56 protein-coding genes, 1 tRNA gene, 1 other RNA gene, 2 pseudogenes and 2 riboswitches (1 of these 62 running past the window's edge) are annotated in these 57,671 nt (G+C 43.9%); of the genes and pseudogenes, 27 read left to right on the plus strand and 33 right to left on the minus strand.

Features of this window, described 5'->3' with window-relative positions:
- Window positions 1-160: 160 nt before the first annotated feature.
- The 7 genes from MBEAL2_RS18645 to ffs all read right to left on the minus strand — a co-directional run bounded on the left by MBEAL2_RS18645 (window position 161) and on the right by ffs (window position 6,227).
- Window positions 161-427 (minus strand): pro-sigmaK processing inhibitor BofA family protein, encoded by a 267-nt coding sequence (locus tag MBEAL2_RS18645; RefSeq protein WP_047153789.1) that lies wholly within the window; start codon window positions 425-427, stop codon window positions 161-163.
- Between the two features lie 16 nt (window positions 428-443).
- On the minus strand, window positions 444-1,367 hold the full coding sequence (locus MBEAL2_RS29485) for a CPBP family intramembrane glutamic endopeptidase (protein ID WP_161798246.1): 924 nt from the start codon (window positions 1,365-1,367) through the stop codon (window positions 444-446).
- Between the two features lie 179 nt (window positions 1,368-1,546).
- Complete coding sequence (recR, locus tag MBEAL2_RS18655; RefSeq protein WP_047153790.1) at window positions 1,547-2,143, minus strand: recombination mediator RecR; 597 nt, start codon at window positions 2,141-2,143, stop codon at window positions 1,547-1,549.
- Between the two features lie 23 nt (window positions 2,144-2,166).
- The gene (locus MBEAL2_RS18660; RefSeq protein ID WP_047153791.1) at window positions 2,167-2,487 is read right to left on the minus strand and encodes a YbaB/EbfC family nucleoid-associated protein; all 321 of its coding nucleotides are present in this window, start codon (window positions 2,485-2,487) and stop codon (window positions 2,167-2,169) included.
- Between the two features lie 11 nt (window positions 2,488-2,498).
- Window positions 2,499-4,229, minus strand: a complete 1,731-nt coding sequence (dnaX, locus tag MBEAL2_RS18665) for a DNA polymerase III subunit gamma/tau (protein WP_047153792.1) — start codon at window positions 4,227-4,229, stop codon at window positions 2,499-2,501.
- 164 nt (window positions 4,230-4,393) lie between these two features.
- Window positions 4,394-5,821: an ATP-binding protein gene (locus tag MBEAL2_RS18670; protein ID WP_047153793.1), complete on the minus strand. Its 1,428-nt coding sequence runs from the start codon at window positions 5,819-5,821 to the stop codon at window positions 4,394-4,396.
- A 142-nt stretch (window positions 5,822-5,963) separates the two neighbouring features.
- Window positions 5,964-6,227: signal recognition particle sRNA large type (ffs, locus tag MBEAL2_RS30385), an RNA gene on the minus strand.
- A gap of 495 nt (window positions 6,228-6,722) precedes the next feature.
- On the opposite strand from ffs, the gene iscB reads away from it, so the two are divergent.
- The 4 genes and pseudogenes from iscB to deoD all read left to right on the plus strand — a co-directional run bounded on the left by iscB (window position 6,723) and on the right by deoD (window position 9,946).
- A complete protein-coding gene (gene iscB, locus MBEAL2_RS18680) occupies window positions 6,723-8,069 on the plus strand; it encodes an RNA-guided endonuclease IscB (RefSeq protein ID WP_047153795.1) in 1,347 nt (448 codons plus the stop codon).
- Window positions 8,070-8,457: 388 nt separating this feature from the next.
- Window positions 8,458-8,796, plus strand: a complete 339-nt coding sequence (locus MBEAL2_RS33015) for a HAMP domain-containing protein (protein WP_269082492.1) — start codon at window positions 8,458-8,460, stop codon at window positions 8,794-8,796.
- Window positions 8,745-9,224 (plus strand): annotated as a pseudogene (locus tag MBEAL2_RS18690) (methyl-accepting chemotaxis protein); the annotation flags it as partial. The gene MBEAL2_RS33015 and the pseudogene MBEAL2_RS18690, both read left to right, overlap by 52 nt.
- Before the next feature lie 14 nt (window positions 9,225-9,238).
- The gene (deoD, locus tag MBEAL2_RS18695; protein ID WP_047153798.1) at window positions 9,239-9,946 is read left to right on the plus strand and encodes a purine-nucleoside phosphorylase; all 708 of its coding nucleotides are present in this window, start codon (window positions 9,239-9,241) and stop codon (window positions 9,944-9,946) included.
- Window positions 9,947-10,122: 176 nt separating this feature from the next.
- Here deoD and MBEAL2_RS18700 read toward each other — a convergent pair whose 3' ends face one another.
- Window positions 10,123-10,842, minus strand: a complete 720-nt coding sequence (locus tag MBEAL2_RS18700) for a YebC/PmpR family DNA-binding transcriptional regulator (RefSeq protein ID WP_047153799.1) — start codon at window positions 10,840-10,842, stop codon at window positions 10,123-10,125.
- An 82-nt stretch (window positions 10,843-10,924) separates the two neighbouring features.
- A tRNA-Ser gene (locus MBEAL2_RS18705) sits at window positions 10,925-11,017 on the minus strand.
- Between the two features lie 192 nt (window positions 11,018-11,209).
- Here MBEAL2_RS18705 and MBEAL2_RS18710 point away from each other — a divergent pair.
- From MBEAL2_RS18710 to MBEAL2_RS18730, 6 genes are all read left to right on the plus strand, one after another.
- Window positions 11,210-11,800: a TetR/AcrR family transcriptional regulator gene (locus tag MBEAL2_RS18710; protein WP_047153800.1), complete on the plus strand. Its 591-nt coding sequence runs from the start codon at window positions 11,210-11,212 to the stop codon at window positions 11,798-11,800.
- 14 nt (window positions 11,801-11,814) lie between these two features.
- Complete coding sequence (locus tag MBEAL2_RS18715) at window positions 11,815-13,089, plus strand: HlyD family secretion protein (protein ID WP_047153801.1); 1,275 nt, start codon at window positions 11,815-11,817, stop codon at window positions 13,087-13,089.
- Window positions 13,090-13,091: 2 nt separating this feature from the next.
- The gene (locus tag MBEAL2_RS18720) at window positions 13,092-14,297 is read left to right on the plus strand and encodes an ABC transporter permease (RefSeq protein WP_047153802.1); all 1,206 of its coding nucleotides are present in this window, start codon (window positions 13,092-13,094) and stop codon (window positions 14,295-14,297) included.
- Window positions 14,298-14,436: 139 nt separating this feature from the next.
- Complete coding sequence (locus MBEAL2_RS18725) at window positions 14,437-14,976, plus strand: sigma-70 family RNA polymerase sigma factor (protein WP_047153803.1); 540 nt, start codon at window positions 14,437-14,439, stop codon at window positions 14,974-14,976.
- Window position 14,977: 1 nt separating this feature from the next.
- The gene (locus MBEAL2_RS30395) at window positions 14,978-15,136 is read left to right on the plus strand and encodes a YvrJ family protein (RefSeq protein ID WP_082130021.1); all 159 of its coding nucleotides are present in this window, start codon (window positions 14,978-14,980) and stop codon (window positions 15,134-15,136) included.
- 19 nt (window positions 15,137-15,155) lie between these two features.
- Window positions 15,156-15,383, plus strand: a complete 228-nt coding sequence (locus tag MBEAL2_RS18730) for a helix-turn-helix domain-containing protein (RefSeq protein WP_052947824.1) — start codon at window positions 15,156-15,158, stop codon at window positions 15,381-15,383.
- On the opposite strand, the gene tadA is transcribed toward MBEAL2_RS18730, so the two are convergent.
- Entirely contained in the window at window positions 15,378-15,863 is a 486-nt protein-coding gene (tadA, locus tag MBEAL2_RS18735) for a tRNA adenosine(34) deaminase TadA (RefSeq protein WP_047153805.1), read from the minus strand. The two genes, MBEAL2_RS18730 and tadA, sit on opposite strands and share 6 nt — an antisense overlap.
- 124 nt (window positions 15,864-15,987) lie before the next feature.
- Between tadA and MBEAL2_RS29490 the strand changes: the two genes are divergently transcribed.
- Window positions 15,988-16,950: a cupin domain-containing protein gene (locus MBEAL2_RS29490; RefSeq protein ID WP_052947825.1), complete on the plus strand. Its 963-nt coding sequence runs from the start codon at window positions 15,988-15,990 to the stop codon at window positions 16,948-16,950.
- Window positions 16,951-17,015: 65 nt separating this feature from the next.
- Here the strand turns inward: MBEAL2_RS29490 and MBEAL2_RS18745 are convergent, their stop codons facing one another.
- From MBEAL2_RS18745 to MBEAL2_RS18760, 4 genes are all read right to left on the minus strand, one after another.
- On the minus strand, window positions 17,016-17,645 hold the full coding sequence (locus MBEAL2_RS18745) for a cyclase family protein (protein ID WP_047153806.1): 630 nt from the start codon (window positions 17,643-17,645) through the stop codon (window positions 17,016-17,018).
- Window positions 17,646-17,660: 15 nt separating this feature from the next.
- Window positions 17,661-19,199 (minus strand): glucose-6-phosphate dehydrogenase, encoded by a 1,539-nt coding sequence (gene zwf, locus MBEAL2_RS18750; protein WP_236692936.1) that lies wholly within the window; start codon window positions 19,197-19,199, stop codon window positions 17,661-17,663.
- A 169-nt stretch (window positions 19,200-19,368) separates the two neighbouring features.
- Entirely contained in the window at window positions 19,369-20,085 is a 717-nt protein-coding gene (locus tag MBEAL2_RS18755) for an alpha/beta fold hydrolase (protein WP_047153807.1), read from the minus strand.
- A gap of 22 nt (window positions 20,086-20,107) precedes the next feature.
- Window positions 20,108-20,959: a 3-hydroxyacyl-CoA dehydrogenase NAD-binding domain-containing protein gene (locus MBEAL2_RS18760; protein WP_047153808.1), complete on the minus strand. Its 852-nt coding sequence runs from the start codon at window positions 20,957-20,959 to the stop codon at window positions 20,108-20,110.
- 174 nt (window positions 20,960-21,133) lie between these two features.
- On the opposite strand from MBEAL2_RS18760, the gene MBEAL2_RS18765 reads away from it, so the two are divergent.
- Window positions 21,134-21,589 carry an OsmC family protein gene (locus tag MBEAL2_RS18765; protein ID WP_047153809.1) on the plus strand — a complete coding sequence of 152 codons (456 nt, stop codon included), beginning with the start codon at window positions 21,134-21,136 and terminating at the stop codon, window positions 21,587-21,589.
- Between the two features lie 159 nt (window positions 21,590-21,748).
- Entirely contained in the window at window positions 21,749-22,030 is a 282-nt protein-coding gene (locus MBEAL2_RS18770) for a hypothetical protein (RefSeq protein ID WP_047153810.1), read from the plus strand.
- A 145-nt stretch (window positions 22,031-22,175) separates the two neighbouring features.
- On the opposite strand, the pseudogene MBEAL2_RS18775 reads toward MBEAL2_RS18770, so the two are convergent.
- Window positions 22,176-22,981, minus strand: a pseudogene (locus tag MBEAL2_RS18775) (EcsC family protein).
- Window positions 22,982-23,137: 156 nt separating this feature from the next.
- Between MBEAL2_RS18775 and MBEAL2_RS18780 the strand changes: the two are divergent.
- Entirely contained in the window at window positions 23,138-23,827 is a 690-nt protein-coding gene (locus tag MBEAL2_RS18780) for a serine/threonine-protein kinase (RefSeq protein ID WP_052947826.1), read from the plus strand.
- A gap of 39 nt (window positions 23,828-23,866) precedes the next feature.
- Here MBEAL2_RS18780 and MBEAL2_RS18785 read toward each other — a convergent pair whose 3' ends face one another.
- The 3 genes from MBEAL2_RS18785 to MBEAL2_RS18795 form a co-directional block, all read right to left on the minus strand.
- Window positions 23,867-24,544 (minus strand): PspA/IM30 family protein, encoded by a 678-nt coding sequence (locus MBEAL2_RS18785; RefSeq protein WP_047153811.1) that lies wholly within the window; start codon window positions 24,542-24,544, stop codon window positions 23,867-23,869.
- A 35-nt stretch (window positions 24,545-24,579) separates the two neighbouring features.
- Window positions 24,580-24,864 (minus strand): hypothetical protein, encoded by a 285-nt coding sequence (locus MBEAL2_RS18790; protein WP_047153812.1) that lies wholly within the window; start codon window positions 24,862-24,864, stop codon window positions 24,580-24,582.
- A gap of 193 nt (window positions 24,865-25,057) precedes the next feature.
- A complete protein-coding gene (locus tag MBEAL2_RS18795; RefSeq protein WP_052947827.1) occupies window positions 25,058-25,501 on the minus strand; it encodes a PaaI family thioesterase in 444 nt (147 codons plus the stop codon).
- Between the two features lie 144 nt (window positions 25,502-25,645).
- On the opposite strand from MBEAL2_RS18795, the gene MBEAL2_RS32295 reads away from it, so the two are divergent.
- Window positions 25,646-25,849 (plus strand): hypothetical protein, encoded by a 204-nt coding sequence (locus tag MBEAL2_RS32295; protein WP_047153813.1) that lies wholly within the window; start codon window positions 25,646-25,648, stop codon window positions 25,847-25,849.
- Window positions 25,850-25,949: 100 nt separating this feature from the next.
- On the opposite strand, the gene MBEAL2_RS18805 is transcribed toward MBEAL2_RS32295, so the two are convergent.
- The 7 genes from MBEAL2_RS18805 to MBEAL2_RS18835 all read right to left on the minus strand — a co-directional run bounded on the left by MBEAL2_RS18805 (window position 25,950) and on the right by MBEAL2_RS18835 (window position 31,464).
- Window positions 25,950-26,204, minus strand: a complete 255-nt coding sequence (locus MBEAL2_RS18805) for a hypothetical protein (protein ID WP_047153814.1) — start codon at window positions 26,202-26,204, stop codon at window positions 25,950-25,952.
- A 151-nt stretch (window positions 26,205-26,355) separates the two neighbouring features.
- Window positions 26,356-26,634, minus strand: a complete 279-nt coding sequence (hbs, locus tag MBEAL2_RS18810) for a non-specific DNA-binding protein Hbs (protein ID WP_047153815.1) — start codon at window positions 26,632-26,634, stop codon at window positions 26,356-26,358.
- 392 nt (window positions 26,635-27,026) lie between these two features.
- A complete protein-coding gene (locus MBEAL2_RS18815; protein ID WP_047153816.1) occupies window positions 27,027-27,728 on the minus strand; it encodes a PspA/IM30 family protein in 702 nt (233 codons plus the stop codon).
- A gap of 38 nt (window positions 27,729-27,766) precedes the next feature.
- Window positions 27,767-28,057, minus strand: a complete 291-nt coding sequence (locus tag MBEAL2_RS18820) for a hypothetical protein (protein WP_152667847.1) — start codon at window positions 28,055-28,057, stop codon at window positions 27,767-27,769.
- A 218-nt stretch (window positions 28,058-28,275) separates the two neighbouring features.
- A complete protein-coding gene (locus tag MBEAL2_RS18825; RefSeq protein ID WP_047153818.1) occupies window positions 28,276-29,169 on the minus strand; it encodes a cation diffusion facilitator family transporter in 894 nt (297 codons plus the stop codon).
- A gap of 170 nt (window positions 29,170-29,339) precedes the next feature.
- The gene (locus tag MBEAL2_RS18830; RefSeq protein ID WP_047153819.1) at window positions 29,340-30,638 is read right to left on the minus strand and encodes a type II restriction enzyme; all 1,299 of its coding nucleotides are present in this window, start codon (window positions 30,636-30,638) and stop codon (window positions 29,340-29,342) included.
- On the minus strand, window positions 30,625-31,464 hold the full coding sequence (locus MBEAL2_RS18835) for a DNA adenine methylase (protein WP_047153820.1): 840 nt from the start codon (window positions 31,462-31,464) through the stop codon (window positions 30,625-30,627). Before MBEAL2_RS18835 ends, MBEAL2_RS18830 begins: the two co-directional genes overlap by 14 nt.
- 200 nt (window positions 31,465-31,664) lie before the next feature.
- Between MBEAL2_RS18835 and MBEAL2_RS18840 the strand changes: the two genes are divergently transcribed.
- The 4 genes from MBEAL2_RS18840 (at window position 31,665) to MBEAL2_RS18855 (ending at window position 39,616) form a co-directional block, all read left to right on the plus strand.
- The gene (locus tag MBEAL2_RS18840) at window positions 31,665-32,666 is read left to right on the plus strand and encodes an MBL fold metallo-hydrolase (protein WP_047153821.1); all 1,002 of its coding nucleotides are present in this window, start codon (window positions 31,665-31,667) and stop codon (window positions 32,664-32,666) included.
- Between the two features lie 161 nt (window positions 32,667-32,827).
- A complete protein-coding gene (locus MBEAL2_RS18845; RefSeq protein WP_047153822.1) occupies window positions 32,828-33,724 on the plus strand; it encodes a DMT family transporter in 897 nt (298 codons plus the stop codon).
- Window positions 33,725-33,843: 119 nt separating this feature from the next.
- Window positions 33,844-35,163, plus strand: coding sequence for a multicopper oxidase domain-containing protein (locus tag MBEAL2_RS29495; RefSeq protein WP_052947828.1), 1,320 nt, complete (start codon window positions 33,844-33,846; stop codon window positions 35,161-35,163).
- A gap of 241 nt (window positions 35,164-35,404) precedes the next feature.
- Window positions 35,405-39,616 (plus strand): 5'-nucleotidase C-terminal domain-containing protein, encoded by a 4,212-nt coding sequence (locus MBEAL2_RS18855; protein WP_052947829.1) that lies wholly within the window; start codon window positions 35,405-35,407, stop codon window positions 39,614-39,616.
- 112 nt (window positions 39,617-39,728) lie between these two features.
- Here the strand turns inward: MBEAL2_RS18855 and MBEAL2_RS18860 are convergent, their stop codons facing one another.
- From MBEAL2_RS18860 to MBEAL2_RS18870, 3 genes are all read right to left on the minus strand, one after another.
- Window positions 39,729-41,630 carry a sensor domain-containing protein gene (locus MBEAL2_RS18860; protein ID WP_047153823.1) on the minus strand — a complete coding sequence of 634 codons (1,902 nt, stop codon included), beginning with the start codon at window positions 41,628-41,630 and terminating at the stop codon, window positions 39,729-39,731.
- Between the two features lie 165 nt (window positions 41,631-41,795).
- Window positions 41,796-41,883, minus strand: a riboswitch (cyclic di-GMP riboswitch).
- Between the two features lie 270 nt (window positions 41,884-42,153).
- Window positions 42,154-42,810 carry a GGDEF domain-containing protein gene (locus MBEAL2_RS18865; RefSeq protein WP_047153824.1) on the minus strand — a complete coding sequence of 219 codons (657 nt, stop codon included), beginning with the start codon at window positions 42,808-42,810 and terminating at the stop codon, window positions 42,154-42,156.
- 200 nt (window positions 42,811-43,010) lie between these two features.
- Window positions 43,011-44,711: a methyl-accepting chemotaxis protein gene (locus tag MBEAL2_RS18870; protein WP_047153825.1), complete on the minus strand. Its 1,701-nt coding sequence runs from the start codon at window positions 44,709-44,711 to the stop codon at window positions 43,011-43,013.
- 133 nt (window positions 44,712-44,844) lie between these two features.
- Window positions 44,845-44,931, minus strand: a riboswitch (cyclic di-GMP riboswitch).
- 455 nt (window positions 44,932-45,386) lie between these two features.
- Here MBEAL2_RS18870 and MBEAL2_RS18875 point away from each other — a divergent pair.
- Together MBEAL2_RS18875 and MBEAL2_RS30400 are read left to right on the plus strand one after the other, a co-directional pair.
- A complete protein-coding gene (locus tag MBEAL2_RS18875; protein ID WP_047153826.1) occupies window positions 45,387-45,581 on the plus strand; it encodes a hypothetical protein in 195 nt (64 codons plus the stop codon).
- 322 nt (window positions 45,582-45,903) lie between these two features.
- Entirely contained in the window at window positions 45,904-46,077 is a 174-nt protein-coding gene (locus tag MBEAL2_RS30400) for a transposase (RefSeq protein WP_082130027.1), read from the plus strand.
- Window positions 46,078-46,151: 74 nt separating this feature from the next.
- Here MBEAL2_RS30400 and MBEAL2_RS18885 read toward each other — a convergent pair whose 3' ends face one another.
- The gene (locus MBEAL2_RS18885; protein WP_047153827.1) at window positions 46,152-46,568 is read right to left on the minus strand and encodes a hypothetical protein; all 417 of its coding nucleotides are present in this window, start codon (window positions 46,566-46,568) and stop codon (window positions 46,152-46,154) included.
- A gap of 617 nt (window positions 46,569-47,185) precedes the next feature.
- Between MBEAL2_RS18885 and MBEAL2_RS29500 the strand changes: the two genes are divergently transcribed.
- The 3 genes from MBEAL2_RS29500 to tatC all read left to right on the plus strand — a co-directional run bounded on the left by MBEAL2_RS29500 (window position 47,186) and on the right by tatC (window position 49,434).
- Entirely contained in the window at window positions 47,186-48,304 is a 1,119-nt protein-coding gene (locus MBEAL2_RS29500; protein WP_052947830.1) for a glycerophosphodiester phosphodiesterase family protein, read from the plus strand.
- Between the two features lie 90 nt (window positions 48,305-48,394).
- Window positions 48,395-48,640, plus strand: coding sequence for a twin-arginine translocase TatA/TatE family subunit (gene tatA, locus MBEAL2_RS18895; protein ID WP_047153828.1), 246 nt, complete (start codon window positions 48,395-48,397; stop codon window positions 48,638-48,640).
- 62 nt (window positions 48,641-48,702) lie between these two features.
- Window positions 48,703-49,434 (plus strand): twin-arginine translocase subunit TatC, encoded by a 732-nt coding sequence (gene tatC / locus MBEAL2_RS18900; protein ID WP_047153848.1) that lies wholly within the window; start codon window positions 48,703-48,705, stop codon window positions 49,432-49,434.
- Between the two features lie 699 nt (window positions 49,435-50,133).
- Here the strand turns inward: tatC and MBEAL2_RS18905 are convergent.
- The gene (locus MBEAL2_RS18905; protein ID WP_047153829.1) at window positions 50,134-51,483 is read right to left on the minus strand and encodes a sodium-dependent transporter; all 1,350 of its coding nucleotides are present in this window, start codon (window positions 51,481-51,483) and stop codon (window positions 50,134-50,136) included.
- A 495-nt stretch (window positions 51,484-51,978) separates the two neighbouring features.
- Here MBEAL2_RS18905 and MBEAL2_RS18910 point away from each other — a divergent pair, with 495 nt between their 5' ends.
- The gene (locus tag MBEAL2_RS18910) at window positions 51,979-52,407 is read left to right on the plus strand and encodes an SRPBCC family protein (RefSeq protein WP_047153830.1); all 429 of its coding nucleotides are present in this window, start codon (window positions 51,979-51,981) and stop codon (window positions 52,405-52,407) included.
- A 272-nt stretch (window positions 52,408-52,679) separates the two neighbouring features.
- Here the strand turns inward: MBEAL2_RS18910 and MBEAL2_RS18915 are convergent, their stop codons facing one another.
- On the minus strand, window positions 52,680-53,204 hold the full coding sequence (locus tag MBEAL2_RS18915; RefSeq protein ID WP_052947831.1) for an SDR family NAD(P)-dependent oxidoreductase: 525 nt from the start codon (window positions 53,202-53,204) through the stop codon (window positions 52,680-52,682).
- Window positions 53,205-53,799: 595 nt separating this feature from the next.
- Here MBEAL2_RS18915 and MBEAL2_RS18920 point away from each other — a divergent pair.
- The gene (locus MBEAL2_RS18920) at window positions 53,800-54,828 is read left to right on the plus strand and encodes a stalk domain-containing protein (protein ID WP_236692939.1); all 1,029 of its coding nucleotides are present in this window, start codon (window positions 53,800-53,802) and stop codon (window positions 54,826-54,828) included.
- A 354-nt stretch (window positions 54,829-55,182) separates the two neighbouring features.
- Here MBEAL2_RS18920 and MBEAL2_RS30405 read toward each other — a convergent pair whose 3' ends face one another.
- Complete coding sequence (locus tag MBEAL2_RS30405) at window positions 55,183-55,380, minus strand: group II intron maturase-specific domain-containing protein (RefSeq protein ID WP_369405510.1); 198 nt, start codon at window positions 55,378-55,380, stop codon at window positions 55,183-55,185.
- A 340-nt stretch (window positions 55,381-55,720) separates the two neighbouring features.
- On the opposite strand from MBEAL2_RS30405, the gene MBEAL2_RS18925 reads away from it, so the two are divergent.
- A complete protein-coding gene (locus MBEAL2_RS18925) occupies window positions 55,721-56,350 on the plus strand; it encodes a tyrosine-type recombinase/integrase (RefSeq protein ID WP_236692937.1) in 630 nt (209 codons plus the stop codon).
- A gap of 191 nt (window positions 56,351-56,541) precedes the next feature.
- Here the strand turns inward: MBEAL2_RS18925 and MBEAL2_RS18930 are convergent, their stop codons facing one another.
- On the minus strand, window positions 56,542-57,671 hold the 3' portion of the coding sequence (locus MBEAL2_RS18930) for a macrolide family glycosyltransferase (RefSeq protein ID WP_047153832.1). The gene runs 73 nt beyond the window's last position; the window shows 1,130 of its 1,203 coding nt (coding positions 74-1,203); its start codon lies beyond the right edge, outside the window; the stop codon is at window positions 56,542-56,544.

The following is a 57,671-nucleotide window of genomic DNA, read 5'->3' on the forward strand; positions in this document are numbered from 1 at the left end:
ATTTTGTTATCACCAGCCTGTCCAGCGGCGACTTATATAATATATCACATCTAGAAACCTAAGTCAACACCTTCCGAAAAACTTCAGAAGAAAAAATAAAAGCCCGTCACAACGGACTTTTTCTAACTTATCATTTTCAGCATTTAATGTCAATACTCTTTCACAGAATGAACTGCTTAATAATAATAAGTGTGATGAGCCCCGGCAGGCCGAGAAAACCAGTAACCGTGGCTGTAACCGGGTTAACTGGAATCGTGAATGAAAAAGATTCACCCATCAGGTTGAAAAGAAACAAAATAATGCTCCCTATTACAAGATTGCCCACGGCCCATCCAATCCACTTCACAGGCTTCCAGGCCGCCTGATTCATTAAAACAAACACCAGAGCGGCGATAACAATAACAGCACCTATGGTTACATTATCCATTCCTCTTTCCTTCCTTTCATTGAAAGAAATAAATCAATACAGTAATTGTATTGTTTAGTGCATGAAAAAGAACAGAAGCCCAAATACTACGATAATAATGGCGCATCCAGCCAAGCATGACTCCCATTACAAAAATGGAAGGAAATAATACCGGATCCACATGGATAAGTGCAAAAATCAGACCAGATCCTACAACCCCGGCAATCGCGCCAAATCGTTTAACAAGCGCCGTCTGGAGAACGCCACGAAACATCATCTCCTCCGCTATCGGAACAAACAGTCCAATGAGCAGAATTTCGAGTACTCCTGCCAGTAAACCTACATTCCTTGCCTGAAGAACTTCTCCGGAAATTTGCGCCTCCCGCCACGAATCAATCGCAAACCCAAAAAAGTTAGCGATCGGGAGCGTGATCGCACGATCCAGCAAGAAAGCTGAAAACAGATAAAAAACGAGCACCATAAAACCCATTTGTCCGATCTTCACCGGACGTGTAAAACCAATATCGTGCAGCCGGTGATAAAAAAGCAGAAATCCGAAAACAGCCATCATAAATTGCGGCAAAAACGCTTCAAAAATCCCTCCAATCGATTGCTCGGGAAACCATGGGTAAGGAAGGAATATGTGCATGGTTAAAATAACACCGTACGATATTTGATACAGGGCAAAATAATGAAGCGCGTAACGCATCGACACACTGGATTCCCACCCGGGGAACTCGCTTCTTATCGTCTTAATAAGGGAAGGAACATAGAAGAAGGCAGGAAATATGCTCAAAATAAGCGTAACGAAAAATAAGGCGGTGCTTAATCCTGTCATCTGCCCAGAAGAAACGATTTGCCACTTCCCCTCCTGCACTGCGGTCCACTTCAAGGAAGAAAACCCAAGCCCAACATTGCTTATATATCCAAGCAGTACTAACAGACCTGTTATAAAAGCCATTCTTTCCCAACGCCTGTGTATATTCACGCCTTCACCTCTCATATGGTACAAACCTATTCGTAAAAAAAAGAAAAAAGAACCTGTTACAAAATAAAAACGGTGATTGTACACATCCTGTTGTTCCTTACCCGGAAACGAACAGGACATGCAAACCACCGTATCCGCCTAGAGGCGATACATTATATTTCTCGTCTTCCTTCCAGCGCTTTGGAAATCGTAACCTCATCCGCATATTCCAGGTCACCGCCGACAGGAAGCCCATGGGCTATCCGGGTCACGCGAATACCGAAGGGTTTTACCAGCCGGGATATATACATCGCGGTTGCTTCCCCTTCAATATTTGGGTTCGTCGCCAGAATCAGCTCTTTTACCTCTTCATCTTCCAGACGGCGAAGCATCTCGGTAATTTTAATATCTTCCGGTCCAACGCCTTCCATTGGGGAAATGGCTCCATGCAGCACATGGTAATACCCGTTAAACTCCCGGGTTTTCTCCATGGCAATCAAATCTTTCGGCTCCTGTACGACACAAATCATCGATTTATCGCGGGACGTGTCCGAACAAATCCGGCACGGATCCACATCGGTGATATTCTGGCAGTTCGAGCAGTAGACAAGGTTTCGCTTTGCATTAACGAGTGCCTTTGCAAGTTCAAGCACATCATCTTCCTTCATGCCAAGAACAAAAAAAGCCAGACGGGCTGCCGTTTTCGGGCCAATGCCTGGCAATTTCATGAATCCATCAATTAATTTCGATATCGGTTCGGGATAATACACAGATGTCTGTCTCCCCTATATGATTAGAATAATCCCGGCATGTTCATGCCACCGGTGAATTTGCCCATATCCTTTGCAACCAATTCATCGACCTGGTTCAATGCCTCATTCACAGCGGCAAGCACCATGTCCTGCAGCATTTCTACATCCTCAGGATCCACCGCTTCCGGCTTGATTTGAATATCGATAATCTGCTTGTGCCCATTGGCTATCACGGTTACCATTCCGCCGCCTGCCGCCGCTTCTACCGTTTTATCCTTGAGTTCCTCCTGAGCCTTCTGCATCTGCTGCTGCATTTTTTTCATTTGTTTCATCATGTTTTGCATGTTACCGCCACCAAACATATCGCTACCTCCTAGTCTTTTATCTCAACGAGTTCTTCGCCAAACCATTTATACGCCTCTTCCACTACGGGGTCCGATTCGGGCTGCAGCTTCAGTTCCTCCTGCTGTTTCTCTTCGGGAGCAGACTGCACAGTGCCTATTTCCTTCCACTGGCTCTCCATGAGAGTAAGTAATTCAACAGGACGGTTAACAAATCCTTTTACAACCTCTTCGATAACCATGCGATTAGATTCTCTGGACGTCGTTTCACAGTGAATAACATTCTTAAAACATACGACCAAACCATCCTCCGAAAGCGCAACAGGTTGCCCATCCAACAGCCAGGCGTGGACCCGTATATCCTTTTCTTTTACCTTATTTAATATATCCGGCCAGAGTGAAGTCAGCTTTTTCAGCTGTGGTTCAATCGACTGCCTTGCCACATCGCGAATTCTTGAACCCTGGATTTTCACGGTAGGCTGAATCCCGGGCCGTCTCGGCTCTCTGCGAGCAGGGGTAGACGAAGTTCTTTCCTGGGAAACCGTTCCACTCTCCAACTGCTTCAACTGCTTTTCCAGCCTGTCGATTTTCGCCACTAGCTCGCTAACCTGTTCCGAAGGCATAGGATCCGTATTAACAGTGGACGGCAGAGAAGCAGGAGCAAAAGCCGCCCCTTCAGGAAGGGTCTGGCACAATTGAATGAGCGCCAGTTCCAAAAGAATACGGGTATGGCTCGCCCACTTCATCTCATTCTTCGAACGGTTTAATTGTTCAATGACAGAAAAAAGACGTTCCCTCTCCCACGTATCCCCCAGTTCCTTAAATCCTGAATCAAGCTTGATTCGATCCTGGATTTCCTCTAATCCGGGAGCCGTCTTGTACAGCAGAAGATCGCGGAAATAAAAAAGCAAATCATCAAGAAACTGTTCGGGACTTTTTCCGCCTTGCACAAGTCGGTTCACTACGTCCATAACATCCGCCGCAGATCCGTCCCGAATATGCGTAACCGCTTCAGCCAGCAGCCCCTGGGAGACCGCACCGGTTATCGAAAGGACATCATCCAGCTCTACCCGGCTCCCGCCAAACGACAGCGCTTGATCAAGCAGGCTAAGTGCATCTCGCATCCCGCCTTCCGCCATTCGGGCAATGAAGGTTAATGCCTGGTCTGATACTTCAATATTTTCACCGTCGATGACTTCTCTTAGACGTTCGACGATGGCCGCGCTTCCAATTCTCCGAAAGTCGAAGCGTTGACAGCGTGAGATAATCGTGGCAGGAAGTTTATGCGGATCCGTTGTCGCCAGGATGAAGATAACATGCTCCGGCGGTTCTTCCAATGTCTTAAGCAGCGCATTGAACGCCTCCGTCGTCAGCATATGCACTTCATCCACAATATATACTTTATAGCGGACCTGAGTCGGAGCGTATTTGACCTTATCACGAATGTCACGTATTTCTTCAATTCTCCGGTTCGAGGCTGCATCTATTTCCATTACATCGACAATGGAGCCATCTGTAATTCCCCGGCAGGCTTCGCATTCGTTGCATGGCTCAATACCAGGGCCTCTCTGGCAGTTAATTGCTTTCGCCATAATTTTGGCCGCACTCGTCTTACCGGTCCCCCGCGGTCCGTTAAACAAATACGCATGGGAAAAACGCTGTTCCTTTATGGCATTCTGCAGCGTACGCGTGATATGCTCCTGCCCCACAATATCACCGAATCTCTGAGGACGCCAAACACGATACAATGCGCGATAAGCCATTTTGTATCTCCATCTTTCTTATAAACTGAATATAACATTCGGTGTTTTCTTTTATATGAAAAGCACACCTTCTGCTATGCCAGCCATATATCGTTAAATAATGTCGCGTTCGACCTCTTTATTATACCATTTTTTCCGCATAACCAAAAGGAGAATAGGGGGGATTAGCAGGCAGGAAGGTAGATGTGGAAAGTCGTTCCATAACCTTTCGTCGACACGCGGATACTCCCTCTCATCTCATGGATGATTTTCTGGCAAACAGGCAGTCCAAGGCCTGTCCCATTTTCTTTTGTTGTGAAAAAAGGCTCGAATATTTTATCCGCCAGGTAAGGGGGGATACCCGGACCTGTATCGTGGATTGTAATTTCCACATCGCTATTTGCTTTAAAAAGCCGGATCGTTAACGTGCCTTCTCCACCCATCGCTTCAATTCCGTTCTTGGTCACATTTAAGAGCACCTGCTTTAACAATTCAGTGTCTCCTAAAACCAAAGGCAGATTTCCCTCGTTCTCCACTACAACGTCGATTCCTTGAAGAAGGGCTTCGTTTTTGACAATAGGAAGAATTTCCACACACACCTGTTCAATATCCACTGGTTTATACTGAATTTCCTTCTGCTTACTGAGCAAAAGGAATTCACTGAGCAGACCATTAATTCGCTTAATCTCAAGGAGCATAATTTCCGTATACTCTTTCTCTTTCTCCATTCCGGCTTCTCCGAGGGACTTCTTCATCATTTGGAGAAATCCATTAATCGATGTAAGTGGATTCCGAATTTCATGCGCTGTTCCTGCGGCAATCTGGCCGATCATAGCCAGGCGATCACTGCGTTCGATTTTTTGTTCGAGCGAACGCATATTCGAAACGTTCTTAAAAACAAAATACCCGCCTCTTATTTCTCCTTTTGTATCGCGAAACACGTGCGAATCCACAATAAGCTCGAAGCGCTGGTCTCCGTTGCTCCAGGAAAACGCCTGATCGCAAACCGTCACTCCTTGAAGTACGGCGGGAGAAATAAAATGCTGTCCCTCGCCTACACCTGGAAAAGCATCTTCAATCGTTTGATTAATCACATATTCCTTCTTAACCCCGAGTATTTCACAGGCCACTGCGCTGATCTCGATAATACGCGCCTCATGGTTTAGCACAACGAGCCCTAGATTAACATCCTCCATAACCTGCCGCTGATAATACGGATAGGCAAATAAAGAATGGTTATGAAGCTCACTGATTTTTGGCAGAAGAATATAATGCGCCGGCCGCGTTCCGCTGTAACTGTAAATAACTAAATCACACGTGCAAGTTCCACCTGTTTTTAACTTCAGAACTGCCCGGGGATTCTGTTTTGTTTCCGCCAGTGTATCCTTACAATGCTGAATCCATGAGGTAAAGGAACCCCGCGTTAGAAATAAGTCCTGAAAGGTCTTCTGCTTGATTTGCTCATATGTATGTCCGGTGGCTTGTAGCAATACCGCATTCGCTTCAACTATATTTCCATCCCCATCGAAAAAAACCGCAGCAAACGGGACACTATGGAGATGGTTTTCCATCTGTTCGACGCTTATTTCTAACTGAAATGAATGATTAGGCATCCTGGACCCTCACCCCACCTCAGGAGATATTTGCCATGTTGCATTAATATATATTCTTTTTCTTTCGTCAATATCCTCTAGGGAATTCGGAAAAATAAAAACTCCTAATGCAAAGTGCATTAGGAGTTCTATAAAAATGTAGCCGCACACCTGCCTTTGATACGTTCACCCAGGCGTACATATGCAGTTAGCTCAAAACAGGCAACCCTGCGGCACACGAAAGAATCCACTTATGGCTGCTTCCTTCCGGACCTGACCAGGTTCATGGGTTTCCGTTGCGCAGGACCCGTTTCTCAACACCACTTACATACGTCGGCCCCACATGAAACGCACCTCTGACAGGAATTCAACCCCGCTATAGCGGATTGCGGGTTACAGGGCACCGCTACCTCCCCATCTAGTGCGACAAACTTATACACGTTTTTAAAGCAGCAAGGTGCTGCCTAATTATCATATCAAAAAGGCTACCCAAACGCAAGTTCCATGCCTTTGTAAGTTCTTCCTTAAAATTTATTAAAAAATCATGCATTTTTCAAAAGGACTTTTGTCATATGTTTTTTGTGCTATAATAAGTTATCAGTAAATTTAAATAATTGGAACATTAAGTTAGGAAGGTGAAAAAAGTCAACTACCCGCCACTGAAGTGGCAGGCTTGTGTGAACGCATAAGCCTGGTTGATTAGACCTCTTCCCTTGCGGGAAGGAAACGTTCGATGGGAATCCATAGGCACGCCGGGGTGCTTCCCAAGCTCCGGCCCCTGCGGGGTATGATTAAACATCGCTGTTGGGTAGGCGAAGTGTCATATCCGACAAACCCCACCGAACCGGTCGATGGGAACCTACGGAGACGATTTCGTAAGAAATCGGTTCTCTGCTTTATCTTCGCAAAGGAGATGTTTTAGATGGTGTATGTACTGAATCCAAACGGCGAACCCTTGATGCCAACCAAGCGGTTTGGCAAGGTGCGCCGGATGCTAAAAAACAAGCAAGCGAAAGTAGTACGGCGCAGGCCGTTTACGATTCAACTGACGTATGAAACGACAAACTACGTCCAGCCGGTGGCACTCGGTGTGGATGCCGGCTATCAAACCGTTGGGTTTTCGGCGGTATCGGAAAAGGAAGAGCTACTTTCCGGTGAATGCCGCTTGCTGACGGGGATGAGTGAGCGGTTAAAAGAACGTGCCATGTACCGCCGACAGCGGAGAAGCCGGCTTCGCTACCGCGCTCCACGTTTTGATAACCGCAGACGAACGCAAGGGTGGCTGGCCCCCAGCATTCAGCACAAGCTGGACAGCCATGTGCGGCTGGTGGAACTTGTAAAGAAACTTCTTCCCGTACAAAAAGTCATCGTGGAAGTCGCCAGTTTTGACATTCAAGCCATCCAAAACCCTGAGATTGCCGGTACCCTCTATCAAGAGGGTGAACAGCTCGACTTCTGGAACCTGCGGGAGTACATCCTGCACCGGGACCATCATCAATGCCAGAATCCGAACTGCAAAAACAAGGCAGTGAATCCCATTCTGCAGGTGCATCACGTCGGCTACTGGAAGGGCGACCGCTCGGATCGACCCGGCAACCTCGTTACGTTATGCGAAATGTGCCACATCCCGGCGAACCACCAACTAAATGGTTTCCTGTATGGTTGGGAGCCGAAGACCCAATCCTTCCGTCCCGAGACGTTTATGAGTATCGTCCGGTGGCGGCTGACCCAGCTCTTAGGCGGGGCGGCGACCTATGGCTATGTAACGAAACACGTTCGCATCCAGCACGGGATCGAGAAAAGCCACACCAATGATGCCTTTGTCATCGCAGGTGGCACGACACAATCCCGCACCGCTCCCTTTGTCCTCCAGCAGGTGCGCCGGAACAACCGGAGCCTCGAAAAATTCTACGGTGCCAAGCACGTCGACATTCGCACCGGAGCTAAAGCAAGCGGACAGGATCTCTTCTGTGGAAGGCGCACACGGAACCGTGAGATGGCCGGAGAAAACCTGCGCCAGTACCGGGGATTAAAGTTGTGTAAGGGAAGAAGAAGCATCCGCCGGATGCGCTATCCGCTGCAACCGATGGATACGGTCCGGTTTGACGGCAAGGACTATCTTGTCAGCGGGACAAACAACAAAGGCAAAACGGTTGTGCTGAAAGGCTGTGTGCGGGTACCGTCCGTCAAGAAGGTGCGGGTGGTCAAGTACGGCAAAGGATTTTGCTGGCTGGCAGGGGAAGACCGCCGGGTTTCCTCCCCCATCTGAAGAAAGGGGTGTCCAACCCGGCCTACTTATGAAAGTGGCTATGGTTACCGCCACAGTCCCTTTACAGTCCCTTTTTATGATAATCAAAAAAACTTTCTTGGCGTTGCTACTGCCGACATTAATTTAAGCGGACTGCAAAAATTACTGAAGATAACAACAGCTCTCTCGCCTCTTTAGGAAGCACAATTGTCGGCAGTCAGGAAGGCAGCGGAACATACACGGACAAAAACGGGACAAACCGTATTTATTATCAGAAAATCCCGGAAACCGGGTGGACTCTTGCCCTCTCTATTTCCGAAGGCGAATTATTCGCACCGCTTGCCACGCTTGTCAATCTCCTGCTTATCGCAGGCGCTGTTTCCGTCCTTCCGTCCTCATCGTCGTTGCTGTGATCCTTTTATACAGCCGATATATTGTAAGCAATATCGGAAGAGTGAATGAAATGGCAAGGATGATGTCGGCAGGTGATTTTACCGGGCTTATTGAAGTGAAAAGCACGGATGAATTCGGCCAAATGGCACATAATTTTAATACGATGACAGAGAGTTTAAAGACGATGCTCAGCCGGGTGGCCGGGCACACGCACCATGTGGCTTCTACATCGGAGGAGTTAACAGCCAGTGCTGAACAAACGAGCAAAGCAACCGAAGCAAATCGCACAAGCCATTCAGGAAGTCGCGGGCAGGCGAGCATGGAAGAGGCTTCGCCGTTGTCGCAGATGAGGTAAGAAAGCTGGCAGAACAATCAGCAGCAGCTGCCGGACAGATTAGCGGATTAATCAGCGAAATCCAGAACGAAACGACTAAAGCCGTTCAAGCAATGGATGAAGGCAGCAGCGCCGTTAATGATGGAATGATGATGGTAGATAACGCTTCTAACGCTTTCCAGCATATTTCCCAGGCTGTAAACAATGTGTTTAGCCAGATCAAAGAAGTATCCTCATCCATAGATGGTATTTATCAGGGAACACAGGATATGGTATATTCTATGAAGGAAATTACCCGTATTTCTGAGAGCGCCTCCAGCAATACACAGCACGTTGCAGCAGCCGCTGAAGAGCAAACCGCCTCCATGGAAGAAATTGCGGCCGCCTCTGCCACCCTTTCCCGGATGGCGGAAGAACTGCATGATATTATTAATCAATTCAAAGTATAAAGCGAGGAATGCAAATGAGCGTACATATCGAAGCTAAACAAGGCGAAATTTCCGAAACGATCCTTTTACCCGGGGATCCACTTCGTGCGAAATATATTGCCGAAACATTCCTGGACAATCCTGAACGCTACAATAATGTACGGGGCATGCTGGGATTTACCGGAACATATAAGGGAAAAAGAATCTCGGTTCAAGGAACGGGCATGGGCATCCCTTCTATTTCTATTTATGCGCATGAGTTGATGGATCACTACCATGCAAAAAATTTAATCCGCGTTGGAACGTGTGGAGCCTATCACAAAGACATTCATGTTCGTGACATTATCCTGGCCATGAGCGCCTCCACAGATTCGGCCGTAAACAAAGTTCATTTCGGAGCTATTGATTTCGCTCCTACGGCTAATTTTGAACTTTTGAAGAGAGCTTACGATATTTCTCAGGAGAGAAAGATGAAAGTCCACGTAGGCAATATTTTTACAAGTGATACGTTTTACAACGAGGATAAGAACCTTGTTCCCCTTCTTGCTTCCTATGGCACATTAGCGGTTGAGATGGAAACAGCGGCTCTCTATACGCTTGCAGCCAAATTCGATGCAAAGGCCCTTTCGATTTTAACGGTTAGTGATCACTTAATCACAGGGGAGGAAACAACCTCTGAGGAAAGGCAGCTTACCTTTAATCAAATGATTGAAATGGCCCTGGATACGGCCGCGCAATTCTAAAAACTTTATATTTGTTGAAGATAAACAGAAAAATTACTTCATAAAGCAGACATCATACAATATACAATTTACCTAAACAAAAACAAGGAAAAAGCCCCCTTTCGCGTCGATGCGTTAGGAGGCTTTTTAGTTGATATAACAGAACTTACGTATATAGTCCTTCTCTAATTCTTCTATTATTCACCAAAATCTACATTATGGTACACTTGTTGAACATCTTCTAAATCTTCTAATGCATCAATGAGTTTTTCAAATTGTGCTTGTGCGTCTTCTGGAAGGGTTATGTCATTTTGCGCAAGCATTGTTAGTTCTGCCACTGTAAATTCAGTTATACCCGCGTTCTTGAATGCCTCTTGCACCGCATGGAACTGATCAGGTTCGGCATAGACGATAACAGCTTCATCTTCTTCTAGAATGTCACGTACGTCTATATCTGCTTCCATTAATATTTCAAGCACTTCATCTGCTGTTTTGCCTTCAATACCGATGACAGCCGTTGGATCAAACATATAGGCTACAGATCCACTTACTCCCATGTTCCCACCGTTTTTAGTAAAAGCAGCACGCACATCTGATGCAGTACGGTTCACGTTATTGGTCAGTGCATCTACAATTACCATTGATCCATTGGGTCCGAAACCTTCATAACGAAGTTCGTCATAGGTTTCCTCTGAACCGCCTTTCGCTTTTTCAAGCGCACGGTCAATAATCGCTTTCGGTACATTGTACGTTTTTGCACGCTCAAGTACGACTTTTAAAGCCCGATTCGATTCTGGATTTGGTTCACCTTGTTTTGCTGCTACATAAATTTCTTTTCCAAACTTTGCATAGATACGACTCGTATTTTTATCTTTTGACGCTTTTTTTTCTTTAATATTGTTCCATTTACGGCCCATACTGTTCCACTCTCTTTCAATTATACAAAATTATTAATAACGAAGAATCGCCCTCGATAAATAATGACGCAGAAAATATGTATGGCGGAGATGGAGGGATTCGAACCCCCGCACGCCTCACGACGCCTAACTGATTTCGAGTCAGTCCCCTTCAGCCGAACTTGGGTACATCTCCATTAATGACATAATCTTAAGCCTTACGGCAGAAACTATAATACCATAACACCTGCAGTCTCTTCAACAAATTATGCTGGAGAATCATCCACTCCCTTCCTTATACTTTTCTCTTGCCTTTTTAAACATCCCCTTTTATAATAAAAAAATAATAAATTTGTACTGACTAGTCAGTTTAAAAAGAGGTGCCGAAGTGCGTGTAAAGACAAAAGAACTCATTTTCCAGGGTGCTTTAAAAGCATTCGCTGAAAAAGGATTTAATGAAACAACAATGGAGCAAATTGCCGAGCTATGTGGAGTAGCAAAAGGCACACTATACTACAACTTCAAAACAAAAGAAGATCTTTATGTTTTCGTTATGGAATCCGGTGTCCAGAACTTCATGCGAATGATCCAGGATTATGTGGAAGTCGTTAACCCAGATGATTTCCGCCAGCGTGCCATCCGCTTGATTGAAGCCCATCTGGACTTCTTCCAGAACGAAACTGATTTTTGCCGGCTTCTGCTTAGCAAAGGCTGGGGAACACAGGAGAGGCACTATACCATTCGCCATGTCCTGCAAAAATATTTTGAACTGCTAGAAGCAGAGCTGCAGACAGCCAAAGATAAAGGAAAGCTTCCGTCTACAGTAGATATCCCAACAACGGCAAGCAGCTTTTTCGGTATGATTGGGTTCAGCGCGATGCGGGCTATCATCCATAACCAATCATTGGATCATGCAGAATTACGATACAGTTTACAAAGTCTTGCCCTTCATATGATGGGCATATTTGATGAGGAGTAGGAGTGTAAATTGTTATGAAAGCCATTCGTATTACCATGTTTATGATTATGTCTCTTTTGATAGGCGGGGGTGCTTATGCCATTGCTTCGTATGGGGACGTAGGGCACACAGCGGAAGCAACAAGCACAACACCTACCGCTTATATTGAAGCAACGAATATGAACGTTAGTTTCAAAATTGGCGGCCGGATAAGTGAAGTGCTTGTAAAAGAAGGCGATCATGTTACGAAAGGGCAGCTTCTGGCCCGCCTGGAAAGCAAAGAGCTTCAGGATAAAGCCGCACAGGCACAAGCGGCGGTTCAGGCAGCCAGTGCAGGCATTTCCCAGGCGCAGGCAGCGGTATCGGCAGCAGAAGCAAAAAAAGTGCAGGGCAGTAATGCGGTGAATGTGACGGCACAAACAGCCGACCAGCAGGTTGCCCAGGCACAGGCGGGGGTGAAAGCAGCACAGGCTCACGTGGATGCGTTGAAAAATGGCGCACGAAAAGAAGAGCGCGCGCAGGCAGAGATTCAGCTAAATGCGACCAGGCAAGCATACAAAATTGCAGATGATAACCTAAAACGAATGAAGACGCTGCTTGATTCAGGTGCGCTCCCACAGGCAAAAGTAGATGAAGCTGAATTAAACTATCAGAAAGCAAAGGCCGAATATGAGGCGGCCCAGCAGCAGAATGAAATGGTCAAGAACGGAGCGCGTCCAGAAGAAATCAAGGCAGCTGAGGCACAGCTCGAACAGGCGAGAGCGGCTGTGGCTCTGGCACAGGCAGGCAAAGGCCAGGTCACCCTTCGTAAAGACGATGTAACAGCGGCCAGCGCTGGAATTTCCCAGGCGCAAGCAGGTGTAACCTCAGCAAACGCAGGAGTCTCCAAAGCACATGCATCGCTTGCGGAAGCAAAAACATACATCCAATATACCGAGCTTAGGGCTCCGGCGGACGGCATTATTACTTCCCAGTCTGCCCAGATAGGCGAGTTAGTCGGTTCAGGCTTCCCTGTGTTCACAATGGAGTCTACAGGCGAGCGCTGGGCGAAGTTCTATTTTCCCGAAACAGAGATCGCCTCTCTGAAAACAGGTGATCCCGTTACAATGAAACTTGTAGCAACAGGGAAACAAGTACAGGGAAAAATTACGGTCGTTCAGCCTGCTGCGGATTTTGCCATTCAGAAGGCAACACAAAGCACCGGCGATACCGATATCCGTTCCTTCGGCATTAAAGTTCTGTTAACGAACCTTCCTGATACCATTTCTACAGGCATGACGCTGCAATGGCAGGGTAAAGGGGCGAAGTAACCATGCATGAGTCTTCGTTGCGGATTAGTAATATTATCCGTGAAGAGTGGCTGAATATCCTGCGCGACAAACGGCTTTTCGCCATTCTTTTTCTTGTCCCTCTTCTGTATACTGCGCTTTTTGGCTATATTTATTCCCACCAGCGCATTACAGAAGTAAGCACCGTGATTTATGACGGGGACAACAGCCAGATCAGCCGGCAGATTGTCCAGGCGTTTGATGAAACAGAAACGTTCCGCATTAGTAAACATGCGTACTCGGAAGCTGATATTCAGCAGAGCATTGAACGGGGAGAAGCAAGAGTGGGCATTATTATCCCTGATCAGTTTTCCGCGCGGCTGAAGCATGGGGAAAACGTGCCGGTTCTTACCTTTATTGATGGAAGCAACATGCTGTTCTCCAATGCGGCTACCCGGGCAGCCAACCAGGTCGTGAGCACGCTCGGATACGCTGCATCAGCCAATAAACTGGAACAGCAGGGTTTGCAGGATGAGCAGATTGCTTCTACGTTCTCGCCTATCCCTTTCCGCTCCCGTATTTTGTACAATCCGACTTTTAATTATAGCGATTTCTTAGTATATGGCTTAATTGGCGCGATCCTGCAGCAGGTACTGCTTCTCGGTGTAGCGCTAACGGTTACACGAGATAAAGAAAAAGGGATGTGGAACCGCTTCGTGGAATGGCGCGGCATGCCGTGGCGCATTGCCTATGCAAAAACAGCTCCGTATTTTCTGATTGGAATTGTGAATAACCTGACCGTTTTCGTAATGGCTCTGTATGTGTTCCACCTGCCATTCCGCGGGCTGTTTCTGCCTGCCGCAGTGCTTGCAGTTAGCTTTGTGTTAGCCCTGCTCGGCATTGGATATTTCGCCAGTCTTTTTTCCGGCAACCAGGTTGGCGCAACGCAAATTACGATGCTGATTGCCGTTCCGTCGTTCCTTCTCTCGGGCTTTAGCTGGCCATTTGATGCAATGCCTCACTCCCTCTATGTTGCCGGGCATCTTCTGCCCCTCACGTACTTCTTAGACGGGGTGCGGGAAATCTTTGTCAAAGGCCATGGCTGGGAGATGGTATGGCGTGACTGCGTGGCACTCGGACTGATGGGTCTGGTATGCTATTTTGCTGCCTTCCTTCTTACGCCGTTTTTCTTGAAATCCGGAGGAGAACAGGAAACACAAACTTCTTCTGATTCTACAGTACCAATATAAATTAAAATTAAAAAAGGATGAGCTGCTTCTTGCAGTTGCTCATTCTTTTTTTTAAAATAAAAACAGAACATTTGTTCCTGTTTTAGTTGTGATTTTATAGGCTTGTTTCTCTTTATATAGAAAAGAGGAGGAGATAAAAATGGGAAACAGGCAAAAGGAAAACTCGGCAAAGCAGCTTATGAACCATCCTATCATTTACGCCTTTTTACAAAACAGTGATAATGAAACCCTTTTTAAAAAAGCGAGGCTTTCTCCTACTAAGCAGAATATTGCCAGTTTGGATGCCGCATTTAAAGTATTTTATTCCGAAATAAGGTTTATTAAATATATTTCCACGCTCATTCATTCTTACTCTGTCAGCTATGATAAACAGCAGCGGCGAAACAAGAAAAGCCAGCTTGCTCTATACACCCTTTCCGCAGGAGAACGGGAGACACAGTCTTTTTTATCAGAAAGGGAAAACTGCCTGGAAGACGCCCTATCTGATCCGTTCCTATACAAAGGTCTCTTCCATTTAACCGGCAGGGAGAAAGAAATTCTTGAACTCTCTTACATGAAATCGATGTCCGATACAGCGATCGCAAACAAGCAGGGGGTATCCCAACAGGCCGTATCAAAAGCAAGAAAAAGGGCGCTAAGAAAGCTGCGCGAACAAATTGAAAAACAAGGAGGCAAATAACATGCTTGTTGAGGTTCCTATCTGGGTAAACATCCTGGCCAACTTTGGTTTTCCTATCGTGGTCGCCGTTTATCTGTTAATGCGCTTTGAAAATAAAATCAGCAGCCTGGAAACATCGACCCAGCAATTGATTGAGGTGATTAAAAATTCCCGCCAGTAACGAAGACCGCCTGCTATCCTTGCTACTACTCGCAAAAAATAAAGACCCGGATGCTATACTCCTTATCCTGGCGAAATTCAAACCAAAAATCGAACGTTCGCTTTACCAGACATCTTTTCATGAGAGAGAGGATTTGCTGCAGCAATTATATGTAAAAATTATCGAAGCCGTCTATCGTTATGATGTTGAATCTGCACCCGGCTTTTCGGAATTTATGGAAATGCTGGAGAAAAAAGAAGACTTATGAGTTCTTCTTTTTTCTCTGTTCCCGCAGGGAGCGAAAAAAAGACGTTAATAATTCTCCGCACTCGCCTTCCCTCACCCCCTGTACAATTTCCACCTGGTGATTGAACCTTTCATCCTGCAGAAGATTCATCAGGCTGCCGGCACAGCCCGCTTTCGGGTCCATTGCGCCGAACACAACCCGCGGCACTCTCGATTGCACAATCGCTCCCGCGCACATCGGGCACGGCTCCAGCGTGACATACAGCGTAGTGCCAAGCAGCCTCCACCCACCCAGTGTTTCACTTGCTTCCTTTATTGCCGTCAGTTCCGCATGGGCGAGCGGATTCTTCCCTGTTTCCCGCAGATTATATCCTCTTCCTATGACCTTTCCGTCCCTTACAATGACGGCGCCAATCGGAACTTCTCCGAGAGCTTCCGCTTTTTTCGCTTCTTCAATCGCAAGAGCCATGTAGTCGTCATCGTTATATATTCTGTCCTCCATGCTTGTCCCCCGCTCCTTCGCGTTCTTCCCCTCATTATAGCGATTTCAACAAAAGACAAAAAGAAACCGAATTTTTGTAGTATTCTAGAACTAGAGGAATCTAACAAAAAGGCGGTGCCAAAAGATGAAAAGCTTGCTCATAGTATGCGATGAAAGCCAGTGCTCGAACATAGCAAAAAAGATAGAGGAAACAGCCAGCATTCTTGTCCTTCGCTTCGATTTAGCGTGGGAGCTTTTCTTAGGGAAAGAAGGAAAAAATGAAGCGGGACAGTTGGATATCCCGGCTGGAAATCCACGCACCAAATGGTTTTCGTTAAACCAATGGGTGCGCCAATCTCTCGGGTCTGCGGTCGATATGATTCATACGGAACACAAACAAATCGCAGGAATCATTTCCTCCTGCACACCGGCCGCCCTCGAATACGTGTCACGCATGCTCTCCATTTACAGCTCCTCCTCAGGCCTGCTGCAAATGAATGCTGGCGAGACGGACTCAGAAGAAGCAGCAAGCATTGGGGCACAATTTTTCCAAACAGGTACCCATCCTTTCGTTTCCGACAATTGGCGGCCTCCTATCGCCAACATTTCAGCCGCCCCGACGCCGCTCCTGCAGAAAACGTCGAAGGTACAAGACGGCGGGGAATTTACGTGGCTTACAGGTATACTCGGCTCCGACAGGCTCTTCGCCCAGGTGTATCGTTTGAAATATGATACAGGCGCCAATCGGCTGCATAGCCACTCCGATGTGGATGAGATGTTCGTCGTTCTGGAAGGAAGCGGCTCTCTTATGACCGAACAGGGAGAATTCCCGCTCATAAAAGGGGATGTCATCTCCAAGCCTGCCGGCTCCGGGCTTGCTACAAAGCTAATCGCGGGAGCAGAAGGAATGACCATTCTCGATATTGAAGCATGGACACGATCCGATCAGACGGACATCGTTGTTTACCCGCAGCACCGGGAAGTGTTCCTGCGCGGGCGCGGGCTGGACCATGTAACAGCGATTGAGAATTATCTTCCCGGCAGCGAAATGATGAAGCAGTATACGAAGGAATATAAAAGGGAAAAGGACGGAACAGCAACAGAATAATTCCCATGACAAAAAGAGCCTCAGTTCTAGAATAGAGGCTCTTTCTGTCTTTATTCACTCATGCATTAGGCAAGTCCTTCAATCAGCAATACCCTTGCCGGTGCCGCCTCCGTCTCTACGAGCTTAATCGGCGCCCCTACAAGAAAATAGCTGCCTTCCGGGACGTCAGCGAGACGCAGCCCTTCAATAATGACAATATCAGCGGCAAAAAGTGCCTTGTGGGTCGGATGTCCCTCCTGGCTGCGCTCAATGCCGAGCGCATCAATGCCAACGCCCCGCACCCCCGTTTCGGCAAGGTAGCGTGCCCCGTCTTCAGCCAGGTAAATAAATTCAGGATTAAACTTGTCCTCCATAGAGTTGCGCGTCTTCAGGATAAGAAACTCATCCTTCTGAACGTTAGAAGGCTCAAGGTCAGCGCGCGTAACTCCACCTTCCACCCCGGTTACATCAAGTACACGGCACGGTCCGGTCAGCCTTTCCGCCGGAATCGTCTGCATCGTTCCGCCTTCAGGCAGCATATGGAGCGGAGAATCAACATGCGTACCGGTATGAACATCCATGTCAATCCGCGATTCCCTTACCTTTCCCGTGTCAAAATTCTGGACAACTTTAATTATTGGCTGCTTCTCCGGCTTGTCTTTATATACTGGCATGCCCGCATATATCGGCATCGAAACATCATAAACTTTATACATTCTTCATTTCCCCCTCTATGAAAGGTCCGGCTTTTCAACTGCCCGGACAACCTGGTGCTCCTGATCACCGACAGGCCACCACTTCTTCCCGTTCTGTTCGAGGAGCCTGTGAGCTTCTCCCGGTCCCCAGGAACCGGCCTCATATGGTTCCGGCCCTTCGTTGTCCCGATCCCAGGCACGGCGAATCGGATCAACAAACTTCCAGGCGAGCGAAACCTCGTCCCACCGGGTAAAGAACGTGGAATCTCCCATTGTTGCATCATACAGAAGGCTTTCATACGCTTCTGGAGATTCCTCCATACAATCATTACAATATTCCATTCCAATCGGGATAATCTTATCATCTGTTCCCTGTTTCTTCGCATTTAAAAGCAAATTAATCCCTTCCTGCGGGCTAATTCGAATAATGAGCAGGTTCGGATTCAAATCGTTATTCCTGTTAAAGTACAGCCGTTTTGGCAGCTCTTTAAACTGAATTACAATCTCGGTTACCTTTTTTGGCATTCTTTTCCCGGTTCGGATATAAATCGGCACTTCTGCCCAGCGAAAATTATCAACGAAAAGCTGCGCGGCCACAAAGGTTTCTGTTGTTGAAGCAGGGTCAACGCCTGTCTCCTCCCGGTACCCGGGCACCTTCTTTCCGTTGGTTATACCAGCTGTGTACTGCCCACGGACGACATGCTGAGACACTTCCTCTTCTGTATACCGACGCAGTGCGCGCATGACTTTTACTTTTTCATCGCGGATTGCTTCTGTTTTTAAGCGGCTTGGCGGCTCCATACATACCATCATAACCATCTGGAGCATGTGGTTCTGCACCATATCACGCAGGGCACCGGAATGCTCGTAATAGGACGCTCTCTCTTCTACACCGACCGTTTCACTTGCCGTAATCTGGATATTATCAATATGACGGTTGTTCCAGAGCGGCTCAAACATCGAGTTGGCAAAACGAATCACCTCGATGTTCTGTACCATCTCTTTTCCAAGGTAATGATCGATGCGGTATATTTCTTCCTCAGAAAACGACTGCTTTACCTGTTCATTTAATTGTGCGGCTGAAGTAAAATCACGGCCGAACGGTTTTTCAATGACAAGGCGTTTCCAGCCTGTTGTATCGGTTAAGCCGCCTTTCCTAAGATTGGTTGATACAGTGCCGAATAGAGAGGGCGCAATAGCGAGGTAAAACATCCGGTTTCCTCCCGTATTCTGTTCGCGCTCACTCTTTTCTACCGTTTCTTTCAATCCTCCGTAGGCATTCTCGTCATTGACATCGAGTGCGATATAATCAATCTTCTCCACAAAGCTTTCCCATTCGCCGGTGTTCTCAATAGAAGTTCTTCCGAATGAAGCAACCCCTATTTTTACTTCCTCTCGAAATTCGGAGAGGGACATGGCAGATCGGCCTGTTCCTATGATCGCAAATTTCCGATGCAGTTTTCCTTCATGATAAAGACTGTAGAGCGCGGGAAACAGCTTGCGCTTCGCTAAGTCTCCCGTCGCGCCAAAAATAACAAGGACAAAAGGCTGCAATTCTTCCTGTTGTGTAGACAATGGCTGCACTCCTATCTTTATATAAGTTTTCGTTTTTTTCCTGTTGCTACGCGGACGTTTCATTCTATTTTATCTTACCCAGCCAGCGGCTGCATAATGTAAAGCAAAGAAAATCCGTTTTCTCTGAATGTTTAAGAGAAAACGGATCTGTTTCCTTACAGTAAAAATATCAGAATACCAGATTAGAGGCAATGGATTTACGAAATGCGAGAAGAGCCTGCACGAATGCCTCCGGATTTTCGAGCATAACGTAGTGGCCTGCCCCTTCAATCACCTCGCACTGTGCATCCGGTAGAGTTTCTTTTGCGTTTTCAAGAGCTCCAGCGGGAAGAAGGCGATCCTCGGAACCGTATAAGGCAAGAACAGGTATTTTCAATGCAGCAAAGGATGCTTTCCCCTTGTAATCATTACAGCAGGAAAAATCATTGTGTGCAACCTGCATTGATACTTGATTTCTTTGTCTTTGTTCTTCTTCCAGCAGATCTTCATTCACGTTTTTTCCGTAGGATGCCCGGAAAAAAGACGCCGGAAATGTCCCTTCCACCAGCTGAAGCAGCAGTTTAGGGTGGACAGGCAGCTCATAATGGCTGGCGGTAAGCACCAATCCTTTAACATAAGGATTATGGGCAGCCAGCTCCATGCCGATCATCCCTCCCATGGAATGTCCGACTACGATAACCGGCTGCCGGCCGATATGCCCGTTAAGCCATTGTGCATATTCTTCAATGCTTGCACAGCATGCTTCGCCGGCATTTTCCCCATGTCCCGGCAAATCAACAAAGAGGCAGGGGATCCCTTCAAGTTTTTGTTCAATCCCCCTGAATTTATCCTTGCTGCCCGCGGCTCCATGTATAAACAGAAATGGAATGCTTCCGAATTGGCTCATTTGCTCTCCCCCGCCTCATCCATTATTTTTGGTAGTCGTAAAAGCCTTTACCTGTCTTGCGGCCGAGATGCCCTGCTCTTACGAGTTTGCGGAGCAGCGGCGCGCAGCGGTATTTCGAGTCCTGTGTTTCCTCATACAAAGAATCCTGTACATAGAGGAGTGTGTCCAATCCGATTAAGTCAGCCAGAGCAAGCGGTCCAATCGGGTGGTTGGCGCCCAGCTTCATTCCTTTGTCGATATCTTCTGCGCTTGCGGTACCTTCCTGCAGTACGAAAATCGCTTCATTAATCATCGGAACAAGAATTCGGTTTACCGCGAAAAGCGGCGCCTCTTTTACATCAATCGTTTCTTTGCCCATTGCTTCAACGACTTGCTTCGCCTTCCTGTACGTTTCTTCTTCTGTGCTTTGCCCGCGGATGAGTTCAACTAGCTTCATAACCGGAACCGGGTTAAAGAAGTGGACGCCGATGACGCTGCCTGGACTTTCTGTCACACTCGCAATTTCTGTAACGCTCAGGCCCGATGTATTCGTGGCAAGAATGGTGTCCGGGTTGACAACGGCAGATAGCCTGGCAAACACTTCTTTCTTTAATTCCATATTTTCACTAACTGCTTCAATGATGAAGTCGACTTCTTTTAAGCGCTCCCACTCTACCGTCGTAACAAGGGCATGCGTGTATTCGTTTTTCTTTTCCTCCGTAAGCCTTCCTTTCTCGATTCCCCTGTCCCAATTTTTCTGAATGCCTGACAGGCCGCGGTCAAAGAACTCCGGCTTCTGTTCCACAGCTATCACCTGAAAGCCCGCCTCGATTGCTGCCTGCGCAATGCCAGCGCCCATCGTTCCGAATCCGATAACACCTAGTTTCTTTTCCATGTTTGTCTCCCTCTCCTCTTATTCTTCTTGGAATGAATGGCTTAGTCTCCTTCGTCTCATGTATTACCTTTCCATTTCTCTTCTCCATTTTCCTTCACAAGCCAGCGAATTTGTCATAATTAATCAATTATTCATGATACAATAAAAGAAAATAGGAAGAGAGGTCATACAAAAATGGAAAAACACTCCTTTCATTTAACAGCCGGCTGGGATGGCGGAAGGCTTGGACAAGGAAACATCTCCATTGGGAGCCTTCAGTCTGCCATCTCAATCCCTGCGGAGCTAAACGGCCCCGGCGTTGGCACAAACCCGGAGGAAATGCTCATTGGGGCCGCATCTACGTGCTATTTGATTACACTGGCGGCCATACTCGAGAATAAGGCCTTACCTGTAGAAAATCTTTCGCTTACGACAGAAGGAATCGTAAGCCAGGAGGGCAGTCGTCTTTCTTTTGAAAAAATCATTCACCGCCCGTCTATTCTTCTCGCCCCGGAAGCGACAGAGGAGCAGGTGGAAACAGCAAAAACCGCTTCGGTGCGCGCAGAAAAAGCGTGCATGATTTCCAAAGCAGTACAGGGGAATGTTGAGGTAACAGTGGAACCATCCGCGACAGTAAGAAACAAGGCATAGTCATTGAGAAAAACCTCGCACTCATCGCTCCCTTGTTGTAAGAAAAGAAGCCCCATTGTAGAATATAATTAAATAAATTTCATTTTGTGCCACATTAGACATCCAACCAGGAGAGTTGATGAAATATATTGCAGGTAGCGGTAAAGAGGAGGTCAGAACATGAGTGACGAGATACTAAAGCAAATTCTTACTGAGCTGCAGACAATGAATCAACGTATAGGTGCTTTGGAAAACGGGCAAGAAACATTGGGGGAAGGTCAGAACGAATTACGAGCTCAGATACACCGGGAGTTTGCGGAAGTAAAAGCAGATCTGCGCATTATTAAAGACCAGACAGCCAAAAACAGCGAGCTGCAGTCACCGGTAAGCGATGTGCAGAAGGAAGTAGAAGAGCTGAGGCTAGATTTGAAAATTCTAAAACGGGCCATTACGAACCAATAAATGACTCAGCATTTTGCGGGGTCTTTTTTATGTACAAGGGGGAAGGAACATCGCGTTCATCGCCCGCGATGTTTTCCTTCCATGGAACTTTACTTTATAAATTTAAAGCAACATATACTTTCAAAAAGAACTATGTGGACAATGTTTAAGAAATTTCCTCAAGTTTCTGGAGAATACGGCGTTTGCGGTAGAGCATTTTCCCCGTTTCCGCAACTTCCTCTACCGTCGATTTATTCAGGTAGGCGCCGAACAAAATCCCCGCAATAGGGACCATTTGAAAAAGCTTTTTCCACCCAAAATTATCTCTGTACGTGGTAACGACTTCGCGCCAGCCCTGAAGCTGAGAAATCGCCTGCCCGGTCTTCTTCCCGCTTTCAAACTCAGCAAGGTCTTCAATAATCGCTTTTTTGCCAACAATATCAGACGAAGAGAACTGCAAGCATTTTACAATAAAAATCCGCTCCGTTTTTTCGTTTGGATTATATCCGTAAGCGAGGGCCATCTCCTGTAATACTTTAAGCGATAAGCCGAGTAGGGCCGGAATATCGATAGCAAGCGTAAAGATGCCGCCGATTCCCGTTGTCGCTCCCTGAACAGCGGCCATTTTCCCCCTTGATTGCATGATTTCATCAGCCACTTCATCCATGCGGGCAACGGGCAAACGGGCAACGTCTTCTATTGCAGGTATGTCCTTGCTGCCGGCATTTTCCCCTCAGCAAACCGGCGAAGGATCCCGCTTTCCGTAATTAAATATTTCCCGCCGGATTGGACATACCCCCCTACCTCATCAACGGCCTGACCCACCTTTTCCTGAATAAACTTCGGTGTAAGCTTATCAAGCAGCATAAACGGCAGCCGGCCCAGCTTTTCCCAGAACCATAAATCTTTCTGCTCCTCTTCCCATTTCTTTACCTTATGGAGTTCCGCCAGGAGATACTCTCTCGTTTCCATCCGTTCCACTCTCATCACTCCTTTCACAGCATCCTAGAAGGTATTCGCAACGTATCCGGAAAAACCTTTCGATAATGCCATTTGCTATTTTCATCTTCGGATTCTATACTAAACACGTTAAACGTGAATGAACTTCACAAAAAAGTGGGGATTTATATGGCACTACCACCCGAACAACAGTATGATTCAAAAGAAAAACAGAACGGTACGCTCGCGTTATTTATAAAAAAAACGGAGGCAGATCTTCTATCGGCACTGCAAGTTGAAAGCATTGACCCCTACGATCCGGTAGACGTATCCGCCATTCCTTCACCCTGGAAAACGGTAGGAGCTGGTAACTATGCCGCCGTTGTTTTTCATCCTGGTTTTCCGGATTGGGTCGTTAAGATATATGCCCCGGGTCGTCCCGGCCTTTCCGAGGAGGCTAGCGTCTACCGGAAGCTTGGCCCTCACCCCGCTTACTCAGAATGTCTGCATGAAGGGAAAAATTACCTGGTTCTCAAACGATTAAAAGGGGTCACTCTATATGATTGCCTTCACCGGGGGATACGCATTCCAAAAAAGGTAATAAAAGATATTGATGATGCTCTTGAGTATGCAAGAACAAGAGGACTTCACCCGTGCGATGTACACGGGAAAAATGTAATGCTCGTAAACGGGCGCGGCGTTGTCGTTGATGTATCGGATTTCTACAAAACGGAAGCTTGTTCAAAATGGGAGGATGTAAAAAAGGCTTATTATAAAGTGTATCTTCCCTTTTTCTACCGCTTCCCTGTCCCCGTTCCTTATTCTTTATTGAACATCGTACGGAAAGGGTATCGTTTCTACAAAAAACTGAGGAAATAATAGAGGGACCAAGCTGGCTGGCCCCTGTCCTTTGCACCTTTATTTAGCAGCGGCAGCCTGTACCTCTGCTTTACTTTTCTTAAGAAGCTCTAACTCTTTTTCGACCTTCTCGCTGCCTGCGATTTCCGTATCGGACAGCGTATAGGCCTCGCGTAAGTACCGGCTTGGATCAGCGCTCGCCTCCATCATCATAATCCTTTCTTCCATCCGGGCGAATCCCTTCACCGCGCTTTCCGTGTCAATCGAATAAATCGCCCTGTTCATTTGCTTTGTAGCCTTTGCTGCATTCGCTCTGGCCAGCAGTGCGGCTTTCTTGTTTTTCATTTCGTAATATTTATCTTTTAACTCCTGCATCTGCCCGCGAAGTACATTATTTTGTGAAATAAGCGCTTCGTACTGAGTGCGGTATTCCATTACTTTTCCTTCACACACCTGCTTGTCCGCAATCGCCTGCCTGGCCACTGCTTCGTCTCCTTTCTCAATCGCAAACTCCGCCTGCCGCAAGCGCTTTTCGATACGCTGCTCGGTTTCTTCCACTTGCGCCTTCCACTTTTTCTCCATCGCTACCTGGCGTGCGAGCATGACTTCCGCCTGGGAGATTTCCTTTTCGATTTCCCTCATATACTGGTTTAGCATACTTATCGGCTCTTCCACCTGATCCAGCACTTCATGTACCGTTGCAACCGTAATATCCCGTACGCGTTTGAAAATACCCATTCTATTTTTCCTCCTTATTTTTCAGCCTGTGTTTTTTAGTTTTTGTTTTTTACTGCCTTCTCCCATTGATCCAGCTCGTCGAAATCACGGCGCAGTTCAGGGGAATGATGATACGGCACACTCATATGCATTTCGGTATTCATTTCCATCCCACTCTCCGCCGGGTTTCCTTTTAGGAGTCTCCACCCTGTCATGATGAAAAAGCCTGCAATCAGGACAGGAATCAGCCATCCCATACCTAGAACTCCGAGCAGCATGATTCCCCCTACCATCATCAAACCCATTCCAAAGATACGCGACCCGCGTCCCTTTTTTTTCATGTTTATCTTCTTCCCTTCCTTTGATTTATCTTCTTGTGTTTATCTTACCTTGTCCCTTCTTTTTCCATAACGGGCGCCTGGTTGATTTTGTCTCCAACCCGGGACGTAGAACCTTCTCAGTCCGGGGTTCCGCAAATAAGAAAAACGCGGGGAGTTTCTACACTCACGCCCGCGTTTATTTTAAATAACTGCCTTATTCCCTTGTCTTTTTTTCATAACGGTAGAAAGTTCCCGTTGTAATACACATAACCTCTCCTGCTTCATTCTCAATTGTACATTCCGCAAATACAACATTGTAGCCCTCTTTTACAAAGCGAGCACTCGCTCGGATCTTTCCCGCACTTGTCGCCTTTAAATATGAGGTTTTTAATTCAAGAGAAACATATGAGGCCTGCTTATACCGAAAATTCAAGTGGCCCATCGCGGTATCTGCGATGTATGTATAGATGCCTCCATGGACAACTCCGATCGGATTTAGCATCACCTCAGAAATCGGGCATTCGATTTGACATGTCTTTTTTTCATCATCGTAAGAAAAAGTAAGATTCAGGAGATGAAACATGAGTAAACCTTCAGGCCGTATTTCCTTTTTATCATATGCTCTCTCCACATTTTCCATAAATCCCTTCTTATCCATACTGCTGCCTCCTTACATTCCAAAGCTTATGTTTTTACATTAAAACTATCATACCACTCAGTGATTGAATATTCACTTTAATATCAAAACTTTCTCTTCGTTCATATGATACAAATGGCAGCACATTGGAGAGGAGGGAAAGCGGTGGCTAAGAATAATAAAAAGAAGACCTATCAGCCAACTGAGGATCGAAATAAATATAACATGAGAACGGTTACATCAAATCAGTGCATCGTATGCAAACAGCAGTGTGAACGAGGCATTAAGTATATGGAGAAGATGGCACAGCCGGGAGCGGTAGGTTTTGGGGTCCCCTGTATTCTGACAAAAGGAAAACCTTACAAATAGCACTTTATTTATTTTATACTATGTACTATCGCTTGAGGGCCTCCATCCTACAGAAAAAGACACCGAATCGGTGTCTTTTTCACTTATGGGAATACAGAAATTATACTCTTCTCGGATGGTTCCTCGCCATCGTAACAAAGGTCTGTTCATCCTCTATTAACCCGCAGACTCCGCACTGTACACGGCGCACGCTTCCCCGGTACGGCATATGAAACAGATCCAGCTCGTCCTGCTCGTAGTACTGTACAGCTTCCCCACTCTCGGGATTAAGCTTCACATAAACAGGAGCCTGGTCTACAATCGCAAAACGGGTACGGTTGCTTTTACAGGACGGACATAAATAAGGTGTATTCATATCATCCCTTCCCTCCTTTCCCCTTATTATTCCCATAAGCACTTCATTTATTTTTATAGGAAAAAAGAAGAAAGAGAAAACAAAAATGCAACAGCTATTTTAGAAATAGCTGCTGCATCCATACATTCATAGTATTCCCTTATGTTGCTGATTAGCGGTTGTTTACTGCATCTTTCAATGCTTTACCAGGTGTAAACGCCGGCGCCTTGCTTGCTGCGATTTCAATTTCCGCACCTGTTTGCGGATTGCGTCCTTTACGGGCTGCGCGCTCACGCACATCGAAGTTACCGAAACCGATGAGTTGAACTTTATCTCCATCTTTTAATGCTTCGGAGATAGAGCTGAATACCGCTTCCACAGCTCTTGTTGCATCTTTCTTGCTAATCCCGGAAGTTTCTACTACTTTTTGAATGAGTTCTGTCTTATTCATATGTACCCTCCTTAAAAAATACGTGTTTAAGATTCATTATATCTCTATTCTTCCAAAACAAAAGTAGATTTAAACCATTAAATAAAAGAATTTCTGTTTTTTTCTAAAAATTTTACAATAATTTCAAAAAACTGTGTTTAAATGTCTGTCTTCTGTCTCTTTTATACTACCCGTCCATCGCCTTTTTCTCTTCCTGACCCAGCAGCTGCTCTTCCGTTGTAAAGCGTCTTCCTTCATAAATCACTGTGTCTCCCCCCGGCTCTCCTACGCGTTGTATTTGCCTACTCTATCTTTCCATTCTAAGATAGGCGGCATCCTTTCACACCGTAAATAGAATTGCGGGGGTAAACAAAAAACCGCCTCTATGCAGGGCGGTTTTGTGAGAAACAGGGTTATTTTTCCGGAAGCTTCGTTGCGCTGTTTTCTGTTTGGGAAGGTTTCTTTCTAGCTTCCTTCAAACGGGACAATTCTTCCTCCACACGGGGGTTAGGATTATAGCCGGCAGGCATAGCAGATGAATAGTGGGCCCTCATGTACTGGCGTGCCTCTGCATCGGCTTCCATCATGAGGATTTTCTCCTCCATCCGGGCGAAACCCTTAGCCGCGCTTTCTGTGTCGATAGAATTCATGACCACATTCATTTGCCTGCTTGTTCTCGCTACGTTGGCCCGTGCGAGAAGAGCCGCCTTCTTATTGCGCATTTCATAGAACTTTTCTTTTAGTTCCTGAAGCTGCTCCCGCAGCATGCTCGTTTGCTGTTTTGCCATTTGGTGGTTGTTCCGATATTCTTCTATTTTAACCTCACACGTCTGCTTATCTTCAAGCGCCCGGCGTGCGACTTCCTCTTCACCCATATCGACAGCTAGCTCGGCCTGGCGGCTGCGTTTTTCCATCCTCTCCTGCGTCTCTCCCACGAGCAGGCTCCATTTCTTTTCCATCGCTACCTGGCGCGCGATAGAAACTTCCGCACGGGAAATCTCGCTCTCCATATCTCTCATGTACTGATTCAGCATCGCTACAGGATCTTCTACGCGGTCTAACACTTCGTGCAGGGTGGCCATTGTAATATCTTCTACTCTTTTAAAAATACTCATTGTTTTTTCCTCCTCTTATTTTTCACTTATTTTTCCGTTTATTTTCTGTTCTTCATTTGTTTTTCCCATTCATCCAGCGCGTCGAAATCCCGCTGGTTTTGCATAGGGGAAGAATAGCCGCCTGCTGAATGGAAAGGATGAGCGGATATTGTATCCATAAACTCCTCGTCCCGGTGGCCTTTTATCATTCTCCATCCCTTTGTAAGCAAGAATCCTGCGATGAGGAGAGGGATAAGGAAATGCAGATGAAGAACTCCCAGGAGCATAATTCCTCCAATCCCCATCAATATCATCCCTCTGTTGTACGAGCAGCGTTTTCTTCTTTCCACTTTTCATCTTCCTTTCCTGCTATAGATATATGGCTGGCTGTTCAAGCTGTTTGTTTTTGTTTTGTTCCTTGGTTTTATCTTACCTGGGCGGGATATTTTTCATAACTGGCGCTCGATTGATTTCATCTCCACCTTAGGACGGAGAGCATTCTCAGACTCCCGAAATACAAAAGACTTCTTTCTAAAAAGGCTGCCCGGCTGTTTTACTGTTATTCGGCTCATTGATTCTCATACCAGGGGTTCAGGTGGACAAGCACTTCCTGGACCTGCCCGTCTTTTTCCATAATAAGCGTTTTAATTTGGCGGCTAATATCGTGCCCTTCCTGAATCGTTAACGTACCCGGCACAGCGACCCGGATATCGACTAGGATGTAATGGCCGTGCTCCCGCGCACGTAGGCGATCAATACGCTTTACCTGCGGAATACCCTGCACTACCTGTGTATATTCCTTTATTTTTTCTTCAGAAACATTCTTTTCCATCAATACATCAATGGATTCCTTCCCCATGCTTAGGGCCATTTTTAATACAAGGATCGAAACAAGAACACCGGCTACAGGGTCACCGTAGGAAGCATAAGGAATAGGATAGTAGTTACCGAGCAGCGTAAGACCAATACCAATGGCTGCTGCCAGAGAAGCATATACATCCGCAAGATGGTCGTAGGCAGTTGCAATCAGGCCTTTACTGTTTGCCTTTCTTCCGATACGAATCGTATACACGTACAAAATTTGCTTCCATACGAGCGAAACGAGTGCGGCTGCCAGCGCAAGAACACTTGCGGCATGTGGAGGCTCAAATAAAGCGCTAACTGCTTCATACCCGATGAAAAGAGCAGCCAGCCCCAATATAATGGCTACAATACCGGAAGCAATGACTTCGGCTTTTCCGTGACCGTACGGGTGATCCTCATCTGCAGGAATGTTCGAGATTTTCATCGAGCCGAGGGAAGCAGCAGAAGCTGCAATGTCTGCTGCATTATGAACGCCATCGGCGAGCATTACCTGGCTGTTAAACAGTACCCCAACCGTGATTTTAATGATGGTAAGAACTATATTGCTGATTAAGCTTATCCATGCAGCAAAGATAGACGATTTGTTTTCTGCAGCCATGTCTCTTTCTCCTGTCTAGTTTTTTGTATTAAAAACAAAAAAACTGTATGCCTGGCTGGCATACAGCTGTATATTCATTCTGGAATGCATGCCGGATTTTTATAAACATGTCCTTCATCAAGACCATTCCATATCATTGTATTCCCTAAATTCCTACTAAAAAAACATGGCTAATATTTTCTGTTTTCCTTGAGCTGCGCTAAATTTATGAGCCAATCAATCCATTTTATAACCGTCTGGGAACGCCGGTAGTAGGTGCTTTCGGACCCTACCTTGTACAAATCGCATTTTTTCATCATTTCAATAACTATATCTCTCCCGGGCAAACGGCCCGTTCGAACACGTTCGTGCAATACCCGTTTGAAGACATCGTGCTCCAAAATACAGCTGGCCAGGGAAAGGTATTTTTCCTTATATGGCATGCCCATCATGCGCCTGCCTTTATCAGTTAACTTGAAGGAAATGGTTCGCAGTTCCCTTTCTTCATACCGGTCAAGTAATCCAAGATACATGCCGGCAGCCGTATAATAGTTTGTTTGTCTGCTGTCAAAATTGTACCTTGTCGTAATCTCTTCTTTGCTTAAATCGTTTTCTACCAGCAGCCCAAGCAAATCAACAACCCTTGCGAAGCTGTCGGCCTGCGGAAACGGAACCGGCGGCTCCGCTTTCGTCGGTGTTCTGTGAAGAAGATCTGTTATATCTTTAAATGTAATCTTTTCATGTTCAATGATATAATCTCTCTGCTCAATTAGCCGAAGCGAATTGTACTTCTCGGGATGAACAAACTCATACACAAAAAAGCTGAATACGTCGTTTGAATATGTAAAAAATACCGGTCTTACTTCCTTATGTGTCTTTCCCTGCCACAGCCGGTAAGGATAATACAGCTGCCGGATTAAAAAATCGTCCACCCGCTCTTTCTTTGCTTCGACAAGAAGAAGCTGGTTTTTACTCTCGTATCCCCCGTCAATCTCAACCTGGGAATGGTCGATTTGGATCCGGTGCTCATGAGCATCAGCCGTTTCAATATCGAATTCGAATGTTTTTGAAGACATTCTGCCAGAAATGGTAGGCAGGCATTGCTCTCCCAGCAAGTCCTCCATCATCCCTGTAACATACGCACAATGAAGGGCGGCACTCTCTGAGTATAGATTGCTTACGTCAATTGAAGTAATGTAAGAAGGTAATCTAATAGCTTTAGGCTCGATTTGCGCGTTGTAGGAGACACTCTCGTATGCGTTAAACTTGCCGAGAACGTATTTCGAACGGGATACCGGCAAAATCGATAGGCTGTTCTTCTTAAAAATATCAGGCAGGTTAGACCGGTGATCGAACTTAGCCATAAGGCGGGGTTCCCTTACGGCTTTTATTGTTTTCGCTTCGATTTCATAAAAGCCGGTACGGTCAATCTCTTCTAGGACGGGGTGGACAGAAAAAAGCATTTCCCACGCCGTATCATTCTTCCCCATAATTCATCACCAGCACTTCATCGATTTTGCCGCGCCCTGATGCCTTCGAATTTATATTTCTTTTGGCTCCTACTATTTTAATGTTGTACTGTTTGTACAAATCCTTAATAAAATCGGTCGCTGAGTTGCTCAGCATCACCCGGCAGCCGCGATGATCCAATTCATCTAACAGTTCTTTAAGGCGAATTTGCTGTTCTGTACGGAAGCCATCAAGGCTATAGCTTGTGAAGGAAGCCGTTTCCGATACCGGGTCGTACGGGGGATCAAAATAAACAAAATCCCCTGCTCTCGCACTCTCTACTGCTTTCGCAAAATCCCCGTTTAATAAGGTTACGTCTGCGTATGCTAAGTATTCGTGCACGGCCCGTAGAACCTCTTCGTTTACAATGGCCGGGTTTTTGTACTTCCCAAACGGGACATTAAATTGTCCCCTGCTGTTTACACGAAAAAGGCCGTTAAAACATGTCTTATTTAAATAGATCATGCGGGAAGCCCGCTCAACCGGGGTTAAAAGCTGATATTGTTCCTTTCGATCCAGCTCTCTTATATTGTAAAAATACTCTTTGTCGTTTACATGCTTTGAAAGATCGGCCAGCAGCTCCTCAATCTGATCACGTATCACGGTATAGGCATTAATAAGCTCTGAATTAATATCATTTATGACCGCCTTTGGCGGCTGCAGGTGGAGCAGAACTGCCCCCGCCCCGATAAAAGGCTCGTAGTACGTATTTATCTCACGGGGGATATATTTTGTAATTTCCGGCAGCAGCTGGCGTTTCCCCCCTGCCCATTTTAAGAATGGCTGGGCCAATTTAGTAGTAGACAACCCGGTTCCCTCTCTCCCATTGTTCTTCTTGCTGTAATGCTACTATGCGAACATGGGATCGTCAAGCTACCCGAATTGAAGTGAAAAACTGGCTATACCTTCCTTTATCTATATTAATTATTCTGAAATGTTGATATAATTATGTTGATTGAGCGTTCGTTCATTTATATCCAGGTATCTACTTGAAGGAGGGATAGATTATGAAACATTCTCGCATCGTATTTTTTGAAAGAAAATTCCCAAGCGCCAATATGGCTCTTGTTGTTGATGAAATGCCGATTCTGGTTGATACAGGATTCGGAAGTGATGCCAAAGAAACAGTAGAGTTAATCAGGGAAGCCGGTATCTCACCAGAAGATTTACACCTTATCGTAAACACACACTACCATAGTGACCACGCAGGAGGAAATTATCATCTGCAACAAAATTATGGGATTCCTATTGCCGCCCACAAATGGGAAGCAGACGCTATTAACTCGCGCGATCGTGAAGCTTGTTGTGCTGAATGGCTCGATCAGCCGGTCGAACCATACCGTATAGATAGAAGGCTTTCCGATGGCGATGAAATTCAGTCAGGAAATCGAGTGCTCCGTGTTCTGCATACACCCGGTCACACATCAGGGCATATTTCTTTATATGAACCCGAAGAAAAGATACTATTATGTGGGGATCTTTTTCATCGGGATGATATGGGCTGGATTAACATTTTCCGTGAGGGGATTACTTCCGCTTATAAATCGATGGACAGCCTGGATCGTTTAGCGGCTCTTCCCATCCAGCGCGCCTATTCAGGACATGGGTCCCAAATTGAAAATCCGCTCGTCTCTATTGATACCGCAAGAAATCGGTTTGAAAAATGGCGGAAAAGTCCTGAAAAAATTTCATGGCATGCATGTAAAAGGATATTTGCCTATTCATTAATTATTTTTGACGGATTACCAGGGGAAGAAATACACGGTTATCTTCTAAAATGCGCATGGTTCCAGGATTTTGCCCGCCATTCCTTTCAGTGCGAACCGGATGAATTCGTCCCGTTGTTACTGGATGAAATGATTCGCTCCAGAGCAGCCATCTGGCAGGATAACCGCCTGGTAGCGACTGCACCCTACCGGGCACCTGGAAAGCAATGGATGAAAACAGATATAAAACCAAAAGACTGGCCTATGGAAACAGTTCAAGGAGCTGGATTAACAGGCTTCTAATCATTTCGTTCTGGAAACAACCCGTTTTGCTTAGGATGGGTTGTTTTTTATTTGTTAGACGCAGCTTCCTTTCTCCAGAATTTGATATTAGAATATACAAATTATTTTGTTAATGGTATATTGTATACAACATCTACTATAAATGAAATGTGGTGGGTCATTTGGGGATCTTATTTGCTGTTGTTTGCGCCATTACGTATTCGTCGAATTATATTCTGATTCAACTGGGTATGAAGAAGTCGAAGAAGGATAACGGGGATTTCTTGTCGCTGCTTTCATGTGTTCTTACAATACTGGTCGTTTTTCTGCTAATGGCTGCATTTCAAGAGCCAAAGAGGATTCCTTTCAGCGGGAAGGGAATTTTGTTCTACTTAATCGCCGGTTTTTCAACAGCGTTTTTGGGGCGGGTCCTTCTATTTGGAGGAATTCGAAGGATAGGTTCACCCCGTGCAGCAGGGATTAAGAACTCAGCCCCTGTTTTCACCATTTTCATTGCAGTTGCCCTCATGGGAGAACGTATTTCCTTCGGGGCCGGAATTGGAATCAGTATTATTTTTTTGGCTCTATTCCTACAAGCCAGGCACGACTTCAGACAAGCTAATCAAATTGATGAAAAGGAGAAAAAGCACGGTATTCTCCTGGCTATTATCGCTGCCGTGTGTTTTGGGATTGGACAGGCTGCCAGGAAACAGGGAATTATTTATTATGCCGATCCGATATTAGGTTCTTTAATTGGTTCTGTCTTTGCTTTATTTGCCTTCATGATAATGGAATTATCCAAAAAACGGCTAAGGGAAACCCTAATAAGAAACTTTCGATCGCTTAACCTCTACTTTGTTGGGGCAGGGATATTTACAGGCATTGCCCAGCTTTCCTTTTTCGCCTCTTTGCTTTATACCCATGTTTCCTACACGAGTGCTGTGGCTGCTATGGAACCGATTATAACGGTGATATTAAGCAAGATTTTTCTAAGAAAAGAAGAAAGAATCACAATCCGGTTAGGCATAACAGCCTGTGCCGTATTTTTTGGAGCATTTATACTCATATCAACTAAGTAATCTCATATAGGAATTTTTTCTATTACTTGGTTACGTTAAGTTTTTGTAAATAGTATTGATCATTTTCAAGCCCTCCCCTAAGATAAGTTAAGAAAAATTAACAACAGTGGGAGTGTAAGATGAAAAATCGAAAGATTGTTTTGGTGGTCGTTGCTGTATTTTTTTGTTTATCCCTCGCATTTATAGTAGAGAGCGCCACGAAAGCAAATACCTCAAAGAAAGCAGAGCCAAAACAAACAAAGACATTTCATTTATATGCTGCGAACATGGAACAGGAAATGAAACAAGGCGTCACCCTCTATTCCTGGGGTTACGGAATTTGGGATCCTGTGAAAAATGCTCCCGCTTCCCCGCCCAGTGTTCCAGGGCCGGAACTGCGTGTAAAAGAAGGCGACCATGTAAAGGTTGTATTCCATAACCAGCAGGGTGAACCCCATACGATTCATTTTCATGGAATTGATAACAGTTTCGCGGGAGATGGAGCACCGAATGTCAGCCAGCATCCAACGTTGAAAGGTGAATCATTCACCTACGAATTCGATGCTGTGCATGCGGGAACGTATTTCTATCATTGCCATGTCGAACCGGACAGGCATCCGGAGATGGGATTGTACGGTGCATTTATCATCGAACCGAAAGCTCCTAAATATAAAACGGATGGAGAGTTTACACTGCTTCTCGCTGAACGGGATCCGCTTCTAAGCGTAGCCGAAGGTAAACAAGCCTATGAATATGTTGGGACAGCCGCTGAACATCTTCACTTAACAGGTGACTATGACACTGCGGACCGCAAAGCAAAATATTATACAATTAACGGAAAAATGGACCCGGAAACCCCTACTCTTCAAGTAAAGAAAGGCGGCACGTATTTGATACGGTTGATAAATGCCGGTTCGGAAGTCCATACCTTTCATACCCATGGCCATCATTTCAAGGTTGTCGCTTCCGATGGACGAGACCTCCCAGATCCAGCCAGTAAGGATACAATCACGATCGGGCCGGGTGAAAAGTACGATTTACTGCTAACGGCAGACAACCCGGGCATTTGGCCAGTTCATTGCCACATCGGCCCTCATGAATCGCACGGCATGCATATGATGATGGTTTATGACAGCTACCATGGGGCAATGGGGCACAATCACTCGGATCCAATGGGTAAGGTTATGCACCACCTGGCTTTACTTAAGCAATATCAATTTGAGAAAAAATACGATTTGATGAAGCCTGAAACAAAAGGGTTAATGCAGGGAGTTCAGGGGTTTTATAATATGCTGTCACAGCAGAATATGGAGCAATGGGGCGACCTTGAAAGTGCCGTATCTGCGGTAAACCAGCAGTTAAATGGAAAAGTGGATGCAGCCTCGCTGAAAAAGGCGCTTGATGCGCTGGAAGAAAAGATAAACGAACTGCAGGAAATGATGCAGGGCGGTATGAGTTAATCGTAAGAGGCGCCAGCTAGAAAATGCTGGTGCCTCTTTTTGTATTATATAAACTAACAATGACTAATAAGAAATCTCCCATTGTAAGGGATAATATGAAATTAATACAAATCATTACAATTTTTTAATATAACTATAACAGTAGATTGATATAGTTCTTCCTATAATACTAACTAATCAATAACAATGCGTGACAAGGGCTTATTGTGATGCCATTCTAACAAAGTGTGGAGGAATGAAATTGGGTACAATAGGAAAGAAGTTTTTAGCACTGTCTCTTGGCTTTACTCTGTCAACGTGCTTGCTTCCTTTGGGACCGCTTCCATCAGTAAATGCGGAAACGGTTGCTGCCACTGATTTATTTATTTCTGAGTATGTTGAAGGAAGCGGTAACAATAAAGCGATTGAAATTTATAATGGAACAGGAAGCACAGTCGACTTATCTCAGTATACGTTGGAATTGTATTCAAACGGCGCTACAACTCCTGGTTCGAAACTGTCACTTACCGGTAATCTGGAAAATGGGAAGGTATATGTTATCTCCCATAGTTCAGCAGCAGATCAAACTATTAAAAATGTAAGCAATGCAACAAGCAGTGTAGCTAACTTTAACGGCAATGATGCACTTGTGTTAAAACATAATGAACAAATTATCGATGTGCTTGGCAAGGTCGGGGAAGATCCAGGAACAAAGTGGGGAACAAGCCCAACATCCACACTGGACAATACATTAGTCCGTAAGTCTTCTGTAACTGCCGGCGATACGAATCCAAATGATGCATTTGATCCGAGTATCGAGTGGGAAGGATTTGCTAAAGACACCGTTGCGAATCTCGGCAGTCACACAATGAATGGCGGAATCCAGCCCGGACAAGGGGGAAGTACCCCTACACCAGAAACACCACCAGCCACCGGAACCTTCTCTATTGCTGATGCCAAGCAAAAAGGCAGTGGACAAGCGGTAACAGTAGAAGGGATTGTTACAGCCGACAATTCCGCAATTGGTGGAGGAAAGCTGTCTACCTACATTCAGGATAATACAGCGGGGGTGAACCTGTTTTCCAGCACCCTTGATGGTTTCCCTGATTTGAAAGAGGGAGACAAAGTACGAGTAGAAGGAACTCTTACTTCTTATAAGAGCTTAACAGAAATCAAACCAGCCAGGATTGAAGTTGTTTCTAGTAATGAACCTGTACCAGCGGCCCAGGACACAACATTAGTGGATCTTCAATCGCCTCAAACCGGGGAGCCACTGGAAGGCAAACTGGTTAAACTGAGCGCCTATGTAAAAGAAGTGCCGGCGGCTCCTTCCGCAGGTGGCTATAACGTCACGATTTACGATGAACAATACAATAGCACGACGCTCCGTGTCATGGAAGGCACAGGAATCTATCAAAATTTACAGGCAGGAAAATGGTATGACATCACCGCAGTTGTAAGCCAGTATGATAGCTATCAATTAGTGCCTCGTAAATCAGCCGATATGGTCGTAGCCGCAACGCAAAAGGAAGCGCCAAAACCTGCATCCAGCTACAGCTCTACGATTGTAAGCATCGTTGATGGAGATACCGTTCATTTGAGCACGCCGATTTTAGGATCCACTAAAGTTCGCATGCTTTCTATCGATACACCGGAGACCAACTACGAAGGAAAGTCACAGGGCTACCATGCCGAACAGGCCAAAGCCGAATTGCAGAGACTGCTTCCGGCAGGAACCGAAGTAGAGATTGAAGTAGGCCAGGACCCGCTCGATAATTATGGACGTCTGCTTGCACACATTCATGTGAAGAGCAGCGGACTTGATGTAAACAAAGAGATGGTTCGTTTAGGACGGGCTGTTCCTTATTTTATCTGGCCAAACATGGAGCATTTTGAGGAGTACAGTGCGGCAGCCAAAGAAGCGATTGATAATGGGCGCGGATTATGGGACCCGGCTAATCCAATTCCGGAGCTCCCTTATGAATTCCGCTTTAACCTGCGCAGCGGTCCCGATAAATATGTTGGAGATTACTTCACAAAGAAATACGTGGAACCTGCACAGTGGAAGAGCATTCCTGCACAGAATCGCGTATTTTTCTTTACCGAACAGGATGCCAAGACCGCGGGTTACACAATGGAAGGAAACACAACACCAGTACCGCAGGGGAACATTAAAGTCCAATTGCTTGGCCTGAATGATTTACATGGAAAAATCGATCAACAATTCGATGAGAAAAGCAGCGGAGATATTAACGGAGATAATGTAAAAGACGCTACATTCGGCCGCATGGATTATGTTGCTGCCTACATGAAGCAGCGGGAAGCAACAAACCCGAATACCCTGCTTGTTCATGCAGGTGATGCAGTAGGAGGAAGCTCTCCGATGTCCGCTCTTCTCCAGGATGAACCGACTGTGGAAATCATGGAGTCGATGGGATTTGATGTAGGAACGATCGGAAACCATGAATTGGATGAAGGTACCGGTGAAATGCTTCGATTAATCCGTGGCGGGCAGCATCCAAAGGGAACAGAAAATTATGATGGAATGAACTTCCCTCTCATTGCTGCTAACGTCGTGTACAAGAATACCGGGGAAACCGTTCTTCCACCGTACACTATTAAAGAAATCAATGGCACGAAGATTGGATTTATCGGTGTAGTAACGAAGTCAGCAGCAGGAATGGTGATGCCTGAAGGAATTAAGGACATCCAGTTTACGGATGAAACCGCAGCCGTTAACAAAGCGGTAGCTGAATTAAAGCAGCAGGGAGTAAAAGCGATTGCTGTGCTTGCCCATATGGATGCTGAGCAAAGCGGTACTACGGTTACCGGACCGGCTGCTACTCTGGCAAACACGGTGGATGATGAAGTGGACGTTATTTTTGCCGCACATAACCACAAGATTGTTAACGGAACCGTCGATAATAAGCTCATTGTGCAGGCAGGGGAATACGGCAAAGCCTTTTCTGACGTGGACTTAGAAATCGATCCAGCGACAAAGGATATTGTAAAGAAATCCGCTGAGATTGTATATGTAAACCAGAAGGACACTGCACCGGACCCAACCGTTTCTAACATTTTGGAAAAATACAAGAACCGGGTCGCTCCGATTATTAATGAAGTGGTGGGAGAAGCCGCCTTTTCGCTTACTGGCGGTTACGGTGTGAAAGGCCCGGTTGGTGACAACGCACTTGGAAACTTGATTGCAGATGGAATGAAAGCGGCCATGAACAGTGATTTTGCCTTAATGAATGGCGGTGGCATTCGCCAGGGGCTTGACGCAGGTCCAATCACATGGGGTGATTTATTCAACATTCAGCCGTTCAATAATGTCCTAACGAAGCTTGAAATCAAGGGCGCAGATTTACGGACAATTCTTAACGCCCAGCTGTCCAAGCAATATGGCCCGGATTACAGCGTTGCAGGATTTAAATACACATACGATGAAGCTACACAGAAAGTAGTGAATATCTTCCTGCCTGATGGCTCTAAAATTGATGAGAATGCAACGTATACCGTTACAGTGAATAACTTTATGGCAACTTCTACAGGCGGCAAATACAAGCCGATCGGCCAGTTAGGTAAAAATCCGATTACCGGATCGGAAGATTTAGAAGCGACGGTTAATTTTGTAAAGAGCCTTAAAGGGCCGATTGCATACAAAGCTGAAGGCCGTATTAGCGATGGCAGTGATACTACCGCTCCAGTAACAACCGTTAATGTTACTGGTCAATCCGGAGCAGAGAATTATAATAATCACGATGTTACGTTAACCTTTGAAGCAAACGACGGAACAGGTACGGGTGTTGAGAGAACAGAGTATCGCATCGACGGTAGTGAATGGATTGCCGTAAACGGAGAGGTGAAAGTAACGGAAGAAGGGATCCATCCTATTGAATACCGTTCTACAGATAAAGCCGGAAATGTGGAAAACGCAAAAAAAATCGTAGTTGCAATTGATAAAACTTCACCTATCATTAAAGATGTCTCTCAATTAAAGCTGTTCCAAACTGATTCCTATAACGTAAATGTTGAGGCAGCGGATACGGGAAGCGGGATGAAAGAAGTTACCGTTACACTTGACGGAAAGCCAGTTAGCAGTCCGAGTGTTTTAGGTGCTTTGGAATTTTCACCTGGCGAACACACGATTTCCGTTGTGGCGATAGATAAAGCAGGCAACAAGAGTGAAAAGACATTTACGCTTTACGTTGTTATGGACGTGGCCCACCTTGATGAACTTGTTGCCTATGGGGTAGAGTCTAACTTTATTACAAATCACGGAATCGCTAACAGCCTGCTGGCTAAAGTGAAATCAGCTCAAAAGGACGAGGGAGATGCTAAAAAAGTTCTTAACAGCCTGAATGCTCTTAGAAATGAAATTAAAGCTCAGACAGGGAAGAAAATAACTGCTTCATTTGCTGGCAAGCTTCTCGAAGATATTTCTTTTGTAGAAAAAACATATACAACAAAATAAATATATCATTATTTACGGGGGGTACCTATGCAGGTATCCCCATTGTTTTATTTTGAGACATAAGCATTCTATCGCAGCCCATCTTTAAAATACACCTTAGAGTTTGTTTTTATTAAACGACAGCCTCAACACCTAGAATCTTCCCCGTTTTCCCGTCGCACCTTGGTTGATATTCTAAAAACAACTCCTCGCGCTCTAAAGCTTTACGCAAATCATTTTCTAACCTAAACATTTTGAAAGATTCAATATTCATGGATGGTGTATAAACCTGACATTTACTCTTTCCATATTCTTTTGCTTGATGCAAAGCGATTTCCGCATTTTTTTGCAATGTTTCAGTATCTGTACCATCAACGGGGTAAATACTGATTCCAATACTAGCCGTAACGTATAATTCATAGTCCCCTACCCAAAAAGGTTTTTCCATACTTCCTGTTATTCTTTGGGCAAATTCAACGGTAGTCTCTACTTTTTGAGAATTATGGAGCAATAGAGCGAATTTATCACCACCTACCCGAGCAATAAATCCGTTTTCTTCCATACTATCTTTAAGGCGCTCTGCAATTTTTGTTAATAAATAATCTCCAAAGGTAGGGCCCATTGTTTCATTTAAGTAATTAAAACGGTTAATATCAAGGTACATCACAGCGAAATTTTGGTTACCATCGGAAAATTCCGCTATTTTTTCCTCTAAAGTATTCTCAAATAATCTTCTATTAGGAAGAGCCGTTAATGGATCATGGTAGGCTAAATATTTATTCAAGTCTTCTGCCTGTTTTTTTTCTGTGATATCAACCATCATCCCTGTTCTAGCAGGCTTTCCATTATAGATTGTCAAATTCGTATGAATCTCTAAAATAACGATACTGTTATCACTTTTAACTATACGACATTCATAGTGCGTACTTGGGTTTTCAAATGTTAATGCTGATAGTTTACTTTTCACAAAAGAGCGATCTTCGGGAACAATGATCTCTAATAAGGATCTACCTTCTAAGGTATCGTATCCCCACATTTTATTTAAACTAGAGTTAGAATATACACATATATCATCCTGAATAATAAAAACCCCTATGCTGGACTCTTCCACTAGACTTCTGTACTTTCCTTCGGCTTCACGCAGGGCTAATTCTATTCTCCTTCTTTTTGTTATATCTTTAATAATCGCATATACACCCATAATTTGCTCATCAATCACAGTGGGAACGTTTGTTACACTCAAATCAATGGGATGTCCATTTTTATGGATCACAACTGTATAATAATGTTGTGGTTCTCCCTCCGCTGCTCTTCGAAAAAATTCACACGTCTCCATGATATGTTCATTTGATACAAGTGGCATAAATCGAGCAGGAAATTCTTCAGAAGTATATCCTATCATTTTCATGAAAGACGAATTGATATCGATAAAGTTCCCTTGTAAATCGAATAAAACTACCCCATCGGGATTTTGATGAAAAAGCGCTTTGTACTGCTGTTCGCTTTCTTTTACAGCTTTCCACATTTGGATTTGTTGGGTAATATCTTGTATTGTACCTATCATACGAACAGGTTTTTTATGACTATCGAATAATGCCTCGCCCTGTCCTCTTACAAAAGATTCCGTTCCATCGAGTCTAATAATGCGAAACTCAACATCGTATGGTATTCCATGCTCTATTGTTTTACGAACATGGCTTGAGTAATTCTCTCTATCATGGGGGTGTACAAAATCTAAAAACTTTTCGAATGACATAAAAAAGCCTGCCATTTTTTCCAAACCAAAAATGCGATACATTTGATCTGACCAATAGGCTCGGTCAGTAACAATGTCGTAGTCCCAATTGCCGAGTTTTGAAACGCGTTGGGCGTGAATGAGACTATCTAAGCTTTTGCGGGTTGACTCCGTGCTAGATATTTGGTGGATTGAATTACTAGATAGTATAGGTTTTTCGCTATTTTTTATTTTATTGTCCTCTTTGTTTTTATTTTGATCTGAATGTGACATAAAACTGAAAAAAGAATTTTTAAACATGGCTCTCTATCCCTACCTCCTAGTACTAATCACAGACGTTAAAGTGCCGTTTGCTACTATTTATCCCATACTCTCGCGAACAGGTAACCATGTTGAAAATAGTGAAAAATATGAAAGGCTATCCCGGATAGAATAGCCTTGTCTAGTTTCTATACTATAAGGCTTTTCGATAATCCGGCTATCATAGTTCATTCGGAACCTTAGACCCGCGACTTTGCGTCCTTACTTTTCAGTAAGTTTGCTATTGTCGAAGCATATATGTAGTGTTAATTTTCTAACAATTTACCATTATCTATTTTAATGTTCAATAATAATTTGATAAATAGTATTAATTTTCTCTTAAACTACGGAATTAAAGGGATAATCAAGAAAAAACCAATCATGTTACTTCATGCTTTCTATGGCTTGCTTAACAGGATAAAAATAATTGTGGGTGTTTTCCATACACATGATGAAGCGGTTCGTGCGATTCAATTTAGGGAGGATAAAAGAAAAGTATCGGCACTATTTATATCGGTCTATTCTACATTTTTTGTTGATTACCCGCTTTTCTAGCCTTAAAGTGATACATATTCCGGTCTGCAATTCTTACCAAATCATCTAATGTTTTTGCATCATTTGGATAAATGGCCGTTCCTATTGATACAGAAATATCCGCTTTTAAATGTCTCGAAAGTTTTTGTAAATCCTTTTCAATGTCGTGAATAACAATTTCTATACCTATCTTATCTGTACAAGGGACAATAATAAGAAATTCATCTCCACCCCATCTACTTACAATATCAATTTTTCTTACGCTGCTTAAAAGCGCATTTGAAATCTGTTGGAGCACTTCATCCCCTATTTCATGCCCGTAGGTATCGTTTATACATTTGAACTTATCAATATCGACAACAAATACAGTTAGCTTGTCTTTCATTCTATTAACCTTCGATTGGAGTTTAGAAAATGTTTTATAGATGAATCTTCTATTATAAGCCTTAGTTAAAACATCCCTATCAGAAAGAAATTTTGCTTGGTCATACTGTCTACCAAAAAACCATGCAAGACATAGCATAATGGGCAAACCAACTTTTTCAATGATTTCTACATGACCATCAACCATGTAATAATAAGCTATGTAACTTGAATTAATTACGAATACAAGTAAAAATACAACCACTCTTCCTGTGTATTTCATTATCCCACCATTTTCCAATTTGCTATATAATCAGATGTCATAATCAGTTGTTAAGCTAGCGTCTGATAAAATTCAAACTATAAACTAAAGCAGCTATGCTGGTTCAAACCCAAGGGAGCTGCTTTAGTTTATACATTTCGATTCCTTTTCTACTTTTGGTAGCTAAATACGGGATTGTGTACATGCCGGATTTATTTGTTCTATATTTTAAACTTTCCAATTCGCGTTTGTAATTCTTCTGCCATGTGGGATAAGGAAGATGCGGAAAGGCTAATTTCCTCCATTGATGCTAACTGCTCTTCTGAAGCTGCTGAGACGTTTTGTGTTCCCGTTGCAGCCTGCTTTGCTATTTCCGAGATAAGCTCAATCGAATGTACAACTTGCTCCGTTCCGGCTGCCATTTGGTGAACTGTAGATGAGACCTGTTCAATCTGACTTGCCACTTCACCTGTAGACGCTTGAATCTGTGCAAAAGAATCTCCTGCTATATGTACTACATCGATACCTTCTGCTACTTCTTTGGTGGCCACTTCCATCGATGAAACGGTTTTCTTTGTTTCCTCTTGGATCGCTGTAACGAGTTGTCCGATTTGTTGGGCAGATAAGGAGGATTGTTCCGCAAGCTTACGCACTTCATCGGCTACGACGGCAAATCCTTTTCCATGTTCTCCTGCTCTCGCTGCTTCAATCGCCGCATTTAAAGCTAATAAGTTGGTTTGCGATGCAATCTCTGTAATGACTCCCACGATTTGGTCGATTTCCTTCGAGCGCTCGCCTAATTCCTTAACCGTTTGGGCTAAGCCATTAACTGTATGGTGAATCGAATTCATTTGCTTTACTGCCGTCTGAAGAGCTTCTCCACCTTCTAAGGCTCTTTGTGAAGCATGATGAGCGATCAAAGAAACATCCTGCGCACTTGCAGCGACTTGTTGCATTCCCACAGACATTTCACTAATAGACTTCGAACTTTCATCCACACCTTCAACCTGGTTCTCTACACCTATGGCTACTTCCTGAATGGAAGAAGTGATTTGTTCTGAAGCCTTCCCCGTCTGTTGTGCACTTGCGCTTAACTGTTCTGCCGAAGCGGCCACCTGCTCAGCGTTTTCTCCCACCTGTTGAATTAATTCTCGAAGATTTGTTGCCATTTGATTAAAGGAAGAAGCTAATTGACCTATTTCGTCTCGACTTTTTACTTTAATTTCATCCCCCGTCAAATCACCAAATGCCATTTGCTCAGCGGTTTTACTTATTAGAATTATTGGTCTAGAAATCATACGGGAGATTATAAAAGCGACGGTGATGCCAACAGCGAAGGCCAACATACTCAAAATAATAACGAGGGTTCTGCCCGTGTTGAACAACTGAATCGATTGCTCAACTGCAGCATTGGCCCCTTGCACATTGATATTGATAAGCGTGTCGAAATGACTGCTTGCTTTCTCAAATAGAGGATGTGCTTCCTCGCGAAGTTTTTCTCCTGTTGTCAAATCATTTTGATTGGCTGCTTCAATGATAAGAGAAAGTTTTTGTAAATAAGCATCATAAGACTGGGAAAAAGCCTGGTAATTCTGTTTTTCTTCTGGGCTAGAAAGGAGGGACTTAAATCTCTTTCGCTCGTCCTCTACTTTTTTCAGAGCATCATGTAATTGGTTTTCAATTTCACCTTTTTTTGTGAAATCCGGTTCGACTATTAGGTTTAAAAGTATTTTTTCGATATCCGCGAAGTCACCATGCATAATACCAATCGTAGAGACACTCGGCATCCAATGATTTTTTACTTCGCTTGCTTTGTGTCCCATTCCATTCATTTTTAAAACAGCGATTATGCTAATGGTGGAAAGAAGAGCAAGAACAATAAAAAAACTACTGAGTAATTTTGTGCGAATGGTGAATCTCACTGTTAAAATCCCCCTCTTTGTTTTACCTTTATTACCCTCATACATAACAGTCTTTCTGAGAGTTCCCTCTCATCAAAAAAGCCTACCCTGAAAAAGGTAGACATAAACACCTAGTTAAAATGTCTCTCTCTTTTTCGGTAACCCGGCTATCATAGCTTACTAAAGCTTTAGATCCGCGGCTTTGCGTCCCTATTTTTCAATAGGTTTGCTCTTATCGAAAGAAATGTATGTTGAAGTTTTAAACTATGTACACTCTATTATAAATAGGGATTTATTACTAGTTGATTTATATAAAATTCGATATATTTTTACATTTATTTCATATTGAGTTTACAACATATAGGTCAATCGATACAAAAACAAGATCTTTATAAATATTAATTGTTGGCCATTTCATCGAAGGGAAAGTTTCAGTTTTTGCTCCTTTGTCAAAGTTCAGAATCATATTCCACCAATGAAACCTTGCATAATAAGATGAAGTAACCCTCCATATTTTTCATTTAATTCTTTTTTAAAAATTAATTATTAAATTTTTAACAAGTACACAATATGACAACAATAATTAATTGATAGGCTATCTTTAGTTACAGTTTAAAAGATTAAATAAATTTCTTTACAATAATAATTAGGAAAAAGGGTTGAGAGAATGCATTGGAATTAAAGCAGAAGGGATAGATGAACGTGGTTTATGGGCGTTTACTTTACTTCAATAAACATTCGATTATTCCACAACAAAAGAATCATGAGCAATTTATGTGGCCAGGTGAAATCATTACTTATACAATTTCTGAAAAAGAATTAGCTAAATATCGGAACCTTCCACCAGTGACCGGTAAAAAACCGTTTTCCCTTCCTCACCGTAAAAAATAATGATTACCATTCACCATGCTAATTAGAAAGAGCCATTCGGCAATCATTTTTGTTAACGCTTTGGACAAATCGATTTCGTTAGGACTTGAATAACTTCAACATTGAATTTTACCAAATCCATTACACCATCGCTCCGTTAGTATTGCGGGGACAGTCTTAACACTCTCTTAACAGTAGCAAAACACAGAAACAACGCTTTCGTTGTATCATGAAACTTGTCCCGGATGACTCTATAAAGGCGAACCCATTTTCTTTATCTGTTTAGGCCCTGATAAGGAGGGCTTTTTTTTTTGAATCAAATTAAAGCAAGAAGGAAATACAAATGAAGCATACATACTCTCTAGAATTTAAGAGTGAAGTCATTAAAGAAGCCCTCGCTACAAGGCCTTTTTCTTTGGTAGCGAGAAAGTATAAAGTAAACGCCATGACGATTTCACGCTGGGTACGTGAATATGAAAAAGGAAATTTTAACCTTCAAAACATAACAAAGGGATAAACAGTCAGCATCAATACTGAAGGCAAAAACTGATTAATCTTCTCATTTATTAAGTTTTAGGTTATGTAAATGTATTACCCAAATGGAATAGCATATTTCATACTCTTATCCCCATTTATCACCCTTGCCATTAACGCCACCATTTCATTCCATTCTTCTTCAACCATTGGGAACTGATACATAATACCTTCCGAGGAGTAAAGGATTACCTTAAAATCATTATCCTCACCAGTTTTGATGTTAACTTTACTGAACTCGGTATGAGAAACTTTCTTTTTACCTTTTATCTTAGTTTGTTGCCTCGAAGTAATTAAGTGACGACGTTCATTGGCTAAAAAACGCCTTATCTCGTTTAATGAATAGAGGCCACACAAGCAGAGAGCAATATCATCTCGATAATAAGAAATTCTCATTCCATTTGTTATTTCATCATCGATACTAAGAAACCCACACCCATTTGAGATTTGAAGAATATTACCTTCATTACTCACTTACACAAAATTATTGACACTACCTCTATAATCAGTTTGGATTTGCTTGCTATGCATTTTTAAGTTAATACATACTCAATGCAAGGTTGCGTTCAGGAATTTCCGGAGCGCACCATTTCGCGCCTTCTATTTATAAGAATAAATGGGTACGACAAACAGTACCCCTTCTACCTCTTCAAGTTGAGCTGGTCTGTTTTTTAGCAAAGGATCTGTTATCGTTTATTGTTGATTTTTGACCAAAAGAAAAACCGCCCATGATAGGAGCGGTTAATTGAACTATCGATTCCCGTCGTAATAAATATCATTAATTTGTAATACGATTCTTTTATATATTGCCTTCTCAATCCAATCCATCTCTCCGGGTATAAAGACCAGGGATATTTTACGTTCTCCAGGACCCAGTCTCCCTATGATAAGTAAATCAAAAGTTACAAACTGTTTGATGATTAGTGAAACAAAGCTCAATAACGTGTATGTCTAATTTACTAATTTTCCCTCGGTTATATAATTTTAATAATTCCACAGTCTTAGATTTACAATTTATCATTACAGTTAAATTGTATGAACGGAATAGAAGTATTACAAAAAATACGATGAATGGGATGTGGAGAAAAGCGATGAAAAGGGATGGACAAGCACCTGAAAAGGAAAATCAACTGCTCGAGAGTATCTTTACTAAAGAGTTTGATCGACGCTCTTTTTTGGAAAAGACAACTAAAATTGCCGGAGCCGCTTTCGGTTTATCATTAATTAACTCCCTTGCCAATACTCCTGTTAAGGCAGAGCCTAGTGCCCCTGTTCCTTTGTCTTCCAATCAAAAGAAGCTGCATACGATTCACTTCAACTCCACCGAAGAATTAGCGAGGTACACGCGGTTGAGTTCGTTGCAAGCGACCCAGCCACTGGTGATGGCTCACCGTGCGGGATACTCTCCTCAGGGTATCTGGCCCGAATCTGCCCTGGAATCGGCACAGCATGTTCTTGAAACGGGGCCAGCGTTTGTTGAAATCGATCTACGGACGACTTCGGACGGCGAAATCATAATGTCCCATGATGACACGCTGGATCGTGGTACGACCGGATCAGGAAAGGTCGCCGAGACCAGTTACCTGGAGATTTCCAAACTGTACCAGCGAGATTTTGTCGGCAACCGTACCGAGTTTAAGGTACGTACTTTCGATGAGTTCCTGGAGTGGAGTCGTATTGGTGCTCTACTATGGCTGGACGTCAAGGATGCCGACCCTGCGAAGGTAGTGGCGAAGATACGGAAACACCGAGCTGAAGCCCGGGTTATTGTCAGTGCCTACGGAGTGGAGAAAGTCCGGGCGTTCCAAAAGTTAGCACCGGATCTGGTGTATTTCATCCCGCGTATACCTGCCCTAGGGTTGCCTACAACGAAGTCTATCCTGAAGAACGTATCCGATCCAAACCGTGTAATCGGAATGGCCGGTTGGTACGTCCCCAATATTGATGAGGCCATGGAGATGCGCCACCACGACATTCCAGGCTTGCTGGAACTTAGTCCGTTAGATCATGGGCTAACGCCTGATACGTTGGATCCCCAGCTCTACAAGACTGCAGTCGCCGAGGGCTTCCCAATGTTTAACACCGACCATTACGCAAAGGTCCTCAATATCCTCGGGATTACAGACTGGGCCAGTAAATCCCCACGCAGACAACCTCGCCCTGAATCTGAGGCTAAGGATAATCGAGTGGGTGACGGGAAACAGGACTGAGCAGCTGCCATTAATCTCGGACGGCATGCGAGTTATTGCCAGCTATCTACTGTAGATATTACAGAATTTAAAGAAAGGAAGTAAATCGTTATGTTATCAAGTATAGGGGTTCCCGGATTGATTCTCATTTTAATCATTGCACTTGTTATTTTTGGGCCAAGCAAACTGCCGGAGGTCGGCCGCGCGTTTGGTCGTACGCTGACAGAATTCAAATCAGCTGCGAAGGACTTAACAAAAGATGACGATGAGGAAGAGAAAAAAGATAAGAGTGTCGAGGCGAAAATAACACCTGTACTAATCAGCAATACGGAAGAGAAAATTCAGCATGTAAAGTAGCTAGAAGAAGATGGGCAGTGCGCATTATGCACGGCCCTTTTCTTTCATTGGAAAGGAGAAAAATGATGGAACAGATGAATGTCTTGGAGCATCTATCTGATTTACGCAAGCGTATTATTATTACTTTAGGCTTTTTTATGATCAGCCTTATTGTTTGTTTTTTATATGTGGATCATATTTATCATTTCCTAGCAATTCGTTCGGGGGAGAAGCTGGCGATTCTGGGACCTACGGATATTCTAGCGATTTATATGAAACTATCAGGTGTGGGGGCGATTGCACTCACGATTCCCGTCGCAGCTTATCAAGTTTGGCGATTCGTTGTACCTGCCCTAACATCGCATGAGCGCCGCGTCACCATGATGTACATCCCTATCCTTTTCTTATTGTTCATCGCGGGAATCAGTTTTTCTTATTTTGTGCTGTTTCCCATGATGTACACATTTGTGCTCGGACTTTCTCAGGGGAATTTTAACCTGGTGATTACGGCGAACGACTATTTTAGTTTTATGATCCGGCTTACAGTGCCTTTTGGTATTTTGTTCGAACTTCCGCTGATTGTGTTGTTTTTAACTCACCTGGGCATTTTAAATCCGCATCGTCTCGCCAAAATACGTAAACCGGCCTATTTTGTTCTCTGTGTCATCTCTATTGTCATTACACCACCAGACTTCGTATCTGACATCGTGGTTATAATCCCTCTAATTTTCCTGTATGAAATCAGCGTGGGTTTATCCAAAATTATCTATCGTAAACGTAAGGTTGAAGAATCGGATTCCTCCCTGTTGGCTTAAACGAAAGTCAATTTATTGATTAATGTTTTTATCGATCAGCATGATTTTGATATGGCTATGAAAGGCTTACTCCATATAGTACATATGCAGCAAGAAATTATGGAAGAAATTAAAAGAGATGTCGATAAAAGATGAACATCAGTGAAGCAATATAAAATTTTCGTATAACATAAAAAAAGCCACCACGCATTATTGCGGAGCAGCTTTAAATCAACTTAACGGTTTCTTAACGGTAACAAAACGCAGGGATAACGTTTTAGCTGTAACATAATACATGCCAAGAGTAATTCACTCTTAACCTCTTTTCGACGATATTGTTTTCATTGTCTTTACGGCCATAGATAAGGGTGGCCACCTCTTTTTACTAAAATTAACTAGATGATTTCGAAACCTCTTCCGTTCTATTGCGTATCTAGGTGCCCCAAAGATACTTCACACTCATTTGTTCCTCGAAGGGTAATCAGCTCGTCACTGGTTACTCTTTTTCATTTTTGAATGGATTTTAGAGATAAGGGGTTTTTACATAAAAGAAAGCCGTTTCTCCATAGGAGTTCAATAAAAGTAGGTCTTAGAAAATGTTTCTACTTCATCGATTTTGATTCGATTTTCCAAATAATAGAGAAATAAAAAATACAGCCAGCATTTTTTCTGACTGTATTTTTGTAGCAATATTAATAGCTCGTCTACTTTACGAATATCCTAAATTTTAAGCAAACCTGACGTGTGCAGTAGCACTAAAACAACCAGGATAGGCGCTACATAACGCAGCATAAACAACCATACACGGAACCAACCTGCCTTCAGGCCAGCCGCATCCGCTGCTGTTTTCCAAAAATACCCTGCAAAAATAGTCGTAATCAAACCACCAAGCGGTAGCAGAATATTAGAAGCAATGAAATCCATCCAGTCAAAAAAGGCTTTTCCGCCGAACGTTAATCCTGGTATCATACCCAGGGACAATGTAGAGGGAAGACCCAATATAAAGCAGAGAAATGAAAGGATGAGGACGGACTTAAACCGGCTCCAGCCCCAGCGCTCCATCGTATACGATATTGGCACTTCCAAAAGCGACACAGCCGATGTTAACGCAGCGATGGCGAGCAATACAAAAAATAAACCACCAAATAATGTACCAAAAGGCATAGCAGAAAAGGCTGCCGGTAATGCGATAAATACGAGTGAGGGGCCTTGAGCGGGGTCTATTCCGAAAGAAAATGTGGTTGGAAAGATAATAAGACCTGCGATTAGAGCATAAATCAAATCTCCTGCCCCGATGGCCAGTGTAGCTGACCCCAATGACTGCCGCTTATCTACATAAGCACCATATGTGATTAATATGCCCATACCAAGGGAAAGCGAAAAGAAGGCATGTCCCAATGCAACCAGTGCGGACTCTGCGGTCAGCTTGGTGAAATCAGGATTAAGAAAGAAGGATACGCCTGCACCCGCACCCGGCAGTGTTATTGCCCGAACCATTAATACGATTAACAAAACAACAAGGCCAGGAATTAAAATTTTATTGAATTTCTCAATGCCTCCGGAAATGCCGCGGGCAACAATCCATCCCGTAATAACGACAGCAACAATCTGCCACAGGATTGGCATATATCCAGCGGTGAATCCTGTAAATTGTCCGGAAAAGTCAGCGTTACTAAACAGCTTGCCACTGAATGCTAATACAGCATAATGTAACGTCCATCCCGCCACAATCACGTAGAAGGACAAAATCATAAAGGGCGCAATAACCTGCAGCAAGCCTAACCGGCCCCACACCTGATGCCCTCCTGCTTTAATGAAAGAAGTTGCTGCGCTTCCCCGTCCGGCACGGCCGATAGCAAGTTCAGCCATAAGTACAGGCAAGCCTATCGCAATCAAGCAGACAATAAACAGCAGAAAAAACGCTGCCCCGCCATATTGACCCGTAATGTATGGAAACTTCCACATATTCCCGAGACCGACAGCACTCCCAATCGCCGATAGTATAAAACCGGAAGAAGAAAATCGCTCACTCTTTCCGTACGTATGACCTTTCTCTTGATGTAAATTCATGATAGCCTCCAAACTTAATTATAATGCGAATAACACAAGTCGCCTTCAAGTGTAATTCAATAGACATTCTACATTGTAAAACAAAATAAAACAAAAAACGACTAATAATTCGATTATTCGACAATCTTTTACAAAAAACAAGACGCAAGTATTGCAAAAAATAAAAAAATGTTATTCCTTGTTATTACGCTATCGATTCCCTTCCACCCATGCAGCTGAGCTGCACCACAGAGAATGAAAATTGAGGTTCAGTGACGATACTGGTACTATGGCTGGCGAAGAAGGTCGATGAACTATGGTGCCTTAGAGCCCAATCGTTAGTCTGACTGCAACGACCACGGTGCATCACAGACTGTCGCACCCTATATAGGTAGCACTCATGGGAGTGCAGTAAATGAAATACGACTGCCGAAAAAGCCGTATTATACTATCGTTTCCTGTTAATTAAGTGGTATAATTATCCATAAATCTAAATAAAGTGAGGCGGTAATAATAATGGAAACAGGTAATAAAGTAACAATATCGGTAGAAACGACAGTTCATGCACCAGTTGAAAAAGTGTGGGAATATTGGACAGAACCACAGCATATTACGAAATGGAGTTTTGCTTCTGATGACTGGCATGCACCTAATGCCGAAAATGACTTAAGGATTGGCGGAGAATTTCTTACAAGAATGGAAGCAAAGGATGGAAGCTTTGGATTTGATTTTGGTGGAGTTTATGATGAAATTAGAATAAACGAACTTATTTCTTACACTCTTGGAGATGGAAGAAAAGTTACGGTCACTTTTATTAGTCAAGAAAACCACACTAAGGTAATTGAAGCTTTTGAAGCGGAAGGAACCCATTCCGTTGAGCAACAAAAAGCAGGCTGGCAGGCGTTTCTAGACAATTTTAAAAAATATAGTGAAATTTCTAAATAATATTAGCATAAAAAACCCTTCGTTGATTTTACCGTTTTTTCTTATTCAACTATCGGGCAGAATAGCTTAACAATAATTGCGATTCGGCAACAAACAACATACGTCAATAAATGTTTATCGACATCCTGGTACAATATGTAGTAGGTAAAGCAAAAAGGAGCAGCTTGCCAGAGGCAACTGTCCTTTTTATAAAACTAAGTGAATAGCAGTAATACACTCCTTCTAACAACTAATTTATGAATTGAATTCCATGTATAGTGACTGCACGTCTTTTAGTACCTTTCGTCCATACTCAGAAAAATGTAATTCCTTTGCTTTACTTTTAACCAAAAAATCTCCTGTGTCCATAGAGACAAAGCGAGTTTCGAGCTCGCGTAAGGGCCTACTAATTTTTTGAAAGTGGTCGGGCGCTCCAACGTGTCCGGATTGAAATTCTTAATAACATTTGCCGCTTTCGAAGAGGTATTAACCACCATCTTCATGCTACCCTCGAGTATAAGCGGCTTCAACTCCATTAAAATTATATAAGGGACAACCGTCATTAGTTCATAATGCATTTCACGACCTTGCTTGGACGTAATTAGTTCGGGCAGGCTATTGCCAGCATTATTAAATAACACGTCGATCTTCTCTTCTTTTCCCTTAATTTGTTTTAGGCTTGTCTTTAAACTCGCATAGTCAGTAAGATCTGCTTTATATACTCTAAGTTTTCCTTTTGAAATACTCTTGGAAATCAGGGGTTCATCTGTAAAATCAGAACGAATTAAGGCGATAACATCAAATTCATCTGTAAGCAATTGCGGGTAAGTTCTAGACCAATGCCATTGTTGGCCCCCGTCACAAGTGCGACCCTCTGCTGTTTATTGTCATTCATTGAGATCCTCCTTATAATTTCTTAAATGAAGTGTATAACTTTGAGTCAACTCAAAGTCAACTCTCAATTGGAGGAATTGTTATGAGTAATACTACAGTAACGAATAAATATACGATAAAAGAAGCGTCTGAGCAAACGGGTTTACCAGAAGAAACGATTTGATATTATGAAAGAATTAATCTGCTGCCGCAAGCAAAACGGAGAGAGAATTCTCATCGTTATATTGAGATGACCGTGGTGGAGGAGACGTTAGAATTCTGCGTCTTGGGAGAGCCACCGGCGCTGCAGGCAGGAGATCAGAACATCCATCGGGCGCGGGCGTGGCGACGAAGGTAAAAATACCATAAATTGAACTGCAACCATTCCTGAATGTTTATCGTCTATAGAGGGTAACTAACGCTTAACCTCTAGATGGGCGATTGACTAACACGAGAAAGGGATGTTGTAAATTGAAAAAGAATAAAGGGAAAAGAGATCTGCTTGCGATTACACTTGCAGCTACTCTTTTGGTGGCCCCTGTGGCGCAATCATTACCTGCTGGGCATGCATCTGCGGCAACTGCCAGCTCAAAGTTTAAGATCACCGCAACACCGTTTAGCATAGAAGGATCTCGGACGAGCATTGCTACGATCAATAAGGATAACACAACGTACATCGCGTTGCGTAGCCTTAACAATTACTTAGGCCTTAGCACAAATTACGAGAAGGCGACCCAGGTGGTTAAGATTGAGGGCCGAGGCCGCGTGCTGCAGATCAACCTTCAGAATAACGCAATCACACTCAACGGACAGCTTATCTTATTCGGACCTAAGCCGATCGGTCAAGACAATACTACTTACTTGCCGCTTCGCTTCCTGTTAGAGCGGATGGGTTATGATGTTTCCTACGAGCAAGCCAGGAAGTTAATTGAAATTCATGCCATTCAAGAGAACAAGCTGAAGATTCAGTCGCAAGTAATCGGAGCGGATGGCGACGGCAAGTCATTACTTGTGTATTATCCGGTTATCTCGGGCTATGAGAATGTTGCGGTTCAGCAGAAAATAAATGCATTTCTGAAGGCGGAAGCCGACAGGAATGTTGCGGCTGGCTCGAAGCAAATGCAGCAGGCTGTGGCAGAAAACAACAAAATCCTGGCCGATAACCCGAAAGCCACGGTTCGACAGCCGAGCTTCGATGGCCATTACACGGTAACTTACAACGAAAAGGGGCGACTGAGCCTTTTCGTGGATTATTACATCTACACAGGGGGAGCGCATGGAGTTACTGCACGCGTACCTTACACTTTCGATCTAGCAACAGGTAATGTGCTTTCGTTGAAAGAGGTCGCAGATGGCAATGCGAATTACGTATCGATTATTAACAGTAAGATTAAAGCTCAGATTAAGAGTCGCAAAATGTTATTGCTTAACCCTTTCCAGACTATAGAGGCGGATCGCGATTATTTCCTTAACCGCACTGGGGTTGTTATTTACTTCACAAACTATGAGTACACTTCCTTTGCGGAAGGGATGCCTGAGTTTGTTATTCCGTATACGGACTTCCGATAATAGGCTCTTTATGAGTTTTGGCGATGCCAGGCATTTGGGTGAGACACTGACCTTGCCTTTGGTCAGTGTGTTTTTTTTAATATTGTGTGCAGTACTGCTGCTCAAAGAGAAAAGAAAAAGATTACCAAGAGCGCGCCATCACGTATATAAAATGGAGCAGAATCGAGTAGGAGGGGGCGGCTAACCCCCGACTCTCACACGACCGTACATGCGGGTCCGCATACGGCGGTTCTTAAAGGTTACCAAAGTTCCCAATACCGATTTAGCAAGCTCTTTAGCCCTCAATAGGAAGTGTTGAGGGCGTTATTCATATTTCGGGACATCTCCCAAGCACCACGCCGCGAGTTGCCCATTTTAAAGGCAGCCCATAAGGGTACAGCCCAGCGCATGGAATCGGGTTTTAACGCGTTTCCATTGCTTCCACAAACACATGCGGAGTCTTCTCCGAATCCACTTATCAAAGTTGTCGCAGTGTGCTTTAGCAGATGCAATGTGGAAGTAGCTGGCCTTAATGTAACGATTCATTTTCTTGACTCGGTTGTCCATCGACATGGATTTGGTTCGGGAAGTTAATTCCCTCACAATCCTAGCAACTTTCGATTCCAAGGTCTATCCACTCCGCTGACTCGAGATATCGATGTGGCTTTTACTTTTTAGGATGCTCTTGTAGGCAGATGATGATGAAGGCGCGATACAACTTCTTGTCTTTTATCGATATATGTTCTTGTCCTCCGACAATAAATGTTCGATGGTAATACCCATGATGGATTGTCATATCACATGTGTCAGCATCGAATTGAACTCTATCGGGAAACACTAGTTTAATTCAGTCAGATTAAAACCTTCCTTTAGAAGCAAACTAGAACTAATAGCTCTAATGGGAGGTTTTGTTATGATTTTAAGCGAGTTGTGGCGTTTATATGAAGCCGATAAACGAATCCAGGGGTTTAGTTCGAATACATTGAAGGCCTACGATTTGCAGCTTAAGATGCTGGTAACAGAACTTGGTGACTTGGATATTTCAGAGGTAACTCTAAATATGCTGAAGGAATACTTAGCCAAGCATTCCGATCGGTTGAAGCCAAGTAGCTTAGGACATCGAATTCGTTTTATTCGTTCCCTTTTCCGATTCGCCTATGAAGAAACGTATTTAACCTCCAATCCCTCTCTAAAATTACGTGAACCGAAAATGGATAAGCGTATTCCTAAGTTTTTGATGGAGGAAGATGTCATTCATTTAAAGATCTCTTGTCAGTCTCTAAGGGAAAGAGCTCTTCTAGAGTTTCTCTACAGCACAGGCTGCCGAATTGGTGAGGTGGAGAAGATAAACATCGAGGATCTGAACTGGGAGAACTGCTCTGCTATTGTGAATGGCAAGGGCTCAAAGCAGAGAGAGGTTTACTTCACGACCGAGCGAACGCCGGCGAGAACTTTATCGTCGGTTCTTTTAGCATTCTGTGTACTGTTGAGTAGCGGATTAAATACTGCCGTTACTGAACTAAAGGGCAGGATTGTAGAATAAGCTATCTTCAATTGTCCTTAAAGGTGGCTATGGATATACAGACATTTGTAAATTTTTTGCGGCACCTTTAAAGGTATCAAATAAGGAGTTATAGAGGTATCTGCAAACGTCTACCTTTAAAAATTTAAAAAGAAGTTGCCGTAACCATTAAGAAAAAGCCACCCATAATGGCGGCTGAGAAATTTTTATATTTAGACATCATATTGACTTTTAAATTCGAAAATCTCATCAACAGCTTGGTGATACCCACCCGATTTTTGAAAGGATTCTCTAATATTTGCAACAGCTTTACGGAAAGATGGGTGGTTTAACACATAATCTACGGCTTTACGTAGTTGATTTGCAGTCAAGCTTTGCATTTGTAATTTAATACCGGCTCCGATATTGGCAACTTGCCCGGCAATTATCGGCTGATCCGCGCTTTGCGGGATTACAATTAGCGGAACCCCGTAATAGAGACCTTCATTGGTACTGTTCATTCCACCATGGGTGATAAATAATTTAGTGTATTTCAGCACCTCAGTTTGTGGAACGTAATTTTTTACAATGAAGTTTTTAGGAATCTCCCCTAAATCTGATATTTGAGCTTTTTCCCCAATAGACATGACAACAGTATGATCAGTGTTCTCTAATGCCCTAAAACAAAGCTTATAGAAATCAATTGCTTGGTTAAAGACAGTACCCAGTGAAATGTAAATTGGGCTTTTTCCCTTGATTGCAGTAAGGTCGAAGTTTTCTTGAGTTAGTCGTGAAGCGATGGATGGACCTACAAATTTGTAAGTTTGGTCGAATGCTTCTCCAAAAGGTTGAAACTCCCTAGTTGTATAAACGATTGTAAGTGATGCAGGATTACAAAAAACTTCGTAAGGAGAATGGATCTCCACATCATATTTTTCCTTCACCATTACCGTCAGCCTTTGAAATTCATCATATATAGGTTTAACTATTTCTGTAGGAATTTTTATAGAAAGCTGTTCCAACATTTTATCGAACGATTCTTTTGTCTGCGCAAAAGAAGTGCAGGAGTTGATTGCGGGAAGCTTAAGGATTTGAGAAAGTAAACGTCCACAACCAAACATGGAATCATGGATGATGTAATCAAAATGCTCTCCTTTGATCTGTTCAAGAACGCTTGGTATGACGATATCTGCCGTAAGTAAAAGACCGTTGATTCTTTCGAGTAAATAATTTCTTCCACCTGAGATAAAGGCATTTATAAATTTTTGACCGTCAAGTGTTCGTACAGTAGCTCCTGTCTTCTCAATACGCTCTCGAAAAGCTTCTATCGTAAAGTACACTACCTCTTCTCCACGCGAAATAA

It is taken from the genome of Aneurinibacillus tyrosinisolvens (assembly GCF_001015055.1).
GTDB classification, from domain to species: Bacteria; Bacillota; Bacilli; order Aneurinibacillales; family Aneurinibacillaceae; genus Aneurinibacillus_A; species Aneurinibacillus_A tyrosinisolvens.

What these genes read in the sequence shown, in the direction of transcription:
- MBEAL2_RS18925 (WP_236692937.1), top strand. Translation starts at nt 55,721, where the DNA reads ATGATTTTAAGCGAGTTGTGGCGTTTATATGAAGCCGATAAACGAATC.
- MBEAL2_RS18660 (WP_047153791.1), bottom strand. Translation starts at nt 2,487, where the DNA reads ATGTTTGGTGGCGGTAACATGCAAAACATGATGAAACAAATGAAAAAA.
- MBEAL2_RS18875 (WP_047153826.1), top strand. Translation starts at nt 45,387, where the DNA reads ATGAACGTGGTTTATGGGCGTTTACTTTACTTCAATAAACATTCGATT.
- MBEAL2_RS18860 (WP_047153823.1), bottom strand. Translation starts at nt 41,630, where the DNA reads ATGTTTAAAAATTCTTTTTTCAGTTTTATGTCACATTCAGATCAAAAT.
- tadA (WP_047153805.1), bottom strand. Translation starts at nt 15,863, where the DNA reads ATGGAGGACAGAATATATAACGATGACGACTACATGGCTCTTGCGATT.
- MBEAL2_RS18670 (WP_047153793.1), bottom strand. Translation starts at nt 5,821, where the DNA reads ATGCCTAATCATTCATTTCAGTTAGAAATAAGCGTCGAACAGATGGAA.
- dnaX (WP_047153792.1), bottom strand. Translation starts at nt 4,229, where the DNA reads ATGGCTTATCGCGCATTGTATCGTGTTTGGCGTCCTCAGAGATTCGGT.
- MBEAL2_RS18795 (WP_052947827.1), bottom strand. Translation starts at nt 25,501, where the DNA reads ATGGATAAGAAGGGATTTATGGAAAATGTGGAGAGAGCATATGATAAA.
- MBEAL2_RS30400 (WP_082130027.1), top strand. Translation starts at nt 45,904, where the DNA reads ATGAAGCATACATACTCTCTAGAATTTAAGAGTGAAGTCATTAAAGAA.
- MBEAL2_RS18720 (WP_047153802.1), top strand. Translation starts at nt 13,092, where the DNA reads ATGCATGAGTCTTCGTTGCGGATTAGTAATATTATCCGTGAAGAGTGG.
- MBEAL2_RS18785 (WP_047153811.1), bottom strand. Translation starts at nt 24,544, where the DNA reads ATGGGTATTTTCAAACGCGTACGGGATATTACGGTTGCAACGGTACAT.
- MBEAL2_RS18825 (WP_047153818.1), bottom strand. Translation starts at nt 29,169, where the DNA reads ATGGCTGCAGAAAACAAATCGTCTATCTTTGCTGCATGGATAAGCTTA.
- hbs (WP_047153815.1), bottom strand. Translation starts at nt 26,634, where the DNA reads ATGAATAAGACAGAACTCATTCAAAAAGTAGTAGAAACTTCCGGGATT.
- MBEAL2_RS18765 (WP_047153809.1), top strand. Translation starts at nt 21,134, where the DNA reads ATGGAAAAACACTCCTTTCATTTAACAGCCGGCTGGGATGGCGGAAGG.
- MBEAL2_RS18910 (WP_047153830.1), top strand. Translation starts at nt 51,979, where the DNA reads ATGGAAACAGGTAATAAAGTAACAATATCGGTAGAAACGACAGTTCAT.
- MBEAL2_RS18715 (WP_047153801.1), top strand. Translation starts at nt 11,815, where the DNA reads ATGAAAGCCATTCGTATTACCATGTTTATGATTATGTCTCTTTTGATA.
- MBEAL2_RS30395 (WP_082130021.1), top strand. Translation starts at nt 14,978, where the DNA reads ATGCTTGTTGAGGTTCCTATCTGGGTAAACATCCTGGCCAACTTTGGT.
- MBEAL2_RS18700 (WP_047153799.1), bottom strand. Translation starts at nt 10,842, where the DNA reads ATGGGCCGTAAATGGAACAATATTAAAGAAAAAAAAGCGTCAAAAGAT.
- MBEAL2_RS18840 (WP_047153821.1), top strand. Translation starts at nt 31,665, where the DNA reads ATGAAACATTCTCGCATCGTATTTTTTGAAAGAAAATTCCCAAGCGCC.
- MBEAL2_RS18645 (WP_047153789.1), bottom strand. Translation starts at nt 427, where the DNA reads ATGGATAATGTAACCATAGGTGCTGTTATTGTTATCGCCGCTCTGGTG.
- MBEAL2_RS18760 (WP_047153808.1), bottom strand. Translation starts at nt 20,959, where the DNA reads ATGGAAAAGAAACTAGGTGTTATCGGATTCGGAACGATGGGCGCTGGC.
- MBEAL2_RS18815 (WP_047153816.1), bottom strand. Translation starts at nt 27,728, where the DNA reads ATGAGTATTTTTAAAAGAGTAGAAGATATTACAATGGCCACCCTGCAC.
- MBEAL2_RS18770 (WP_047153810.1), top strand. Translation starts at nt 21,749, where the DNA reads ATGAGTGACGAGATACTAAAGCAAATTCTTACTGAGCTGCAGACAATG.
- MBEAL2_RS18805 (WP_047153814.1), bottom strand. Translation starts at nt 26,204, where the DNA reads ATGAATACACCTTATTTATGTCCGTCCTGTAAAAGCAACCGTACCCGT.
- MBEAL2_RS29500 (WP_052947830.1), top strand. Translation starts at nt 47,186, where the DNA reads ATGAAAAGGGATGGACAAGCACCTGAAAAGGAAAATCAACTGCTCGAG.
- iscB (WP_047153795.1), top strand. Translation starts at nt 6,723, where the DNA reads ATGGTGTATGTACTGAATCCAAACGGCGAACCCTTGATGCCAACCAAG.
- MBEAL2_RS29490 (WP_052947825.1), top strand. Translation starts at nt 15,988, where the DNA reads ATGAAAAGCTTGCTCATAGTATGCGATGAAAGCCAGTGCTCGAACATA.
- tatC (WP_047153848.1), top strand. Translation starts at nt 48,703, where the DNA reads ATGATGGAACAGATGAATGTCTTGGAGCATCTATCTGATTTACGCAAG.
- tatA (WP_047153828.1), top strand. Translation starts at nt 48,395, where the DNA reads ATGTTATCAAGTATAGGGGTTCCCGGATTGATTCTCATTTTAATCATT.
- MBEAL2_RS18780 (WP_052947826.1), top strand. Translation starts at nt 23,138, where the DNA reads ATGGCACTACCACCCGAACAACAGTATGATTCAAAAGAAAAACAGAAC.
- MBEAL2_RS18830 (WP_047153819.1), bottom strand. Translation starts at nt 30,638, where the DNA reads ATGGGGAAGAATGATACGGCGTGGGAAATGCTTTTTTCTGTCCACCCC.
- MBEAL2_RS29485 (WP_161798246.1), bottom strand. Translation starts at nt 1,367, where the DNA reads ATGGCTTTTATAACAGGTCTGTTAGTACTGCTTGGATATATAAGCAAT.
- MBEAL2_RS18790 (WP_047153812.1), bottom strand. Translation starts at nt 24,864, where the DNA reads ATGAAAAAAAAGGGACGCGGGTCGCGTATCTTTGGAATGGGTTTGATG.
- deoD (WP_047153798.1), top strand. Translation starts at nt 9,239, where the DNA reads ATGAGCGTACATATCGAAGCTAAACAAGGCGAAATTTCCGAAACGATC.
- MBEAL2_RS18905 (WP_047153829.1), bottom strand. Translation starts at nt 51,483, where the DNA reads ATGAATTTACATCAAGAGAAAGGTCATACGTACGGAAAGAGTGAGCGA.
- MBEAL2_RS18865 (WP_047153824.1), bottom strand. Translation starts at nt 42,810, where the DNA reads ATGAAATACACAGGAAGAGTGGTTGTATTTTTACTTGTATTCGTAATT.
- MBEAL2_RS18755 (WP_047153807.1), bottom strand. Translation starts at nt 20,085, where the DNA reads ATGAGCCAATTCGGAAGCATTCCATTTCTGTTTATACATGGAGCCGCG.
- MBEAL2_RS29495 (WP_052947828.1), top strand. Translation starts at nt 33,844, where the DNA reads ATGAAAAATCGAAAGATTGTTTTGGTGGTCGTTGCTGTATTTTTTTGT.
- MBEAL2_RS18745 (WP_047153806.1), bottom strand. Translation starts at nt 17,645, where the DNA reads ATGTATAAAGTTTATGATGTTTCGATGCCGATATATGCGGGCATGCCA.
- MBEAL2_RS30405 (WP_369405510.1), bottom strand. Translation starts at nt 55,380, where the DNA reads ATGTCGATGGACAACCGAGTCAAGAAAATGAATCGTTACATTAAGGCC.
- MBEAL2_RS18725 (WP_047153803.1), top strand. Translation starts at nt 14,437, where the DNA reads ATGGGAAACAGGCAAAAGGAAAACTCGGCAAAGCAGCTTATGAACCAT.